33 protein-coding genes are annotated in these 40615 nt (G+C 70.0%); 15 read left to right on the forward strand and 18 right to left on the reverse strand.

What is annotated here, in order from left to right:
- Nucleotides 1-1069: hypothetical protein (locus HR086_RS12430; protein ID WP_217441778.1), on the forward strand; the 1069-nt coding region annotated here is incomplete at its 5' end.
- A gap of 363 nt (nucleotides 1070-1432) precedes the next feature.
- Here HR086_RS12430 and HR086_RS12435 read toward each other — a convergent pair.
- Both HR086_RS12435 and HR086_RS12440 read right to left on the reverse strand, forming a co-directional pair.
- A complete protein-coding gene (locus HR086_RS12435; protein ID WP_174465723.1) occupies nucleotides 1433-2605 on the reverse strand; it encodes a GNAT family N-acetyltransferase in 1173 nt (390 codons plus the stop codon).
- Nucleotides 2606-2764: 159 nt separating this feature from the next.
- Nucleotides 2765-3562 (reverse strand): acyl-CoA desaturase, encoded by a 798-nt coding sequence (locus tag HR086_RS12440; RefSeq protein ID WP_174457088.1) that lies wholly within the window; start codon nucleotides 3560-3562, stop codon nucleotides 2765-2767.
- A 215-nt stretch (nucleotides 3563-3777) separates the two neighbouring features.
- Here HR086_RS12440 and bioA point away from each other — a divergent pair, with 215 nt between their 5' ends.
- Nucleotides 3778-5109: an adenosylmethionine--8-amino-7-oxononanoate transaminase gene (gene bioA / locus HR086_RS12445; RefSeq protein WP_174465724.1), complete on the forward strand. Its 1332-nt coding sequence runs from the start codon at nucleotides 3778-3780 to the stop codon at nucleotides 5107-5109.
- 140 nt (nucleotides 5110-5249) lie between these two features.
- Here bioA and HR086_RS12450 read toward each other — a convergent pair whose 3' ends face one another.
- Nucleotides 5250-6347: an AI-2E family transporter gene (locus HR086_RS12450; protein ID WP_174457086.1), complete on the reverse strand. Its 1098-nt coding sequence runs from the start codon at nucleotides 6345-6347 to the stop codon at nucleotides 5250-5252.
- A gap of 207 nt (nucleotides 6348-6554) precedes the next feature.
- Nucleotides 6555-7079 carry a phage tail protein gene (locus HR086_RS12455; protein ID WP_141641161.1) on the reverse strand — a complete coding sequence of 175 codons (525 nt, stop codon included), beginning with the start codon at nucleotides 7077-7079 and terminating at the stop codon, nucleotides 6555-6557.
- A 364-nt stretch (nucleotides 7080-7443) separates the two neighbouring features.
- Between HR086_RS12455 and HR086_RS12460 the strand changes: the two genes are divergently transcribed.
- Complete coding sequence (locus tag HR086_RS12460; protein ID WP_174457085.1) at nucleotides 7444-9537, forward strand: collagen-like protein; 2094 nt, start codon at nucleotides 7444-7446, stop codon at nucleotides 9535-9537.
- 350 nt (nucleotides 9538-9887) lie between these two features.
- Here HR086_RS12460 and HR086_RS12465 read toward each other — a convergent pair whose 3' ends face one another.
- Nucleotides 9888-10514 (reverse strand): GNAT family N-acetyltransferase, encoded by a 627-nt coding sequence (locus HR086_RS12465; protein WP_371817317.1) that lies wholly within the window; start codon nucleotides 10512-10514, stop codon nucleotides 9888-9890.
- A gap of 49 nt (nucleotides 10515-10563) precedes the next feature.
- On the opposite strand from HR086_RS12465, the gene HR086_RS12470 reads away from it, so the two are divergent.
- Together HR086_RS12470 and HR086_RS12475 are read left to right on the forward strand one after the other, a co-directional pair.
- Complete coding sequence (locus tag HR086_RS12470) at nucleotides 10564-11088, forward strand: hypothetical protein (protein ID WP_141641163.1); 525 nt, start codon at nucleotides 10564-10566, stop codon at nucleotides 11086-11088.
- A 627-nt stretch (nucleotides 11089-11715) separates the two neighbouring features.
- Entirely contained in the window at nucleotides 11716-12465 is a 750-nt protein-coding gene (locus HR086_RS12475) for a DUF1338 domain-containing protein (RefSeq protein ID WP_174457084.1), read from the forward strand.
- Between the two features lie 4 nt (nucleotides 12466-12469).
- On the opposite strand, the gene HR086_RS12480 is transcribed toward HR086_RS12475, so the two are convergent.
- A complete protein-coding gene (locus tag HR086_RS12480) occupies nucleotides 12470-13030 on the reverse strand; it encodes a sugar O-acetyltransferase (protein ID WP_141641165.1) in 561 nt (186 codons plus the stop codon).
- Nucleotides 13031-13278: 248 nt separating this feature from the next.
- Between HR086_RS12480 and HR086_RS12485 the strand changes: the two genes are divergently transcribed.
- Entirely contained in the window at nucleotides 13279-15372 is a 2094-nt protein-coding gene (locus HR086_RS12485; protein ID WP_174465725.1) for a S9 family peptidase, read from the forward strand.
- A 13-nt stretch (nucleotides 15373-15385) separates the two neighbouring features.
- Here HR086_RS12485 and HR086_RS12490 read toward each other — a convergent pair whose 3' ends face one another.
- From HR086_RS12490 to HR086_RS12505, 4 genes are all read right to left on the reverse strand, one after another.
- Nucleotides 15386-15706 carry a multidrug efflux SMR transporter gene (locus tag HR086_RS12490; RefSeq protein WP_141641167.1) on the reverse strand — a complete coding sequence of 107 codons (321 nt, stop codon included), beginning with the start codon at nucleotides 15704-15706 and terminating at the stop codon, nucleotides 15386-15388.
- Nucleotides 15707-15819: 113 nt separating this feature from the next.
- Nucleotides 15820-16410 carry a GNAT family N-acetyltransferase gene (locus HR086_RS12495; RefSeq protein ID WP_174457082.1) on the reverse strand — a complete coding sequence of 197 codons (591 nt, stop codon included), beginning with the start codon at nucleotides 16408-16410 and terminating at the stop codon, nucleotides 15820-15822.
- A gap of 230 nt (nucleotides 16411-16640) precedes the next feature.
- Nucleotides 16641-17945 (reverse strand): OmpA family protein, encoded by a 1305-nt coding sequence (locus HR086_RS12500; protein WP_174465726.1) that lies wholly within the window; start codon nucleotides 17943-17945, stop codon nucleotides 16641-16643.
- A gap of 24 nt (nucleotides 17946-17969) precedes the next feature.
- On the reverse strand, nucleotides 17970-18329 hold the full coding sequence (locus HR086_RS12505; protein ID WP_174457080.1) for a DUF4398 domain-containing protein: 360 nt from the start codon (nucleotides 18327-18329) through the stop codon (nucleotides 17970-17972).
- A gap of 212 nt (nucleotides 18330-18541) precedes the next feature.
- On the opposite strand from HR086_RS12505, the gene HR086_RS12510 reads away from it, so the two are divergent.
- Nucleotides 18542-19426 carry a 5'-3' exonuclease H3TH domain-containing protein gene (locus HR086_RS12510; protein ID WP_174465727.1) on the forward strand — a complete coding sequence of 295 codons (885 nt, stop codon included), beginning with the start codon at nucleotides 18542-18544 and terminating at the stop codon, nucleotides 19424-19426.
- 6 nt (nucleotides 19427-19432) lie between these two features.
- Here the strand turns inward: HR086_RS12510 and HR086_RS12515 are convergent, their stop codons facing one another.
- Nucleotides 19433-21046: an ATP-binding protein gene (locus HR086_RS12515; RefSeq protein ID WP_174457078.1), complete on the reverse strand. Its 1614-nt coding sequence runs from the start codon at nucleotides 21044-21046 to the stop codon at nucleotides 19433-19435.
- 205 nt (nucleotides 21047-21251) lie between these two features.
- Here HR086_RS12515 and HR086_RS12520 point away from each other — a divergent pair, with 205 nt between their 5' ends.
- From HR086_RS12520 to HR086_RS49180, 7 genes are all read left to right on the forward strand, one after another.
- Nucleotides 21252-21692: a group II truncated hemoglobin gene (locus HR086_RS12520; RefSeq protein ID WP_174465728.1), complete on the forward strand. Its 441-nt coding sequence runs from the start codon at nucleotides 21252-21254 to the stop codon at nucleotides 21690-21692.
- A 56-nt stretch (nucleotides 21693-21748) separates the two neighbouring features.
- Nucleotides 21749-22348 carry a TetR/AcrR family transcriptional regulator gene (locus tag HR086_RS12525; RefSeq protein ID WP_174457077.1) on the forward strand — a complete coding sequence of 200 codons (600 nt, stop codon included), beginning with the start codon at nucleotides 21749-21751 and terminating at the stop codon, nucleotides 22346-22348.
- Nucleotides 22349-22388: 40 nt separating this feature from the next.
- Entirely contained in the window at nucleotides 22389-23351 is a 963-nt protein-coding gene (locus tag HR086_RS12530; protein ID WP_174457076.1) for an alpha/beta hydrolase, read from the forward strand.
- 265 nt (nucleotides 23352-23616) lie between these two features.
- Nucleotides 23617-27954 carry a fibronectin type III domain-containing protein gene (locus tag HR086_RS12535; protein WP_174465729.1) on the forward strand — a complete coding sequence of 1446 codons (4338 nt, stop codon included), beginning with the start codon at nucleotides 23617-23619 and terminating at the stop codon, nucleotides 27952-27954.
- Nucleotides 27955-28015: 61 nt separating this feature from the next.
- Nucleotides 28016-28873 (forward strand): hypothetical protein, encoded by an 858-nt coding sequence (locus HR086_RS12540; RefSeq protein ID WP_174465730.1) that lies wholly within the window; start codon nucleotides 28016-28018, stop codon nucleotides 28871-28873.
- A 118-nt stretch (nucleotides 28874-28991) separates the two neighbouring features.
- Entirely contained in the window at nucleotides 28992-29924 is a 933-nt protein-coding gene (locus HR086_RS12545; RefSeq protein ID WP_174465731.1) for an ABC transporter ATP-binding protein, read from the forward strand.
- Complete coding sequence (locus tag HR086_RS49180) at nucleotides 29921-33520, forward strand: M1 family aminopeptidase (RefSeq protein ID WP_174465732.1); 3600 nt, start codon at nucleotides 29921-29923, stop codon at nucleotides 33518-33520. Before HR086_RS12545 ends, HR086_RS49180 begins: the two co-directional genes overlap by 4 nt.
- 59 nt (nucleotides 33521-33579) lie before the next feature.
- Here HR086_RS49180 and HR086_RS12555 read toward each other — a convergent pair whose 3' ends face one another.
- Nucleotides 33580-34137: a hypothetical protein gene (locus HR086_RS12555; protein ID WP_174465733.1), complete on the reverse strand. Its 558-nt coding sequence runs from the start codon at nucleotides 34135-34137 to the stop codon at nucleotides 33580-33582.
- Nucleotides 34138-34480: 343 nt separating this feature from the next.
- Here HR086_RS12555 and HR086_RS12560 point away from each other — a divergent pair, with 343 nt between their 5' ends.
- Nucleotides 34481-35143, forward strand: coding sequence for a hypothetical protein (locus HR086_RS12560; RefSeq protein ID WP_174465734.1), 663 nt, complete (start codon nucleotides 34481-34483; stop codon nucleotides 35141-35143).
- A 14-nt stretch (nucleotides 35144-35157) separates the two neighbouring features.
- Here the strand turns inward: HR086_RS12560 and HR086_RS12565 are convergent, their stop codons facing one another.
- The 6 genes from HR086_RS12565 to HR086_RS12585 all read right to left on the reverse strand — a co-directional run.
- Nucleotides 35158-36096, reverse strand: a complete 939-nt coding sequence (locus HR086_RS12565; RefSeq protein WP_174465735.1) for an acyl-CoA desaturase — start codon at nucleotides 36094-36096, stop codon at nucleotides 35158-35160.
- A 105-nt stretch (nucleotides 36097-36201) separates the two neighbouring features.
- Nucleotides 36202-36324 carry a hypothetical protein gene (locus HR086_RS49185; protein ID WP_256433625.1) on the reverse strand — a complete coding sequence of 41 codons (123 nt, stop codon included), beginning with the start codon at nucleotides 36322-36324 and terminating at the stop codon, nucleotides 36202-36204.
- A gap of 48 nt (nucleotides 36325-36372) precedes the next feature.
- A complete protein-coding gene (locus HR086_RS12570) occupies nucleotides 36373-38109 on the reverse strand; it encodes a caspase family protein (protein ID WP_174465736.1) in 1737 nt (578 codons plus the stop codon).
- Nucleotides 38110-38155: 46 nt separating this feature from the next.
- Complete coding sequence (locus tag HR086_RS12575; protein ID WP_174465737.1) at nucleotides 38156-39010, reverse strand: hypothetical protein; 855 nt, start codon at nucleotides 39008-39010, stop codon at nucleotides 38156-38158.
- Between the two features lie 17 nt (nucleotides 39011-39027).
- The gene (locus HR086_RS12580) at nucleotides 39028-39714 is read right to left on the reverse strand and encodes an RNA polymerase sigma factor (protein ID WP_174465738.1); all 687 of its coding nucleotides are present in this window, start codon (nucleotides 39712-39714) and stop codon (nucleotides 39028-39030) included.
- Nucleotides 39715-39727: 13 nt separating this feature from the next.
- The coding region (locus HR086_RS12585; RefSeq protein WP_373564289.1) for an RCC1 domain-containing protein at nucleotides 39728-40615 on the reverse strand (888 nt) is incomplete at its 5' end.

Consider the following 40615-nt stretch of genomic DNA (forward strand, 5'->3'; position numbering starts at 1 on the left):
GGCGAGGTCTCCGCCCGGGGAGGGCCACGTGGAGCATGCGTTTCGAGGGGTCGTGTCGGGGGGCTGCATCCGTGACGAGCAGGAGCTGATGCTGGTCGTCAGCCACCCCCATCCGGACAATGACTTCGGAGGCGGGCCGGGCCCGGTCGGGGAGTGGAACCAGCCCGTGGACGCGGAGGCGTACCAGGACCTAGTCGACTCCGGCTCCGACCCGGACGACGCCAGGTTCGAGGTGGATGATTACCAGCATGTAGCGGTGCGCACGGCGGGCGCGTGGACCCTGGAGCAGGTGGTGGTGGTGGGGACCATCGACGCCCTGTGTCGACTGGGAGCCAACCGCCATGGGGCGTTGGTCTCGTATGGCGGCTCGGCGCACTTCGTGGCCATCCGTTCGAGCGAAAGCGGGAAGTGGGAGTCGCTGGAGTACGAGGGCGTTCCGGAGGGGCTGGTGGAGACGCGGGTGTGCTTCAGCGGTGAGGACATCGTGATGGCGGGGAGCCGAGGTTTCGAGCTCGACTCGCCCGCGGAGGTGGGGCTGCTCGTGCGCGCCGAGGGAGCCATGCGCTGGACGCAGTCGCTGGGGCAGTTGCCAGGGCGGGTGCTCGCGCTGGACAGTTGTCCAGGGGCGGCTGGGGCGCGGGTGCTCTATGCGGGCGGCCGGAGCATCTGGATGCATGGGGAGGGCGGCTGGCGCGAGGTCCACTCGTTCCCGCGCGGGGAGGTGTCGTTCGTGCGGTGTTTCCCCTCGGGTGAGGTGATCGCCGGGACGACGCAGGGGGACGTCATCCTGGGCACGGCGGAGGCGTGCCGCGTCGTCGCTCGCGTCGGTCGCATCCATTCGGCCGAGCAGTGGGGTGGCGAGCTCTATGTGGCGGACGAGGAGAACGTCTATCGCGTGGATGCCTCGGGCTTCGAGCGGTGTGCCGTGCCCAAGGAGTCGTCCGTGGCGAGGAACGTGTCCGACGTGGGCATGCTCGTCGTGGGGAATGACCGGCTGTGGCTGGCCGGGAGCCACGTGCTGGCTTCGAGCACGGATGGGAAGCGCTGGACGACGCACCCGGTGCGGTGAGCCGAGGAGCGTTGCGTGAGCTCGAGGACCTCGGGCTCCCGATGGTTCATCATTCCGGCTGGGTTCGTGCCCGCTATCGAGGCAGGGCCGCGAGGAGCGTCGACGTGCCTATCAAGATGACCATCCGTATCAGAAACGAGCTTGGGCGCCCCGCATCTCTGGTCCTCGAGCCCTGGGGAGAAGTGGCTCCGCTGGCGGCCGGGGAAGAGGTGGACATTCATGCCCAGGGACCTGGACCTGAAGAGGTGCACGACGGCGGATTCGTGCAGGTGGATATGACCGCTGACGGAGTCAACGTCTGGGGATGGTCTGGCTCCATCTTGGATATTTCACGGTCCTCGGGGTCGTGAGACCGCACCCTGTCTAGATTTTTGGCAGGGGCCAGGGCTTGAGGCCTGAAATCTGCTCGGCCTCTTCCACCGCCATGTTCAGCCGTGCCCGCTCGCGCCGCACATAGTCGCGCACCGCGCTGTCCAGCCTGCGGTCGAAAATCACGTGCGCGCTGTGCACCGCCGTGGGCTCGAAGCCCCGGGACACCTTGTGCTCGCCACCCGCGCCCGGCTCGAACACCTTGCGGCCCGCTCGGATGCAGTCGTCCACCGAGTGGTACAGACACACGTGGAAGTGCAGGAACGGGTGCTCCTCGATGCTCCCCCAGTAGCGTCCGTAGAGCCGCTCCTTCGTCGCCAGGTTGAAGGCCCCCGCGATGACCCGGCCCTCGCGCACCGCCTCCACCATCTCCACCGAGTCCGGCATCGCCTTGAAGACCCGCGAGAAGAAGTCCGGCGTGAGCTGCACCCGGCCCCAGGAGTGCCGCTCGCACGTGGCCTCGTAGAACTCATACGCGCGCTTCGCATGCGCCTGCGTCAGCTCCGCGCTTCGCACCGTGCGCAGCGTGATTCCCTGTGTGGCCGCCGCTGCTCGCTCGCGCTTGAGCTGATGTCTCCGCTTGGAGTCGAAGCGCGACAGGTAGTCGTCGTAGCTCGCGTAGCCCGGGTTCTTCCACTGGAACTGGAGCGTCACCCGCCGCGCCAGCCCCTGCTCCTCCAGGAAGTCCGCCTCTTCGTCCGTCGGGTAGAGGATGTGCACCGAGGAGCAGCCCTCCTCCTGCGCGCTCTCCACCGCGGCGATCAGCAACGCCTTGCGCAGCGCGGGCACGTCCTCGCCCTGGGCGATGAGCATGCGCGGCACCGTGGCCGGTGACAGCGGCCCTCCGACGATGAGCTTCGGGTAGTACTCCACGCCGAGCCGGGCGGCCGCATCCGCCCACCCGAAGTCGTAGATGTACTCGCCCATGCTGTGGAACTTCCGGTACGCGGGCGCGGCGGCCACCAGCTTCGGGCCGCGCCATATCGTCAGGTGGTGCGGCGCCCAACCTGTCTCCTCGGTGGCGCTGCCGCTCTCCTCCATCGCCGCCAGCCATGCATGGCGCGCGAAGGGCGGCGCGTCCGGACCGGCGAGCGCGTCCCAGTCTGCGGCCGGGACGTCTGTCACTGCGTCGAGGATGCGGAGGCGGAGAGGGGTGTCTGTGGGCACGGGGGGCTGTTTTAACGCGCGCCGTGCGTTCTCGCCGCCTGGCCGTGGGCTCGCCTTCGCCCGGCCCTGCTGGAACCGCCAGGAGGCCCGTTCGCCGGGGGAGGAGGCTTTCGGGCCTCTTCCCCTCGGTTCGGCTCACTCCCGGGTGCGACTGGTGGCTCAGGCCGCCCGGGCGGCGCCCGTGTCGTGCGCGGCCTCTCGGCGCGGCTCCGGCCACACCGCCCGCTGCGGCGTGGCGATGCGGATGACGCCCAGCTTCGCCAGCACGCGCATCACCTGCCACGTGGGGTCGATCTCGAACTTGCGCGCCGCGAAGTTCGGGCTGCTGCCGAACTTGTGGTGGTTGTTCTGGAACAGCTCACCCATGCAGAGCATCTCGACGGGCAGCGTGTTGCGCGACTTGTCGCTGCTGTCGAAGTTCCGGTAGCCGTACTTGTGCCCGCACCAGTTCACGATGGCGCCGTGCACCGGGCCCATCAGGAAGTGCACCGGCAACAGCAGGAACTGCCAGGGCGCCGTCGCGAAGGCCACGTAGAACGACGTGTACAGCCCCACCCAGAACAGCGTCGCCACCCAGGACGTGCGCAGCGTGTCGTCCACCAACGGCCACTCGGGATAGCCGCCGAGGAACCGAGCCTCCGGCTGCCCGCGACCCGCCGTGTAGTCCTCGTAGCGCTTCTTCGTGTGCAGCATCATCCGGAACACGTCCGTGAAGAAGTGCGGCGAGTGCGGGTCCTTCTCCGTGTCCGAGAAGGCGTGGTGCTCGCGGTGCAGAATCGCGTAGGCCTTGGGCGACAGGTACGACGAGCCCTGCACCAGATACGTGAGCAGGTGCATCACCCGCTCCGTGCGCGGACCCATGGTGTACATGCGGTGCGCGGAGTACCGGTGCTGGAAGAAGCTCTGAAAGAAGACACAGAGCAGCCAGTGCGAGACGAAGAAGACGAGGACGGCCATGGCGCTTTCCCGGTTCGGTGTCAGAACCCGGGTAACACCCCCCATGTCATGGCCACGTCATCACCGGCCGGAAGTTGCTCCCCGGTGACGACCGGGTGAGCCCTGACTTCATGCCGCCATCAGTCGGACGCGCTGCGCCAGGGCATGACGCGCGGTGACAGGGGCGCGATTTCCGGTACGGAGCACCTCTCACATTCATCGACAGGGGTGCACACGTGGAGCGGGCCGACATCGTCAAGCTGGACAAGGGGCACGTCTGGCACCCGTACACCGCCATGGAGGCGTACATCGCGGGGACGGACCCGCTCGTCATCTCCCGTGCGGAAGGGCCCTACCTCTTCGACGTGGATGGCCGGCGCTACCTCGACGCGAATGGCTCCTGGTGGGTGTCCACCCTGGGCCACCGCCACCCGCGCCTCCTGCGCGCCCTCACGGAGCAGGCGGGCCAGCTGCCCCATGTCTCGCTCGCGGGCATCACCCACGAGCCCGCCGCCGCGCTCGCCTCGGAGCTGGTGGCGATGGCCCCCGGCGCGGACCGCCCGGAGCTGCCCGCCGGTGAGCGGCTGACGCGCGCCTTCTACTCCGACAACGGCAGCACCGCGGTGGAGGTGGCCATCAAGATGACCGCCCAGTACTGGGCGCAGAATGGCCAGCCTCGCCGCACGCGCTTCATCACCCTGTCCGGCGCGTTCCACGGAGAGACCATCGGCTCCACCAGCGTGGGTGGCGTGCCCCTGTTCCGCGAGGTGTTCGGGCCGCTGCTCTTCGACGTGGTGCATGTGCCGTCTCCGGCGGAGGAGGGCGGCTGGGAGCGCGCCTTCGCCCAGGTGCAAGCCGCGCTGCGCGAGCACCCGGACGAGATTGCCGGCGTCATCGTGGAGCCCATCATCCAGGGCGCCGCGGGCATGCAGATGTACTCGCCGGACTTCCTGCGCGCGGTGCGCGAGGCCACCCGCGCGGTGGACACCTTCCTCATCGCCGATGAGGTCTTCACTGGCCTGGGCCGCACCGGGGCGCGCTTCGCCGTGGACCTGGCGGGCGTGGTGCCGGACCTGCTCTGTCTGGCCAAGGCGCTCTCGGGCGGACTGATGCCTTTCGCGGTGACGCTCGCGTCCGAGCGCATCTTCTCGGGCTTCCTCGGCGCGTCGTCGCGCGCGCTGTATTACGGGCACTCGTACTGCGGCAATCCGCTGGGCGCGGCCGTCGCTCGCGAGGTGCTCGCCGTGTATCGCGACGAGGACGTGCTGGGCCAGGTGGCGCGCAAGGCGCCGAAGGTGAAGGCCGCCTTCGAGCGCATGGCCGCGACGCTTCCCGGGCTCGTGCGCCCGCGTGCCATCGGCATGGTGGGCGCGGTGGACCTGGGCGGTGGGGGCTACCTCGCGAGCAGCGGGTGGCGCGTGTACGAGGCGGCTCGGCGACGTGGGCTCTACCTGCGCCCGCTCGGTGACACCGTGTACATCGCGCCCGCGCTCAACATCCCCGACGCCGCGCTCGATGAGCTGCTGGCGGGCGTGGAGGACTCGCTGCGCGAGGTGGCGCGCGGCTGACGGTGCGTCCGCGCGAGAGGCCTCGGCGAGCGGCGGGTGCCGGAGGTGATTCGGCTCGCGTCAGGAGGGCACGGTGGGTGACGGCGCCCCGTGCAAGGGCCGCTTCGGCGTGTCGTGGCGCCGAGGTGTCTCGGCCCGCGTCAGGACGGCCCGGGCGGTAGCACCGAGTCCGCGCGGGCGATGCGGCGCTCCTGTCGGAACAGGAGCATCTCCCGGACGAGAATCTGCACGGTGGCCGCGACGGGCACCGCCACCACCGCGCCGACGACACCCGCCAGCTCCGCGCAGAACAGCACCGCCAGCAGGATGAGCAGCGGGTTGACGTGCACCGTGCGACGGAAGACGAGCGGCGCCAGCACGTTGCCCTCCAACTGCCCGTACAGCACGAAGTACGTCAGCACCCCCAGCGCCATCCACATCCCGCCCGTCGCCCACGTCAGCAGCGTGATGAAGCCTCCCGCCACCACCGGTCCCGCGTAGGGCACCATGCTGGAGAAGCCACTCACGATGCCCAGCGGCAGGAAGTACGGCACCCCCAGCGCCGCGAGCACGGTGGACGTGAGCAGCGCGTTGAAGGTGCAGATGAGCGTGAGCCCCGTCAGGTACCCACCCGTGGCCCGGTACACGTTGCGCAACACGCGCACGTAGCGCATCCGGTGCTCCGGCTTGGGCAAATCCAACAGTCGCTTCAGCAGGCCGCCGCCGAACACCAGCATGAAGACGACGAGGAAGAAGACGCTGAGCGCGCCTCCCACGAGCCCCACCATGCTGCCAATGGCATGCACCACCAGCCCCGGCAGCGTCCCCGTGGCGAGCTCCGGCGTGGCGTCCTCGAGCTGCCGTGCCCAGCCCAGGTTCTGCAATCGCTCGTTCAGCCCCCGGAAGGGACGCGACTCGCGCACCTCCTGCCAGAGATGCGGCCACTGCACCACCAGCGCATCCACCTGAGCCGCCGCCGCCGGAATCACGAGCAACGCCAGCAGCGCGAGCACCGTCATCGCGGCGAGCAGCATCGTCGCGATGGCCAGCGCCCGAGGCATCTTCCACCGCTCCAGCCGCGAGACGCCGTGCTCCAACGCCAGCGCCAGCAGCGCCGCGATGCCCGTCAACGTGAGGGCGACCCGCGTGCGCACCACCAGCACCACGAGCGCCAGCACCGCCAGCACCACGAAGCACACGGTGAACACCGTCTTCGGTGTCACCTGGGAGCCCTGTCTCGTTTCCCCCTGCTCCGCCACCGTACCCCCACGCGACAGACACCTCGCCTCGTGGGGGTATGCAGTGCCTCGCCTGGATGCCAGCCTCCCCGCCCGGAGGCGCCAGTGGATGTCAGGTCGACTCCACCCGCGCCCGGGACTTCCGGCATGGCGTGTTCATGCGCCGACAGTGACGATGACGCACGCGCCCCTTCCGTGAGAGGCGCGCCCGCCCCGCGACGCACGACGTCAGTTGCGCGAGGGGAAGATGCCTTCCAGCGCGATGATGAAGTTGATGGCCAGGAACGGAGACATGTTGTTGTGCGGCTGGCTGCCGCCCGCGACTCCAATGGCCGCCGGGTTCATCGTCCCGTCGATGGGCGCGGCCCGGTAGTTGAGGACCGTCGCGGTGCTGTCCGCCGCCAGCACCACGCCGATGGGCGTCTCCGTGTCGCCCTGCTGCGAGCTGACGTTGAGGGTGTGGTTGTGCGCCGGCATCTGCGTCGAAATCAGCGTCACCGTCTCCGAACCTCCCTGCTCGCCCAGGGTCCGAGGCGACAGGCCAGGCCCCTGTCCCGGCTGCATCGGATAGCGCCCGCGCAGGTCCGGCAGCGCGAAGGTCGTCTGCCCGTTGCCTCCATACGTCGTGCCCAGGATGGAGAAGAGCGCGGTGTTCTGCGCGATGGAGAGCAGCTGGCCCTGGCAGAACGCCCAGCCGCGCGGAGCGAAGTTTCCCCCGAACAACCGGATTTCACCGATAAATGGCTCGGACACGTGTACGCCTTTCGTTGCTTGAGTGTGTGTGTTTCACGCGAAACCCAGCACGTGTCGCTCTCCTGAGCAAAGCATCGGCCACACTTCTTTCATGGGTCGTTTTGGAGTCAGGCCCCGCTGTGGGACGCGTGCTTCCCGAGTGGGCATGGGGGTCTCATGTGTCTCGTGCCCCATCGCGTCATGCGTTCCGGTGTGACGCGAGTCGCGTTCTGGAAGAACGCGGGGGAGGGCTGTTTCGCGTGAGCCATTTCGAGCCACAATCCCTCACGCCCTGCTGAGTGGGGCGTGCACCCCGACACAATCCATCCTGGCTCGTGACTTGCTCTGTGCCTTGGCCCTGAGTTCCACGACGAGGAGACCACCCATGGCTCAAATGAACTGGCGACACCCCACGTATTGGACGCGGGGGTTCCGCGCGCTACCGGTGACGGCGTTGTTGCTGTTGTCCGCATGTGAAGAAGGACCTGAAGGTCCCCAGGGGCCTCAAGGCCCCGCGGGTCCCGCCGGTGCTCAAGGCGCCGCGGGTCCTGAAGGCGCGCAGGGTGCTCAGGGCGACCTGGGCCCCAAGGGAGACACCGGTGACGTGGGGCCGGCCGGTCCAGCGGGGCCTGAAGGTCCCGAAGGCCCCGAGGGCCCTCCGGGTCCCGCCAATGGACCGCGAGGTGAGGAAGGAAAGCCCGCGGTGGCTCGCACGACGCTGGAGCCGGCGGGTGCCAACTGCGCCACGGGTGGCGTGAAGCTGGAGGCGGGCGTCGACGACAACGAAGACGACGACCTGGATGACGACGAGGTGGATGTCACCAGCTACGTGTGCAACGGCGCGCAGGGACCGCAAGGCGTCGAGGGGCCGAGGGGCGACACGGGGCCGCAGGGCAACGTGGGCCAGCAGGGGCCCCAGGGACAGCAGGGCGTCCAGGGACAGCAGGGTGAGACCGGCGCGCAGGGCAACGTGGGTCCGGCGGGTCCGGTGGGTCCCGCGGGTCCGGTGGGTCCGCGCGGTGATACCGGCCCTCAGGGTGAGACGGGCCCGGAGGGGCAGCAGGGCGCCACGGGCCTGAGCGCGCTGGTGCGCACGTCGGCCGAGGCGTCCGGGGCCAATTGCGCCACCGGCGGTGTGAAGCTGGAAGTGGGCGTGGACGCCAACCGCAACAACACGCTGGACACCTCCGAGGTCAACGCGGCGCTGACGCGCTACGTGTGCGCGGGTCCGCAGGGGCCGCAGGGGTTGAAGGGCGACCAGGGTTCGCAAGGTCTGCAGGGACAGACGGGTCCGCAGGGCGCCGCGGGCATCCACTCGGTGGCGGCGACGGCGGCCGAGCCGGCGGGCGCGAACTGCGCCACCGGGGGTGTGCGGCTGCAGTTCGGACAGGACTCCAACGGCAACGGCGTGCTGGATGCCGGCGAGGTCATCGCGGCGCTGACCCGGTACGTCTGCGCGGGGGCCCAGGGACCGCAGGGTGTCCCCGGTGCGCAGGGCACGCAGGGTACGCCGGGCACCACGGGTGCGACGGGCGCGACAGGAGCGACGGGGGCCACGGGCTCGCAGGGGCCGCAGGGGCCGGCGGGTTCGACGGGGGTCTACGGTGACGGCTCGGGTGGCTTGCTCAACGTCCCCATCGGCAACACGCTGGACCTCACCACGGTCGGTGGTTTCAACACCCTGGCGGGGCGGCAGCACCTCCAGTTCTCGACGGTGACCATCGCTGGCACCCTCATCCTCCCGAGCGGCACGGTCATCCGCTCCACGGGTGATGTCACCATCTCCGGAACCATCACCGTGGACCAGGGCACCGAAGACAGCGGCGCGGGCCCCGCGACGGCGGGCGTGTCGCGGGCCGCCGCTGGCGAGCCGCAGAAGGGCCTGGGCTTGCAGCCGCTCCAGGGCGCGCAGCTCCTTCGGCCGGGTCCCCAGGGCGGTGGTTCTGGCGCGAAGGCCGTGGGGGTGAGTGGCGCCGGAGGTGGCGGCTCGCTGGTCATCCTCTCGCAGGGCAACGTGCGGGTGCAGCCGACCTCCGCCATCAACGCGAACGGCGACCCGGGTGGGACGTTGGGCAATACCCCTGGCGCCGGTGGTGGTGCGGGTGGCGTCGTCGTCATCGTGGGCAAGGCCAGCGTGACGGTGGGCGGCTCCATCCGCGCGGTGGGCGGTCGCGGCGGAGATGGCAACAGCGCGGGCGGCGCTGGCAAGGGTGGTGGTGGCGGCGGCGGCGGCGGCATCATCCACTTGCTCTCCAGCACCAGTCCCGCCGTGACGGGCACCCTCGACGTGAGTGCTGGCGCAGCGGGTACCACCGCTCCTCCCGTCAGCCCGAGCACCGCCGTCGCGGCGGGCGGCGGCGGCGGCGCGATGGGTGGTGACGGTGGCGATGGTGGTGCCACGGGCATCACGTCTGGCGCCGGCGCACCGGGCCTCTCCTTCCAGACCGTGACTCCCGTGCCGGAGAACATCTTCCTCTAAGTGGAGGAGGACGCATCCCGCCGTCCGGTCCTCACGGCCCGGCGGCGGAAGGTTTGCTGGGCGCAGTGAATCGCCGGACGGGCGGCTCGCAGACGAGTCGGGGGGACCGCTGGCATCCAGGCCATGGACGTGGCGCGAGCGGCCCCGTGCCGGTTCGTGGCTTCATCACCCGGGTCATTCGGATGACCCCGGAGCAAGCGCGCGGACGGGCCCCTGGTTGTCTGTCTTCAGGGCCTCCGCGCGCTTCTTCGCCTTTCCCCGGCGACCGCCCGCGTGACGCGCAATCGGCGCGCGGCCCGTTCGTGTTCCGGGGGCATGGCGCGCTTCCCCCAAGCCGGGCCCTGTCGCCCTCAGCCCGCACGTGACGCGGGTGTCCACTCCATGGCCACGTATGGAGAATCTTCCCGCACGGGCAAAGTGCCTGGTTCCACCTGGAAGCCCAGTCGCGAGTACAGCCCGCGCGCGGGGCTGTCATGGAGCACGTGCAGGCGCACGCACACGCGTGCCTCGCCCGCGGCCTCCAGCAGCTCGCGCAAGAGCTGTGTGCCCAGGCCCCCGCCCCGGTGCGAGGACAGCAGCGCGATGTCCACCAGCCGCCACTCCTTCTCACCGCGCACCACCAGCAACCTGCCCGCCGGCTGACCGTCCACCAACACCACCCGGTCCTCCGCCGTCGGATACCGCGCGCCCCAGTCACGTCCCCGGGCCAGCCACTGCATTCGCAGGAACGCCTCGCGCTGCGCGGGTGTCCAACCCCACGCCGCCAGCTCGCCCTCCCGCGCGCTGACGTACAGGGCGAAGAGGAAGTCGTTGTCGGAGGGGGCGATGGGACGAGAAGCCAGGGGCACGGTGCCGCGAAGCATGTCCGCGCGGGCCGCCACGCGTCCACCGCTCGACACCCCGGGCGGGCCTCGTCCGCCATCCGACGTGCCCGTGAAGCAACCGCGAACACCGACGTCCGTGGATTCGAGGTCCACACGTCAGACCTGGATGAGAGCTTCGGGGCAATCCCGACAGGAGCACGAGATGAAGAAGACGCGAGACCCTGAACTGACCCTGGCCCTCCAGGAGGCCCGCGAGACGGAGGACCGGTGGCGAGGGCTCGCCACGCGGCTGCTGGAGCTGGGGGATGACGCGATGGACGCGCAGTTGCTCGTCGCCTTCCGCGCCGCGCGCGAAGAGGGCGTCGTTCCTCCGGACGCGGGCTTCTTCCTGGTGGCCCACATCCTCACCGCCATGGCGGACGAGGCGCTGACGGAGGTACCGCGCGTCCAGCGGCTCGCGCTGGAGCTGGACCTGATGGAGCGCGAGTACGGCATGGAGGACGGCTGCTGGCAGGACGACGAGGAGCCGCCGCCGGAGGACTGGGAGGCCCTGCTCGCCGAATACGAGAACGCCTGCGACGAGGCCCGCGCCGCCTTCTTCCGCGCTTACGGCGAGGAGGACATGGCCCGGCTGTACGTGGAGGACCGCGTCTGCTTCCACCGCCGCTTCGAGTGTGGCCGCCGCTTCTTCCACGGCCTGCCCATGCTCCCCGAGCATCTCCACTGACCCACTCCCTCCGTGGAGCGGTGCGTCATTCTCGGGAGCTGATGAAGTGTGTCTTCGCGGAACGAGAAATCGAGAGGGAAGATTTCCGGGGGGCCGCGTTCATCAGCGTGCCGACCGGGTCCGCCCATTTCGCGGGGTGTCCTTCCGCGCGTGTCTCCCCGCCCCAGAGGGGGCTGACGCGTGCGCATCCGGAGGCGCTCGGGGGTTGTCCGTCGCGAGCCCGGTGTGGGGTTTCGCGGTGGAAGAGGGTGGAGGTGGGCCTGGGGGCCTGTCTTCGCCCTCGCCTGCGCTCGCGAGGCCACGATGACGTGGCGCGGCACAGCGTTACGGAAACTTTACGCTCACAATTCTGTCAATTAGCCGGGCTACAGGGTGGCGCAACGCGACTTTGATGCCCACTCTTGCGCGGCACTGGCGTTTTCCAACGTCGCACCCTATTTCGCCGCACGACTTCGGGTGGCGCCGAGCGGGCCGGAACGGAAGTCAATGCATACCAAGAAGGGTACAGAGACTCGAAACTCCAAGGCGAGTCTCTAGCGCGCGGCGCGCGTCTCCGAACGAAGTCCCCTCCAAGGGCTCGGGGCCGCGCGCCGCCGCACTTTTCTGGGCGGATTAGAGTGCGCCGCCATGACGACTTCTCAGGCCACCCGGCTGTTGGACCTGCTCTGGGAGCGCTACGCCTCCGAGGTGCCGTTTGCCCGCACCTTCGTGCAGCTCTCCGGGGGCAGCTTTCGCAATGACCATGTCGCGCTGCGCTCGCTGGCGCGGCCCGGGGGCGGCATCGCCCTCTTCTCGCGGCCCTTCGAGCGGCTGGGCTGGAAGCCCGCGGGGGCATACACCTTCCCCGACGCGCACCTGTCCGCCATCTACCTGTCGCATCCGGCGGGGCTGCCGCGCGTCTTCATCTCCGAGCTGAAGTCGGAGGAGCTGTCGCCGCGCGCTCGCGAGCTGCTCGGCACGCTGCCGGACGATCCGCCGCCGCCCGAGGACGTGGACGCGCTGGCGGCGTGGTTCTGCTCGCCGCCGCCGCCGTCGGAGGCCGCGCTGCTGGAGCTGGAGAAGGAGTCGCAGTACGGCGCCTGGCTCCTGGCCTTCGGCCGCAAGGTGAACCACTTCACCGGCTCGGTGGATGACGTGGAGGTCTGGCAGCAGCGCATGCGGGAGGCGGGCGTTCCCATGAAGGCGGACATCGAGGGCGCGCCGGGCACGTCGCTGCGGCAGACCGCCACCCAGGCCGCGCCGCTGTCGGTGACGCTGCGCGAGGGGGGCCGCCGTCCGTGGCCCTACGCGTACTTCGAGATTGCCCAGCGCGCGCCGGACTTCGACGGGTTCCTGGGGCCGCAGGCGCGCGCGCTGTTCGACATGACGAAGCGCTGAACGCTCAACGCAGCGAACGGATGACACGACAGGGATTGCCCGCCGCCAGCACATACGGCGGGATGTCCTTCGTCACCACGCTGCCGGCGCCAATGGTGACGCCCTCGCCGATGGTGACTCCCGCGACGATGATGGCGCCGCCGCCCACCCACGTCTTCGCGCCGATGGTGACGGGCCTGGCCAGTTCCGGGCCCTTGATGCGCTCGTCCGCGTCCAACGGGTGCGTGGCCGCGTAGATGTGCACGTTGGGGCCAAACGACACGTCGTCACCAATGGTAATCTGGTTGCAATCCAGGATGACGCACTGGAAGTTCATGTAGACGCGCTCGCCCAGGGTGATGAAGGTGCCGTAGTCGCAGTGGAAGGGCGGCTCGATGTAGCAGCCCGTGCCCCGCTTCCCGATGAGCTGGTCGAGCAGCTGCTTGCGCGCGTCCTCGTCGTCCATGAGCGTGTCGTTGTAGAGGCGCAAGAGCCGGCGCGCCCGGGACCTGGCCGCCGTCAGCTCCGCGTCCCAGCCGCTGTACAGCTCCCCCGCAAGCATCTTCTCCCGCTCGGTTCGTGCCATGGCCCGGCAGTCTTCACTGGGCCTGGCGCACGGCTTCCGTCGAAGTGGGACGTCTGTCCGACGATGGACGCGCTGAGTCACTCCTCGCACGCCAAAACTTCCGAGGTCCAACGAATGAGGAGGCCTTCCAGGAAGGCGGGACAGGGCCTCCAGGTGGGGTGTCAGAAGCAAGTGTCCGGACGCGGGGCCGCCCCACTCATGTAGTCTGGTGCTCTCTTCCAGACCCGTGGGGGGATGTGTTGATTCGGATGGTGGCGAGAGTCGTCGGCCTGGGTGTGGCGCTGTGGTGCGTGGCTCCGGCCTTCGCGCAGGTGGGCGAGTCCATGCCCGCGCCCTCCGCGTTGGACCGCGAGACGACGGTGGTCGTTCGCGGCGCGGCGACGAAGGTGGGCAAGCCGTCGGTGGAGTCCATCCTGGGCGCGGTGGGCCGCACCACGCGCTTCCGCCAGGTGGCCCTGTCTCCCAATGGGACGTGGGTGGCATGGGTGGAGGTGGCTTCCACGGGGGGCACGCTCATCCACGCGGTGGAGCTGGACGTGAGCGAGCCGCAGGCGGTGCGCGTCAGCGTCTGTCCCGACGGGCGCGCCTGTGACGAGTCGTCCATCGCCTGGAGTCCGGATGGAAAGCAGCTGGCGTTCCTGTCCGATGCGGTCCAACGGGGACAGTCCCAGTTGTATGTCGCGGACCTGGCGCAGTCCGTGGCGCGGAAGCTGACGTCCTTCCAGGGCTCGGTGTCCGCGCCCCAGTGGTCGCCGGATGGCGCGTCCGTGGCGGTGCTGGTGATGCAGGGCGAAGGGGCAGAGCAGGCCAAGGGCCCCAACGGCCCCGCGGCGCGAGAGACGGGCGTGGTGCGGGAGTCCCATTCCGTGAAGCGCGTGGCGCTGGTGTCCGTGGCGGACGGCGCCCACCGCGTCGTGTCGCCCGAGCAGCTCTTCGTCTACGAGTACGCGTGGAGTCCGGAGGGCTCGCGGCTGGCCTTCATCGCGGCGCCGCCTCCAGGAGACGCGAGCTGGTGGTTGGCGAAGCTGCATGTGCTGGAGACGGCCAACGGCCGCTCGCGCCTGGTGTACGCGCCCAAGTGGCAGCTCACCGAGCCGGTGTGGAGCCCGGATGGGAAGCACGTGGCCGTCATCGAGGGGTTGATGAGCGACCAGGGCGTCAACGGGGGCGATGTGATGCTGGTGTCGCTGGAGGGCGGCAAGGCGCGCAACCTCACCGCGGGGATGAAGGCGACGGCGACGACGCTCGAGTGGGTGGCGCCCCGGAAGCTGCTGTTCGGCGCGCAGGTGCGCGGGGAGTCGGCGGTGGCCTCGGTGGACCCGACGGCGCAGGGCGGGGTGACGGTGCTGTGGAAGGGGCCGGAGCGGCTGAGCGCGGGTGGCTCCGTGGGGCTGTCGCTGTCGCGGGACGGCAAGCGCAGCGCGGTGGTGCGCGAGTCCTTCACCCAGGCGCAGAACGTGTGGGTGGGGCCGGTGGGGGACTGGGAGCGAGTCACGCGGCGCGAGGAGGACCTGCGCGCGCTCGTGGGCGAGACGCGAGACCTGTCGTGGAAGAGCGACGGCGCGGAGGTGCAGGGCTGGCTGGTGGCGCCCGCCGCGTCGATGGCGCCTCCTTCGGGCACGCGCGCGCCCATGGTGACGATGATTCACGGCGGGCCGGCGGCGGGCGTGGTGCCGCAGTTCCGGCCGGACGTGCTGCTCTTCACGGCCCGGGGCTACTACGTCTTCCTCCCCAACTACCGGGGCAGCTTCGGCCAGGGCGCGGACTTCGCGCAGGCCAACCGGCGCGACTTCGGCTTCGGTGATTTGCGCGACATCGTGTCGGGCGTGGACGCGGTGCTGGCGCACGCGCCGGTGGACCCCTCGCGGCTGGGGGTGACGGGGTGGAGCTACGGCGGCTTCATGACGATGTGGGCGGTGACGCAGACGCAGCGCTTCCGCGCGGCGGTGGCGGGCGCGGGCATCGCCAACTGGCAGAGCTACTACGGCACCAACCGCATCGACGCGTGGATGCGGCCGTATTTCGGCGCGTCCGTGTATGAGGAGCCGGAGGTGTACACGCGCAGCTCGCCCATCAACTACGTGAAGCTGGCGCGCACGCCCACGCTGGTGCTGCATGGCGAGCGGGACGTGGAGGTGCCCGTGACGCAGGGCTACGAGTTCCACCACGCGCTGAAGGAGCTGGGGGTGAAGACCCAGTTCGTCGTCTACGCGGACGAGGGCCACACCCTGCGCAAGCCGGAGCACGTGGTGGACCGGATGCGGCGCACGGTGGAGTGGCTCGACACGCACCTGCCCGCGGGCCCCAACGGCGCCCCTCGGGCCGCCGCGCTCCCGCGCTGAGCCGCGCGCGGCGTCAGTGCGCGCCGCGCAGGTTGAGCAGGACGACGCCCCCGATGATGAGCGCCACGCCGATGACCTTGGTGGTGCTCAACGGCTCGTCCAGGAAGATGACGCCGATGGTGACGATGGCGGCCGTTCCCAGGCCGGACCACATCGCGTACGCGACGCCCACCGGCACCTGCTTCACCGCTTGCGCCAGCAGCAGGAACGCCACCGCGTAGCCCGACAGGCAGCCCACGGTGGGCCACAGGCGGGTGAAGCCCTGGGTGGACTTCAGCAGGCTCGTCGCCACCACTTCACAGGCGATGGCCCCCAACAGGAACAGATACGCCACGCTTCCACCTCCGTGGCGAAGCTGTACGAGGCTCGCTGTCCCTTCGCCAGCGCGTCCTGCGTCCGTCGAGGGATTCACGACGGTTGACTTGAACGCGTGATGCGTGGCCGCGACTACTCGGCGGTGGGGCTTCCCTCGGGCGCGACGAGCGAGGTGAGGATGTGGTCCCTCCAGCGGCCGTCGATGCGCAGGAAGTCGCGCGCGTAGCCCTCCACCGCGAAGCCCAGCCGGCGCAGCACGGCGGCGCTCCGGAGGTTCTCCGGGAGGTGGTTGGCCTGGATGCGGTGCAGGCCCATGGTGGTGAAGGCGTGGGTGCAGACGGCGCGCAGGGCCTCCGTCATCAGGCCCTGGCCCTCGTGACGGTGGTCCAGGCCGTAGCCCAGCGTCACGGCCTGGAGCGGTCCCCGGACGATGTTCGTGAGGGAGATGTTGGCGATGACGGGCGCGGAGGACAGCGGCTCCGCGCGAGGGAGGACCACCATGCGCAGGGACCTGTCGAAGCGCGCGTCCTCCAGGTCCTGTGCCAGCCGCGTGCGCCAGTACGCCAGGGTGTAGAAGTGGGCGGGCCGCGTGGGGGACACCGGGCCCAGGTGGTCCCGGTTGGCTTCGAAATAGGCGACGACGCGCGCCGCCCCGTCGGGAGGCAGCTGGGTCACCCTCAAACGCTCGGTGGTGAGCAGGACGATGGGTTTGTCGGAGGCCATGACGAGAGCGGCGCGCAGGCTATCGCGTCGCGCGCCGGAACCGGAGCGCCGCAAGCGGGACGGAGCGCTCCGGGTGACAGGTGCTCGACGGGGCCGAAACGCCGCGCTCCGGGCCTGTCCGGGCATGAGAGCCGCGCGCAGGTCCGGAGCGAGGGTTCTTCACGCACACCACCAGGAGCAACGTGCCTCGCACACCCACCCGGCGTTGGGCCGGGCGGGTGTCAGCGGGGTTACTGCTTCACGTCCTGATTCGCGCCGTCCGAGCCACCCGTGCCATGGAAGTCCTCGTGGTCGGCCGACGTGCCCTGCTGTCCCTGGCTCTCCGAAGGCGCACCACCGCCACCGGTGCCCGGGAAGTCTTCATGGTCCGCTGAGGTGCCCTGCTGTCCGGAGGGAACCGCGCCGCTCGTGTCCTCCTGGGGTGGCAGGGTGTCATTCGAGGAGCCTGACTCCGGAGCCTGCTTCTGCTGCTCGGAGCCGGCGCCGCCCGTGCCCTGGCCGCTGCCACCGACGGCGCGCTGTCCGCCGCGCTCGACGACGATTTCCACGCGGCGGTTGTTCGCGCGGCCCTCGGCCGTGGCGTTGGTGGCCACGGGCCGGAACTCACCCATGCCGCGCGCCTCGATGCGATTGGCGGGGACGCCCTGGTTGATGAGGAACTCCTTCACGCGCTCGGCGCGCGCATAGGAGAGCCGCTCGTTGAGCGCGTCCGAGCCCTGCGAGTCCGTGTGCCCTTCGATGAGCAGCGGCTTGTCGCCCTCCTTCAGCACCTGCGCCACGTCCGCCAGTCTGTCGCGGGCCACCGGCAGCAGGTCCGACGCACCGGAGGCGAAGAGGACGCTGCCCGACAGCGTCAGCACCGTGCCTCGGGCTTCCTCGCGGACCTTGAGGTCCTTGTTCGCGCGGTCCAACTGCGTCAGCGCCTCGCTGGCCTTGCGCTCGGCCTCCACGCGCGCCTGTCGCTCCGCCTCCAGTTGCTGGGCGCTCTGCTGCTCCGTCTGGCTTCGCGCCTGCTGCTGCGCCTGCAGCTCCGCCGTCTGGCGTTGCAGTTCCTGGTTCTGCTGGGCCAGGCGCTGGGCCTCGGCCTCCAGTTGCTGACGACGGGAGGACTCTTCCGACAGCCGCTGGTCATTGGCCTGCTGCTGCTGGGAGGACTGGGCCTGCGACAGCCGCTGCTGCTCCTGTCGGGCCTGGGCCTGACTCAGAGCCGCTTCGGCCTGGGCCTGTTGCCTGGCGGCGATCTCCGCGCTGCCCCAGGCGCCAGCGGTCTCCGCCTTGCGCAGGGCCACGTAGGACAACACTCGCGTGCGGGTGGCGTCCTTGTCGTCCTGGTACGCCTGCTCCGCCTGGCGCAAGGCATCTCGCGCCTCGGTCACCTCCCGGGGACGCTCACGCCCCTGGGGACTGGCAATCAACTGCTGATAGGCCGACCGCGCCTCCACGAGCTCCTTGGGTGGAGCGGCACTCGCGCTCCCCGCGGCGAGGAGCGTCGTGGCTCCGACGAGGGCCTTCCATCCACGCTTGCTTCGCACCATGACGGTTTCCTCCGGGACTCGGGCTCACTGCAGGCCGCGTTGCAGCGCCTGGGCCTGCTGGGTGGTTTGTTGCGCCTGCCGCTCCAGTGGCAACGCACGTGCGAGCGCCAGCGCGAGGTCCGCGTCCGCGTCCGCCTGCATGAAGCTCAGCTCCGCGCCTTCCATGTCCTCGTCCATCATCAGCTGCTCGCCGTTGTTGACCTGCTGGCGAGCGAACTCCAGGTGGCGAGCGGCTTCGGGGATGCGCGACGCGCCTGCTCCTTCCGCGGCGCGCATGGAGGCGATGGCCTCTGTTCGTTTGGTGTTCGAGACGGGTGTCACGCTCTGGCTGGCGCACCCGAACAGGGTGGCGCACAGCATCGCGGCAAGCAGCTTCGGGCGCACGGTCTACCTCCAGCAGCCGGATGGAGCGCGGGTGTCGCGCCCCAGGTCCTGAAGTGTGCTCGGGCCGACAACCCGGCAATCCTCACCGGGACAAGCCGCCCGGGGAGCGGCCGGGCGACCCCGAGGCGCGGCGAGCAGTCCTTGCGCGCGGAGGGCCTCGTGACGGTGCGGCCGGGCTGGTCGGAAGGCGCCGGGAGCGATAGGACGGCGGGATGCGCCTGCACCTGGTGGATGGCACGTACGAGCTGTACCGCGCCCACTTCTCGCCCCGGCCCGGCCACGCCGCGCCGGACGGGCAAGACGTGAAGGCGACGGTGGGGTTGATGTCCTCGCTGCTCATGCTGCTGCACGACACGGACGAAGCGGTGACACACGTGGCGGTGGCGTTCGACAACCCCATCCGCTCGTTCCGCAACGCGATGTTCGACGGCTACAAGAGCGACGAGGGCGTCCCGCCGGAGCTGCATGCGCAGTTCAACCTGGCCGAGGAAGCCGTCGCGGCGCTGGGCGTGCGCGTGTGGTCCATGAAGGAGCACGAGGCGGACGACGCGCTGGCCACGGCGGCGGCGAAGTGGGCGGACGCGGTGGAGCAGGTGCGGCTGCTCACCCCGGACAAGGACCTGGGGCAGTGCGTGCGCGGCCAACGCGTGGTGCAGGTGGACCGGCGTCAGGAGAAGGTGCTGGACGAGGACGCGGTGCGCGCGAAGCTGGGCGTGTCCCCCACGAGCGTGCCGGACCTGCTCGCGCTGATGGGCGACGACGCGGATGGCATCCCCGGGCTGCCGGGCTTCGGGGAGAAGGGCGCCTCGTCGCTGCTGGCGGCCTACGGGAGACTGGAGGCGATTCCGGACGACGCGGCGACGTGGACGGCGCGCCCGCGTGGCGCGGACAAGCTGGCGGCGACGCTGCGCGCGCATCGCGAGGAGGCGCTGCTGTACCGGCGGCTCGCCACGCTGGTGACGGATGCTCCGCTGCCCGGCACGAAGACGCTGGAGGACGTGGCGTGGCGGGGCGTGCCCCGGCAGGTGTTCGAGTCATTCTGCGACAGGCTGGGCGTCACCACGATGAAGCGCAGGCCGAAGCGCTGGGTGGACTGAGGCGGACTACCCCGCGGCCTGTCCGTCGTCGTCCTGGGCCGCGAGGGCGACGGGCGGCTGGCGGGGAAGGCGCACGGTGAAGGTGGTGCCGTGTTCCTGGGTGGAGCGCGCCTCCACGGTGCCGCCGTGGGCCACGACGATGCTGCGCACGATGTAGAGCCCCAGTCCGATGCTGCGCACGCCCCGGTCCTCGGGGCGCTCCACGCCGCGCTCCAGCGGCTCGAAGATGCGCGACTGGAGGTCGCCCGGAATCGGGAGGCCCGCGTTGTGGACCTCCAGGACGATGCCCGTGTCCTCGCCCCTCGCGATGACGCGCACCACGGTGTCCGGCGGGCTGTACTGCATCGCGTTGCCCACCAGGTTGCCGAGCACCTGCGCCACCCGGTCGGGGTCCCACGCGCCCGCGCCGCTGCCCTGGTAGTCGGAGACGATGCGGCGCTCGGGCCAGGCCGCCTGGAGTTCGTCCAGCGCCGCGTGCACCACCTCGTGCAGGTCCATGGCGCGCGGATAGATGGGGAGCCCGCGGCCCTGCCGGGCCCGCGTGAAGTCGAGCAGGTCGCGAATCATCCGCGTCGCCCGCTCCGCCGCGCGCAGGATTCGCTGCACGTTGCGCTGTTGCCGGTCGTCCGCGTCCGGGCGCTGCGCCAGCAGGGACGCGGCCAGCGTTATCGCGCCCAGGGGGTTGCGCAAATCATGGCTGACGATGCCGATGAGCTGCCGCTCGAAGTCCGCCTGCGCGTGCACCTCGGCCAGCAGGCGCAGGCGCTCGGCCTCCGTCTGCTGCCATTCGGTGACGTCCTGCATGGCGCCCACCACCTGCACCGCCTGGTTGTCCCCGTCCCGGACGATGTGGCACCGGTCCACCACGTGGGCCCACGTGCTGTCCCCGCGTTGGAAGCGGTAGGTGTCCTGCCACTCGTGGGTCTCGCTGGCCAGGGCCAGCCGCAGGCCGCGCACCACGCGGTCCCGGTCCTCGGGGTGCAGGCGCTCCGCCCACCAGTCGCGCGTGTCCCGGATGTTCGTGGACACGTGGCCGAACAGCTCGTGCAGGCCGCTGGTCCAGTCCACCGTGTCCGTGCGCGGGTCCCACTCCCACACCGCGTCCCGCGTGGCCCGGGCGGCCAGCCGGAAGCGCAGCTCGCTGCGCCACGCGCGCTCCTCCGCGGCCTGCACCTCCGTCAGCGTGCCCTCCGCCAGCATGCGCCGCGCGCGCTCGTCCTCGAGCAGCTGGCGTCGCTGACGCTCCAGGCGCGCCAGGGCCAGCACGCGCGCCTCCAGCTCCACCGGACGGAAGGGCTTGAAGACGTAGTCGTTGGCGCCCGCCGCCAGCGCCTCCACCACGTCGTCCGCGCGGGTGTTGACGGTGAGCAGCAGCACCGGAATCAGCGAGGTGGTGGCGCCCGAGCGCACGAAGCGGCACACCTCCAGGCCCGACATGCCCGGCAGGTACCAGTCCAGGACGAGCACCTCGGGGAGCATTCCGTGCTCCCGCCCCAGCGCCTCCAGCAACGCGGCCCCGTCGGTGAACGTCTCCACCCGGCAGGTGGGAGTGAGCACGCGGCGAATGGCCTCGTTTTCCACGGAGCTGTCGTCGAGGACCCAGACTCGGGGCGGAGGCATCGCCCTGGCCTGCTTGGAGTTGGTGGAAGGGTGCACGGGTGGGGCAGGGCTCTAGCAACCGGCTCTTGCCTGGGTCAAATCTTCGATGGGCAACCCGCGAGGTGCCTGCCAACCTGTCGGCCTCTCGACACCCCTCGGAGCGGCACGCCGAGCGCTCGTTTCGGGAGGGGAAGACCCCGTGCCCGCACGGATGTTGAAGGATGTCATGCCTGTTGAGCTCAAAATTCCCTCCTCTGATGATTGGGTGCCCACGCTGGAGGACACGCCGTATCAGCGCATCGGTGGCGCGGATGCGGTGATGGCGTTGGCGGGGGCCTTCTATGACGCGATGGACGCGCACGAGCCCGTGCTGGCGAAGTTGCACGAACTGGACGAGCAGGGCCGGGTGAACGAGGGGACGCGCGAGCGCTTCGGCCTCTTCCTCATCGGCTGGCTGGGCGGGCCGCAGCATTACGCGGAGCGGCACGGCCACCCGCGCCTGCGGATGCGTCATGGCCATGTGCCCGTGGATCTCTCCATGCGCGACGCGTGGCTGCGCGCCATGGGGAAGGCCCTGGATGCCCGGGGAGTCACCGGCGGCCTGCGCCGCTTCCTGGATGACCGCTTCGCCCAGGTGGCGGACTTCCTGCGCAACACCGAGGGCTGAGCGGCCCCGTGGTTCATCGACTTGCGGAAAAAAGCACGGGCGTTTAGAAAGAGCCCATGCGCAAGGGAGAGCTCACCCATCAGGCGATTCTGGAGCGGGCCATCCAGCTCGCCAGCCGCGTGGGGCTCCAGGGGCTGAGCATTGGCGGCCTGGCGGAGGAGCTGCAGCTCTCCAAGAGCGGCCTGTTCGCGCACTTCCGTTCCAAGACGTCGCTCCAGGTGGAAATCCTGGAGGCGGCGACGGCGCTGTTCACCGAGCGCGTCATCCGCCCGGCGCTCACGCAGCCGCGAGGCGAGCCCCGGGTGCGGGCCCTCTTCGAGCAGTGGCTGACGTGGGAGAAGGAGCTGGTGCCGGAGGGCGGGTGCATCTTCGTGGCGGCGGCCACGGAGCTGGACGACGCGCCCGGGCCCGCGCGTGACAGGTTGGTGCAGACGCAGCGGGACTGGCTGGACTGCCTGGCCCAGGCCGCGCGCATCGCCGTCGCGGAGGGGCACTTCCACAAGGACGTGGACGTGGAGCAGTTCGCCCACGATGAGAACGCACTGCTCCTGGGCTTTCACCACTCCGCGCGCCTCTTGAAAGAGCCGCGCGCGGAGACGTGGGCCCGGCGCGCCTTCGACGCGCTGTTGCGCGCTGCCCGTCCCCAAGGCTCCTGAGATTTCTTTGGCTGTGTGTCGTTCCGAGGAGGACCTCGTCATGGCGAAAAATAGCACGAACGTTCGGGCGAAATTGGCGATGTGGGGCGTGCGGGCGGCGGCGTTGAGCATGGGGGCGGTGGCGCCGGGGCTCACGGCGGCGTGGGCGGACCGGATGTTCCGGACGCCTCGGAGGCCGCATCGCTCGAAGACGGCGGAGGCGGTGCTGGCGCGGGGGCAGCCGCGGATGCTGACGCTGGGGGGCGAGGAGGTGGCGGTGTGGAGCTGGGGCGTGGGACCGCGCGTGCTGCTGGTGCACGGGTGGAGCGGGTATGGCGGGCAGCTCACGGCCTTCGTGGAGCCGCTGGTGTCGGCGGGTTTCTCCGTCGTGACGTACGACGCGCCGGGGCACGGGCAGTCGTCGGGGAGGACCAGTTCGTTGCCGGAGATGGCGGAGCTGGTGGCGGACGTGGCGCGGGCGACGGGCGGGCCGTACGCGGTGATTGCGCACTCACTGGGCGCGGCGGCGACGGCGGTGGCGATGCGCGATGGGCTGAAGGTGGGACGCGCGGTGTTCGTCTCGCCGCCCGCGGACCCGAGGGGTGGCATCCAGGCCTTCGCGCGGGCGATGGGGCTGACGGATGGCGTGTGGATGCGGATGGAGCAGCGCATCGAGGCGCACTTCAACGTGCGGCTGCGTGACCTGGCCCTGCCGAACTTCGTGCGGCTCTTGGGGCACGTGCCGCTGCATGTGTTTCACGACGTGGGAGACCGGGAGGTGCCGCTCGTCGCGGGCGAGTCGGTGGCGAGCGCCTGGCCGGGCGCGCGGCTGACGCGCACGCAGGGGCTGGGGCATCACCGCATCCTGTACGCGCCGGAGGTCGTTTCGCAGGCGGTGGACTTCCTCGTGGAGGGGAAGCCGGAAACCGCGTGGCCCGACGTGGGGCTGCTGGCCTCGGCGTCCGCTTCGGCCTCTGCTTCGACGGCGTCGCGCGCGTCACTGCGGTTGGTGCGGCACTCGTGAGGGAGACAGTGGCTGCTGGCTGAAGCGAGTCCTGGTCGTCACGCTGCTGGGGCTGATGAGTCTCGTCCGCGCTCGTTCATGCAGGACTCCGGGGGGAGGTTCTGGGCATGTCTGGTTTTCGGGAGCAAGCCCGTCTCCCGATGCGCCTCACTCGATGTGTGAGAGGGGTACACTGAGGTGGACTCGTTTGGGGACGCCGTCGAGCCGCGTTTGAGGGAGTGGCCGACGCGCTGCTACAAAGCCCCGCCTCTACCGGGGAGTTTCAATGTCGTTCCGCCAATGCGTCTGGATGCTCCTCGTTGTGTTCGCGGTTGGCGTGGGTTGTGGCGAGGCGGGTATTCCACCGCGTCCACCCGTCGAGGTGGCGGACGCGGGTGACGGCACGGACGCGGGCGTCGCGGACGCGGGCTCGACAGATGGTGGCGACGGCACGGACGCGGGCGACGGCACGGACGCGGGCCCCACGGATGCAGGCCCTACGGACGCCGGCCCCACGGACGCCGGTGAGCAAACGGATGCGGGACCGCGCGCGGAGGTTCCATCCGCTCCCGCGCAGGTCGTCGCGGTGCGTGGTGATGCCTCGTCGCAGGTGTCCTGGTTGGCGCCTGAGGACCACGGCAGTCCCATCCTCGGCTACACCGTCACGGCCTCCCCGGGTGGCGCGGTGGCGAACGTCCCAGGCGATTCGGTCTCGGTCCTGGTGACGGGCCTCGCGAACGGAACCCCCTATACCTTCACGGTGGTGGCCACGAACGCCGTGGGGCCTTCCGTGCCGTCCCTTCCTTCGTTGCCGGTGACGCCCGCCGCGCGCCCGGGAGCACCGGTCGATCTCCTTGCCCGGCCAGGAGTGCGTGGCGCGCGGCTCGACTGGAGCGCTCCGGACGACCATGGCAGTCCCATCATCGGCTACTCCGTGAGCATTCTTCCTCCTCTCGACGCCGCGCTTGTCGTCGTCACGGATACGCACGCGGAGGTGACGGGGCTCGCGGATGGCACTCCGTACTCCGTCACGGTGACGGCGACGAACGACGTGGGCGAAGGCGCTCCCGCCACGACGTCGGTCATCACCTGGTCGACTTCGGCGGCGCCCTCGGAGGTCCACGCCACGGTGGATGACGCCGGTGGAGTGGAGGTGGCGTGGACCGCGCCTGCGTCCCATGAGGGAAACCCCGTGACGGGCTACACCGTCACCGCCTCGACGGGTGGCGCGACGCTTCGAATCTCCGCACCGGAAACGCGCGGGGCGTTCTCCGAACTCACCCTGGGGCAGCCGGTCACCTTCACTGTCGTGGCCACCAACGCCGTGGGGGACAGCGCGTCGTCGTCACCTTCCGCGCCCGTGACGCCGCGCACGCCTCCCGCCGCGCCCTCGGAGGTCGTGGCCACGGCGGAAGAAGGTGGCGCGTCGGTCTCCTGGAGCGCTCCAGCGGACCATGGCGCCCCCGTGACGGGTTACACGGTGACGGCGAGCCCCGGGGGGCACTCGGCCACTGTGGCCACCGCGAGCGCTGTCGTCACGGGGCTCACCAATGGACAGGCCTACACATTCACAGTGAGGGCGACGAACGTCGCGGGTGACAGCCCGGAGTCCGAGCCGTCCGCACCGGTGACTCCCTCCACGGTGCCTGATGCCCCCACCCACGTCACCGCGAGCGTGGCCCTTTCGAGCGTCACCGTGCGCTGGACGGCCCCTGCCTTCGATGGAGGCAGTGCGCTCACGGGCTTCACGGTGTCCGCTCACGAAGGCGGTGGCGCGGCGAGTGCCTCCACGACGGTCGATGCCTCCTCGACCGAGGTGACCTTCACCACGCTGACCCCGGGCGAGACGTATACGTTCACCGTGGTGGCCACCAATGCGCGCGGTGACAGCGCGTCATCGGAGCCTTCCTCGGCCGTGACATTGCCGCGCCCGCCCGATGCCCCCACACAGGTGGTGGCCACGGCTGGCATCCGCTCCCTGAGCGTCACCTGGGCCATGCCTGCGTCGGATGGTGGCTCGCCGGTGACGGCCTACCGGGTGACACCGTACAGCGCGGGGACGGCGGGCACGCCCGTCACTGTCGACGCGGAGCCTCGGGAGGCGACCCTCACCGGGCTCGTGAATGGGACGGCCTATCGCGTGACTGTCATCGCGGTGAATGCCTTGGGCCCGAGCGCCGAATCAGAACCCTCGGGCGAAGTGCTGACGCCTGATGTTCCCAGCGAGCCTCGGGAGTCGCGCGCCGTCGCGCTCGGAGGCGGCAAGGCCACGGTGAGCTGGACGCCCCCTGTGTCCGACGGCGGCAGCCCCATGACCCGTTACACGGTGCGGGCGAGTCCAGGAGGGTTCTCGGCTTCGGCCGCGGGCAGCGCCACCTCCGCGACCGTGCGAGGGCTGGACGGCGCGACGCACTACACCTTCACGGTGCAGGCCACCAACGCGGTGGGCGACAGCCCGCGCTCCGCTGCATGTGAGGTGACGACGTCCTGTGGGTTGGGATTGGGAGGGTGGCCCCTGGCGAGGCATTCGGTCTTGTCGGTGGCGGTCGCGGACTTCAACAACGATGGCATTCCGGACCTCGGCGTCGGCCGGAGCGAGAGCCCCTCGGCTCGGTATGCCGGGGTGCTGTTGGGGAATGGCTCGGGGGCGTTCGTGGAGCAGGTCGCGTTCCCCGTTTCAATCAGTGGGACTGGCTCGGCGCTCGCGGACTTCAACAACGATGGGAACCTGGACATGGTGCTGTACACGCCCGGTCTTCATGGCTCCACGATGGTCAGCGTCGTGATGGGCAATGGGCGTGGCGGCTTCACCTCGAAGGTGGACCTGGGTGTGGGGCAGACGCAGCTCTCCGTGACGAGCGGGGACTTCAATGGGGACGGCAATGCCGACCTCGTGGTGGCCAACATTGTCAGTCAGGACATCAACCTCTTCCTGGGGGATGGGACCGGTGGCTTTTCGCCCCGGAGGGACATCCTCTTCGGTGCCGCGCTGGGCTTGATGGCCGCGGGAGATTTGAACGGCGACGGCCGCTCAGACCTGGTCGTGGGTCATGGAGCGTCGTCCATCGCCGTGATGCTGGGAGATGCCTCGAGCGGGTTGTCCGCGCGAGAGGACTTCGCCGTGTCGATGCGCCCCGGTACCTTGCGGCTCGCGGACATCGATGGGGATGGAAGGCTCGACGTCATCGGCTCCAACATGGGTGGCCAGGGCGTTGGCGTGTTGTTGGGAGATGGGGCGGGGCGCCTCGGGACGGAGCGCATCTCGCACGTCGGAGTGGTGGCCTCCGGGATGCTGCTCGCGGACGTCAACGGGGATGACCGATGGGACATCGTCCAGTACAGCAACAGTGAGAGTCTGGTCAGCGTGCTGCTCGGAGATGGCACGGGTGGCTTCTCCGGGAGACAGGACTTCGCCACGCTCAAGAACCCGTCGTCGATTGCCGCTGGGGACTTCAATGGGGATGGCCGGATCGACCTCGCGCTGTCGAATCAATTGCAGTCGGTCATGACCTTGCTCAAGGGAGATGGCACGGGAGCGTTTCTGACCTGGCGCGACCACGCCACCCGCCAGCAGCCCACGGCGGTGAGCAGTGGTGACCTCGATGGAGATGGCAATCCAGACCTCGTGGTGACCTCCGAGTCCAGCGACTCCGTGGGGGTGATGCTGGGGGTTGGCGCGGGTCGCTTCGGGCCGCGGCGGGACTTCCCCACCCGGAGGAATCCCACCTCGGTCGTGGTGGTGGACCTCAACCGGGACGGCAGGTTGGACCTGGTCGTGGCGAACGGCAACGGCAACTCCCCCTCGACGCTGGGAGGCAGTGTCAGCGTGTTGCTAGGGGATGGAGCAGGCGGTTTTGGCGCGAGCACGGAGTTCGACACGGGCCGGTTTCCGCACTCGGTCATCAGCGCGGACTTCAATGGCGACGGTTTCATGGATGTCGTCACGGCGGACACCAGCTCCAGCACCGTGAGCATGTTGCCCGGGAACGGCCTGGGGGGCCTGCTTCCAGCGCGGACCTCCTCCAGTGGGACGAGCAACCCGGTCGCCATCGCCAGCGCGGACGCCACGAGAGATGGAAAGCTGGACCTCGTGGTGGTGGGCTCCTCCAATGTCCTCCAGGTGCTGCGGGGCCTCGGCAACGGCTCCTTCACGGCGCTGTCGAGTCCGTATCCGGGAGGGCGTCCGCGAGGACTCTCGCTCGCGGACTTCAATGGCGATGGATACGTCGATGCGGCGGTTGCCCTCGCGGACAGTCCCAGCGCCGCCAGCTATACCGTCAGTGTGATGCAGGGGGATGGATTGGGTGGTTTCTCCCTGAAACAGAGCCTCAATGTGGGGCGCAACCCCTACGGCGTGACGACCGGTGATTTCGACGGGGATGGCGCGGCGGACATCGCCGTGGCCAACTACGATGTCGAGAACACCCCCGGTAGCGCCCGCTTCATCAGTGTCTTCCAGGGGCTTGGGACAGGCGGCTTCAAACCCCGGAAGGACTTTGCCACCGGTGGCCGTCCGTTCGCGGTGATGAGCGCGGACCTCAATGGAGACGGGCGGCTGGACGTCGTCACGGCCAACTACGAGAGCAACACCCTCAGCGTTCTGTTGAATCAATGTCTCGAATGAGGAGCCTCCTTCCTTTCGCGAGTCCGTGGTGGCGCGAGAGGGATTGGCTATAAGTGCGCGCATGTCCCGTGACGAGAACGCCCGCTACCTCGAATCGATTCGCCCACGCAGTGCTCTCGCGCCCATCAAGCTTTGGATGAAGCTGTTGCCGTTCATCCTCGTTGCCTACGTCGCCGCGTATTTCATGGTCACTGGCGGCAAGACGCCGAAGCTGCCATCCACCGAGGAGCTGAGTCGGTCCGGGTCTCAGTTGGGCTTCGTCTTGCTGGTTGGAGGCGTGCTCGCGGTGGGCACTCTGGGCTCCATCTTCTGGAGACGATGGTCAGCACACCGCAAGATCGACGCGGCCTTTCTGCATCCCGACGTGAGCGCCCTGCTCGCCGTCTACGAACAGGTGTACGCGTCGAGCAGCCGGTTTCCGGATGTCGCCTTCTACCGAGCGAGCTCCCGCGCCCTGGCCCATGCCTGCTACGGTGACGCGGCCTCCGCGCGCCGGGAGCTGGCGAGCGTCGACTGGTCAGCGCGTCCCCCTGTCATCCGCGCGATGGAGCGAGTGGGTGAGGCGAGCATCGTCATGCTGTGCGAGGACGACCCCGCGCGAGGGCTCGCGCTCGCGAAGGAGGCCCTCTCCATGGTGGAGTTTCCGAGCCCGGTCGCCGGCTCGGACGAGGGGCGCGCCTACTACGAGATCTGCGTGGGTATCGGCGAGGTGCTCACCGGCACGGCCACCCCCGACTCGCTCGCGGCGCTGGAAGTGCACAACCAGCAGACCAATCTCCCCGTGGCCTGGCTGATGAGTGCCTGGGGGCTTCGAGTGGCTTCCGCGCGTGCGGGCGACACCGTGGGCGCCGAGGTGTTGCGCAAGTGGCTTCAGAAAGATGCGCCGCACTGCGCTCCGCTCCATCGAATCCCCAGCTGAGTCCTCAGGCGTGGCGCCACGGTGCGTCACCCGGGTGTGCGCCCGACAGACACCGTGAGCCCCCGCTTTCCGCGCACGTCCCGTGAAATGAGCGCGGCCTTCCAGGCGTACGGGGGGCATGCTCTCCCTCCGCAATCTGGTGAAGGTGTACCCGGGCCCGGTGTCCGCACTGCGTGGCGTGGACCTGGAGATACCTCGTGGAATGTTCGGGCTGCTGGGTCCCAACGGCGCGGGCAAATCCACGTTGATGAAGATTCTGTCGGGCCTGCTGGAGCCCACCTCTGGTGAGGTGACGCTGGATGGACTGGACATCGTCCGCCACCCGGAAGCGCTCCGGCCCCACCTGGGCTATCTGCCGCAGGAGTTCGGCTTCTACCCGTACCTCACGGGCGAGGCCATGCTGCTGTACCTGCTCAAGCTCAAGGGCGTCACCGCGCCGCGAGGGTTGAAGTCATTGTGCGCGGAGCTGCTGGAGCGTGTGAACCTCACGTTCGCCGCGAAGCGCAAGGTGAAGGAGTACTCGGGAGGCATGCGGCAGCGGCTGGGAATCGCCCAGGCGCTCGCGGGCAACCCCCAGCTCATCATCGTGGACGAGCCCACCGCGGGCCTGGACCCCGAGGAGCGCCTGCGCTTCTACCGGCTGCTGGCGGAAGTGGCGAACGAGCGCACGGTGCTGTTGTCCACGCACATCGTCGAGGACGTGGCGATGCTGTGCCCGCGCTTCGCCGTCATCCGGCAGGGCCGCGTGGTGGCGATTACGTCGCCCTCCGAGGCGAAGGCCTCCATCCAGGGCACCATCTTCGAGGGGACCGCCTCCGCCACCGAGCTGGTGGAGCTGCAGCGCACCCGCCGCGTCACGCAGGCCGTGCTCTTCGAGGGCCGCAACCGCGTGCGCATCCACTCGACGGGAGGCGATGTGCCCGTGGGCTTCGAGCGCGTCACGCCCACGCTGGAGGACGCCTATCTGCTGATGATGAAGGACACGCGCGAGGCCTCCGCGACCTCGCAGCCGTCGCCCGTCGTGGAAGCCGCACGCGAGGTGGCGCGATGAACGTGGCCCGTCTGGGCACGGTGGTGCGCACGGAGCTGGCGCACCAGATGCGCCGCCCGCTGTTCGTCATCCTGTTGCTCGTCACCTTCCTGTCGGTGTGGGGCCTGTCGTCAGGCAACGTCACCATCGAATCCGGGGCCAGCCAGGTGGGCGGGCAGAAGGCCTGGGTGACGAGCGAGTTCGCCGTCTCTCAGACGCTCCTGCTGCTCATGTTCCTCCTCTTCAGCTTCTTCGTCTCCGTGGGCGCGGGCATGGGCGTCATCGCGGACGAGGAGGCGCGGGTGGGCCCCCTCCTCCACACCACGCCGCTGACGCCGCGCGAGTACGTGTGGGGCAAGTTCCTGGCGGTGCTGAGCGCGTACGGGGTGGCGCTCGGGGCGATGGCGCTCTTCCTCGTCTTCTTCCACCACGTCATCCCCGCGGGCGAGCACGCCGAGTATCGCGGCCCGCTGTCGTGGCTCAACTATGTGCGGCCCGCGCTCTTCTTCGGCGTGCCCCAGTTGGTGTTCATCGCGGGTGCCTCCTTCGCGCTGGGCGCGGGCACTCGGCGCCCGGTGCTCGTGTACTTCCTGCCGGTGGTGCTGATGTTCGTCTGCGCCTTCTTCCTGTGGAGCTGGACTCCCGGGTGGTTGGACCCTCGAGTGAACCGGGTGCTCCAGGCGCTGGACCCCGCGGGCATGCGGTGGCTGAGTGAGACATGGGTGAAGGTCGACCGAGGGGTCGCCTTCTACAACGCGGAGCGCGTGGGTCTGGACGCGCTGTTCGTCCTCAGTCGACTGGGCTTCATCGCGGTGGGGCTGGGCGGCGTGGCGTGGAGCGCGCGGCACGTGGCGCGAGGCCTGCGTGGTGCGCCGGTGCGCGGCGCGCACGGCAAGGCGCTGGCGGACATTCCCCTGGCGACGACGGATGGTGGCGCGCGCGAGGAGACGCCGCTCGTGACGCTGGGCATGCGAGCCCATCCTCCCGGGGCACTGTCGGGCCTGTGGGTGGTGGCGCGCGCGGAGCTGCGGGGCCTCCTGTCGCAGCCGGGGCTCTACCTGTTCATGCCCATCATCCTGATGCAGACGGTGGCGAATGCGCTGAACAAGGTGGGCCCGTTCGACACCTCGCTCCTGACGTCCCCGGGCTTCTTCGCGGTGAGCACCCTGGGCGTGGCGTCCACGCTCGCGTGTCTGCTGCTCATGTTCTACACGGTGGAGTCTCTGGAGCGAGAGCGCGCCTCGGACCTCGCGCCCATCCATGACGCCGCGCCCGTGCGCACCGTCTCCGTCCTGCTGGGCAAGGCGCTCGCCAACAGCCTCGTCGGAGTGTCCCTGCTGGTGGCGACGGGGCTCGCGGGCATCATCGCCCAGCTCGTGCAAGGCCAGGTGCCGCTCTCGTTGTCGTCGTACGTCCTCGCGTGGGGGCTCTTGTTGCCCACGTTCTTCGCCTGGACGTGTTTCGTGCTGGCGGCGCACGCGGTGGCGGGAGGGCGCTTCGGCGCGTATGGCGTGTCGCTCGCGGTGCTGAGCCTCACCGGTTATGCGGCGGTGCGCGGCAACCTCCACTGGGCGACGAACTGGCCGCTGTGGAGCGCTGTGCAGTGGTCCGACATGGGGCCCTTCGAGCTGGACAGGTCCGTGCTCGTGCTCAACCGCGTGGGCGTCCTGGGGCTCGCCGCCTTCTTCACGGCGCTGGCGGTGCGGTGGGATGGGCGGCGCGCGGCGGACTCGGTGAGCCTGCTGGAGCGCATCCGCCCCGGGGGACTGTTGCGCGGCGCGTGGCGACTGACGCCGTGGGCGGTGGTGCCCGCGGTGGCCCTCGTGGCGGCGGCGGTGCAGGTGGGGCAGGGCTGGCAGGGTGACGCCGCGAAGAAGCGCGCGAAGGAGTACTGGCAGAAGAACCTGGCCACGTGGCTGGACGCGCCGCAGCCGGCGATTCAGGACGTGGACCTGGAGGTGGATCTGGACCCGGAGGGCCGCGCCTTCCGCACGCGAGGCACGTACACGCTGGTGAACCGGCGAGAGAAGGCGCTGAAGTCCTTTGCCCTCACGGGCGGAGACCACTGGGAGGACGTGCGCTGGACGGTGGATGGAAGAGACGTCACGCCCGAGGACCGCTCGCGGTTCTATGTCTTCAAACCCGAGGCGCCCCTGGCACCCGGCTCGGCGGTGCGCGTGGGCTTCGAGTTCCACGGCGAGTTCCCCAAGGGCGTGACGAAGAGTGGCGGCAAGGTGTCGGAGTTCATCCTTCCCTCCGGCGTGGTGCTGACCAGCTTCGGGCCGAGCTTCGCGCCGGTGGTGGGCTTCCGCGACGACATCGGCGTGGACAAGGAGGAGAACCGGTACGAGCCCCGTGTCTACCCGGATGACTTCTACGTGGGGCCCACGGAGGCCGCCTATGGCACGGGCACGCCCTTCACCACGCGCATTCGCGTGACGGGGCCGGCGGAGTACACGCTCAACTCGGTGGGCGTGCTGGAGAGCGACGAGGTGAAGGACGGACGTCGGGTCAGCGTGTGGCGCAGCGACGCCCCGGTCAGCATGTTCAACATCGTCGCGGGCCGCTGGGCGGTGCTGCGCGGCGAGGGCACCGCCGTCTTCCACCACCCCGCGCATGTCTACAACGTGGAGGCCATGCGCCGCGGGCTGGACGCGTCACGCCGGTACTACTCGGAATGGTTCCATCCCTATCCGTGGAAGGAGCTGAAGCTGTCCGAGTTCCCCGGCCTGGACACCTATGCGCAGGGCTTCGCCACCAACATCACCTTCTCGGAGAGCATCGGCTTTCTCGCGCGCAGCACGCCGGAGTCGAATGCAGTCCTGCTGATTACCGCGCACGAGGCGGCGCATCAGTGGTGGGGCAACATGCTCATCCCTGGCAAGGGGCCGGGCGGCTCGGTGTTGTCGGAGGGCATGTCTCACTACTCGGCGATGAAGCTGATGGAGCAACTGGACGGTCCCCGGACGCGGATGGAGATCGCCAAGCGACTGGAGGAGCGCTACGCCAGGGAGCGGCACGTGGACGCGGAGCAGTCGCTGGTGAAGCTCGACGACTCGCGCGACGGCGACAACACCGTGCTCTACGACAAGGGAGGCTGGGCGTTCTCGATGCTGGAGGACCTGATGGGCCGCCCGGCCATGCACGCGGGAATCCAGGCGTTCCTCCAGAAGTACGTGGGCTATGAGGACCACCCGGTGCTGCAGGACTTCACCGCGGCGATGCGCCCCTTCGCGCCGGACGCGGCGGCCTATGACGCCTTCGTCCAGCAGTGGTTCCACGAGGTGCATGTCCCGCAGTACCGGCTGTCGAATGCCCAGGTGAAGCAGGAGGGCGGACAGTGGGTGGCCACGGTGACGGTGGAGAACGTGGGGGACGGCCGCATGCCGGTGGAGGTCGCCGCCGTGAAGGGCGAGCGCTTCGCGAAGCGGCCGGACGCGAAGGCTCCGGACGTGCAGTCACCGGACTACCGCGAGGCTCGAAGCCGCGTGGTGCTGGGTGCGGGTGAGAAGGCCGACGTCACGGTGCGCTCCGACTTCCCGCCCGAGCGCTGGGTGGTGGACCCCGACGTGCGCGTGCTCCAGCTTCGTCGCGAGCAGGCCGTGGTGACGCTGTGAGGCGGTGAGCCCGGTGGACCGCGCTCCCGTGCTGGCCTGGAGCGCGGTCGCCGGATGGCTCAGGGGTGCGTGACGTGGAAGAGCCGCGTCTCGACGCGAGGCAGGGACTCCGCGCCCGTGCGCGTTCCGGTGAGCAGCAGGGTGAAGTCACCGACGATGGGCAGCGGGGAGCAGCGCACCGTGAACTTTCCCTGGAGGGTGAGCTGAAGGGGGCCATTCGGCTCCCGGCTGCCTCGCCCGGAGGTGACACTCAGGTCCGCCGTGCACTTGCTCTCCTCGTCGAAGACCGAGCACGCGCCCTCGCTGATGAAGAAGGTGTTCTCTCCGGTCATCGTCGCCCGCAGGTCCCGGTCGCAGGTGAGGGACTCGGAGCGCAGGCTCAGGGCCGTCTTGGAGCCGGAGGCCTCCGAGATTCGCACCGTGTCGTCCAACTCCCCGGTCTGGGTCTCTCCGTTGAAGGTGGCGCTCAGGGTGCCCGTGCTCTCATAGGCGCCCGTGACGTTGGACCGATGGTCCGTCGTGGTGTCGTCGCCGTCGTCGCCTTCCTTGTCGTCATCACCACCACAGCCACCGAGCACCAGCAGCGCGGACGCCAGCAGCATTCGCATGCGCATCACTTGGACTCCCTCCATCCCCGGATGAGTGACTCCCCGTGGGAAGGCTCGGGCGGGAGTATCTTGATGCCCGGTGCATCGCGCAACGTGACGAGTCCGTGGGCCCGCCGTCCCGACGCCATTCGCGTGCTGGCGGACAGTGCTCGGTGTCACGGCGTGTGGAGCGGGGTGGATGGCGCGCTGTCAGCCTGTCACGCGGCGCGCGGGCCTTCGTTGACACGATGTCGTGGGGAGGGGTGCTCATGAGCTGAGGCTCCCTCTGGAGTGTGGTTGTGCACGCCCATTGCACAAGGGGAGTGGGTCGCTGGACGAGCGTGCCAGGGACGTCATTGGGGGATGTCCAAACATGAAGCCCATTCACATGCTGTGTCTGACGTTGCTGTCGTCCGTTGCCGCTCACGCCCAGGAGCTGAGCGCCGGACCGTCCGTCTCGCCCGCGCGCAAGACGGTGCTGGGAGTCTCCGTCACTCCCGATGAGCTGGGTGTGGTGACGCTGGAGGGAGAGCGGGTGGTGAGTCCCCGCGTGTCGGTGGGCCTGGGGCTGCGCACCGGGTTCACCCAGCAGAAGGGTTGGTCCGACTCCCTGGTGTCAGGGGAGCGGGAGAACGAGGCAGGCAGCTCCACCTTCGTCCTGGGCGTCGGTCCCCGGGCCCGCATCTTCCTCGTGGGAGACGCGCCCGAGGGGCTGTGGGTGTCGCCGGGATTGGAGGTCACCCGTTCGTGGCGCCGCTTCGAGATAGAAGGACAGGCGAGCCTCAACGACAACGAGCAGCGCATCTGGAGCTTCGGCGCGACGGCGATGCTGGGCTACACCGTCATCCTCGGGCGAGGCCTCGCGGTGCAGGCGGGCGTGGGCGCGGAGGCCCGGCATGACTCGAGTCAGTACACGAGCAACGTCACGGCCAAGCCCGGGTACGAAGGGCTGTTCCCCGTGGGCGAGCAGTCGAACGAAGGGCGCTCGTGGGTGATTGACGAGCGACTGGCGTTGTCGCTGGGCTGGGCCTTCTGAGCCGTCGCGTGGCGCTACACAGGCAGGCCGTGCGCGCCGTCGCGTCGGCGGAGGCACCTGCGCGGGTGTTTTCGGGGGCCGGGGCGTCGGTGCGCTCCGGGGCGAAGCGGCAGGTTCCCCATCGTCTTCACGTCATGCACGAGGCCCAGCGTGGCCAGCGCCTTCACCGTCCACCAGCCCGGGTCCGGCTGTCGCCAGCCGAAGCCCATTTGGGCCGAGCTCGGGTAGGCGTGGTGGTTGTTGTGCCACGACTCACCCATGCTCACGAGGGCGAGCCAGCCCGCGTTGCGTCCCTGCTCCGCGCACCCGGGCAGCGCGTAGGGCTGGTCTCCCTCCACATGGCTCACGTAGTGGACGAACCAGAAGCCATCCTGCGTGAGCGCCAGTCGCACGAAGACACCCCAGACCACCCACGCGGGACCGCCCACCGCGTACAGCGCGAGCGCGAGGGGCACCTGGAGCCAGAGGCCGGCGCGCTCCAGGGCGATGAAGAAGGCGTCGTGCTCCAGGTCGGCGTCCACGGGGGGATAGACGCTCGCGTCTCGTGCGTGCCACGTGCGGAAGAGGGCGTGGGTCATCGCGCTGAGGAAGCCGTCGCGGTAGCCGAAGTACTCGGGGCAGTCGGCCTCGGGTTGGTTCTGGTGGAAGTCGCGCAGGTGGTGCATGCGGCTCATGCCGAGGGCGCCGCCGAGTCCCGCCAACGTGCCGATGAGGCCCAGCGTCCGTTCCACAGTGCGCGGTGCGCGGAAGGCCCGGTGGATGAGGCCGCGGTGGATGCCCACCGAGACGCCCAGGCACATGGTCACCCCCGTGAGCACGGCGAACACCGCGACCGCGCTCCACGAGAAGTACAGCGCGCCGCCGACGAGTGCGCCCAGGTGGAGAAGGCTCCACCGGAGCATCTTGCCCGCGTCCCACCGTGCCTCGCCCCACCCCGTGCTCTCCGCGTTCATGTGTCGCCCCTTTCGGAGCGGGTCCAACGCAAGCGCCCTGCCAGGGATGCACGGGCCTGATTCCAGGGACTTGAGCGGGCGCCAGGGCGCCACTGTCAACGGCGTTCACAGTGTGCCGCGCACCGCGTGGACGGTGGGACGCTCAGCGCTCCAGCTCCAACTCCACGCCGGGAATCCAGTGTCCGCGACGGTGTGCAGCTCCGCGCTGTTCGAGGCGAGTCGCTCCATGCAGCGTCCGCGACGGTGTGCGGCTCCGCGCCGTTCGCGGCGAGTCGCTCAGCGCTCCAGCCCCAGCTCCACGCCGGGAATCCAGTGTCCGCGACGGTGCCCATCCACCCGGACACCGTCGAGGTCCATGCCCAGCGCGCCTCTCACGGCGAAGTCGCCCGCCCTCCAGCGCAGGCCCGCGGCGGCGCGCGCGGACAGACCCAGCGAGTCGCCTTCTCTGCGGCCGGGCTTGTCCACCACCGTCATCAACCAGCCCACGCCCGCCTCCGCGAACGGGGCCAGCGTGCCTCGGCCGTTCAGTCCGCCCATGGCCAGTACGGACACGCGCTGAAGCGTGGTGTTGTCCACCCACGCATCCGGTGCGAGCGAGTAGCTGGCCCGCGCGCCCCACCGGACGATGCCAGGGCCCGGCACGCGCCAGGCCAGCGACAGTCCGCGTGCCACACCACGACCTCCCAGTGGCGGAGCGCCGAGCGTGAGGCCCACCTCCAGCCCCAGGGAGTGCGGCAGGCTCGATGGGTCTCCGGGTGTCACCGGATTGGAGAAGTCCACGATGGGCCCTCCCGCCGAAGCGACATAGCCCTCGTAGAAATCGCGTCCGAAGGGGAGGGCGAAGAGGCCCTGGAGCAGACTCTCCTCGGCGGCGCCGCGCTGGGCCATCTCGGGAGGTGAGGGGCGGGGCAGTCGTCTGGCCTTCAGGTCCGCGAGCCGCACACGGGCTTCACCTCCGGGCGTACGCAACCAGTACGCGTCGCGCTTCGGCAACGCGAGGACCAGGGGCTCTCCCTCGGACTGATGCGCATCCGCGAGGCGCACGCCATTCGTGTCCTCCACGGAGATGCGCGCGCCCCCGGGCGTCGCCGGCAGGTCGAGGCGGGGACCCTCCGGGATGGGGCCGATGAGCGCGCGCGAGGGATTGAGCATCGGCGGGAAGGTGCGCAGCGCGAGCCTCGCCTGCGGAGACTTCACGCCCCGGATGGCGGCGGCGACGAAGGCGTCGAGCTCGCTGTACTCGACCTGCCCGTCACCGTTGACGTCCGCGCCACCCAGCAGCGCAGAGCGCGCCGCATGGCTGAAGACACCCGCGCGGATGCGAGACCACTCATGCGTCTCGCCTTCGTTGCTCTCCGCGAAGATGGCGCCCACGCTGGGGTGGCCCGCGAGCTGCTCCTGCTCCAGCGCGCGTCGCAACCTGCGGAGCACCAGCGGGTCGGCGCCCCGGCTGCCCACGACGCCAGCCGCGTGGCAGGCATCCACCAGCAGGTGGACATAGTCCGCCTCGAGTCGCTCCACGACCCGGGTGTACAGGCCCTCCTGGTCCAGCCGGCCGTCGGCGAGCGTGAGGTAGGCGCGCGCGGACTCACCGGTGCGCCCATGGCCCACGTAGACGAACAGGAAGTCCACGGTGCGTCCGGCGGCGCGGTCCGCCGCGTTGAGCTGGGCCAGCGCCGCCACGGCTTCGTCGAGCGCGGCGAGCGTGGGCACGCGCACCCCGGTCAGTCGCTCACGCTCCGCCTCGGCGGTGTCGGCATCGGCGACGGTGAGCAGCACCACCTCTACGCCCAGCCGCTGGAGTGTCTCCATCCAGCGCACGCCGTCATCGTCCGCGTAGCGCAGGGGAGGCATGCCCGGGGAGTCGCTTCCGTTGTAGGCGACGACCAGGGCGCGCCGCACCGGAGGTGGCCCCGAGGATGAGGTCGCCGGCTCGGCGAGGGACACCGTCGCGCAGCAGGCGAGCCACAGGACGACGACACCGCTGGGCACCGGAACCGTGCTGGGTCTCATGGTGTTCCTTCCGCGAGCACAGCCGCGTCTCGATGGAGCCGGTGGCTCATGGCTTCCCCGCAATGCGGACGCGATGCTGCACGCGTACGACGTCTCGGACGGGTTCTCCGCGCGCGGCGGCGAGCGCGTCGGACGCGCTGCTCGCGAACACGGCGGTCAGCTCCACCTCTCCCGTGTCGGGCAGTCTCGGCGTGAGGTCCAGCGCCGCCTCCGCGCCCGGAGACGCCTTCACCTCGAACGGTCCTTCCACCTTCAGCCCCTTGTCGGTGCGCACCGTCACCACGACATGCGTGTAGGGCGCACGTGCCCCGGCCGCGAAGGCCAGCGCCGCGCCGGCGGGACAGTCGCCCTGACCTCGGACCTCCCGAAGCTCCGCTTCCGCTGGCACGCAGAACAGTCGCATCACCGTCGCGCCCTGTCCCTCGCCGCGCGCGCCCCACTCCGTCGTGTCGCTCGGCAGGCTCAGCCACAGCAGTCCCGCCGCCGCCATCAAGCTGACCACCCACGCGCCGCCCACATGCCCCAGCGACGGCGAGTTCCACGCCTGAAGCACCCGGGCCCACAGCCTCCGCGCCAGGCTCCACGGCTCCCCCAGGTCCTTGTGCAGCCGGTCCGCTCGCGCTGCCTGTCCCGAGGACTCGGTCGACGACTCCCTCGCCAAGGTGGCGAGGACCGAGGGCAGCCCGCGCGACTCGAGCGACGCCAGCTCCCCCGGGGTGGGCACGGTGACGGTGTCGCTGGCGAACATGCGGCGCAGGTTCATCACCCGCTCGTAGCGCGCTCCACACCGCGCGCAGCCGCGGGCATGACGCAGCACGCGGCTCCACTGGCGAGGAGGCAGGACGCCCTCGTTGGCGAGGTGGACGAGCTGTCGGTCCACGTGCTGGGTGAACAGGGCCATGGGGAAACTCACTCGAATCAAGGCACGAAGAGGGGGAAGAGGAGCGCCAGCACCGCGGCCGTGGCGGCGGCGGAGGGCAATGCATCGGGCGAGTCAGCGGTGAGCCAGCCTTCGTCGAGGAGGAAGTCGGTCATCGCGCGGCGCAGCTTCGTCTCGCGCGTCCGCAGCTCCTGTCGGGACAATCCCAGCACCAGCCCCGCGCGCTCCTGGGACAGGCCCTGCACGAAGCGCAGGTCCGCGAGACGACGGGTCGCCTCGTCGAGGCCCGCGAGGAAGCGGAGCACCAGCTCGCGCGTCTCTGCTTCCAGCGCACGGTCCTCGGGCGAAGGTGCGTTGCTGGCCAGCCGCTCCGCCGTCGGCGTGTCATCCAGCGCCACCGCCTCGCGAGCGATGCGCCCCGCCGCCCGCAGCACATCCACCGCCGCCTGCCGCGCCAGCGCGTTGAGCCAGATGGAGTACGGCCGCACGCCGTCATACGTGAGCCGGGCCTGCTCGCGGAACGCGCGCACGAAGGTCTCCTGGTGCGCGGCCTCCAAATCCAACGGCCCCACGCGCGCCAGGCCCCCAGGTCCGCGAGACACGTACGTGCGCGACAGGAACCGCGCCACGTGCCCGGAGTAGGCCCGGTACACGCGGGTCAACGCCCCCGGCTCTCCCCGGCGAAAGGCCTCCAGCAACAGCGGGTCTTCCCTCAACAGTGACATGCCGTCCTCCCTCTCAGGGGGCCCCAAGCCCCTGGACCACGGCCGGCTCCACGCGGTCCGACTGCGTCCCATCACCCAACTGGCCCAAGGCGTTGGCGCCCCAGCACCGCACCTGTCCATCCCGCATCACCGCGCAGGTGCTCGTCGCTCCGGCCGACAGGTCCACGACGTCGTCGCCCAGGGCCGTGACCTCCACGGGCGCCGCGCGGCGGATGCGTGTTCCATCCCCCAGCTGTCCGTCGCCATTGAGTCCCCAGCACCGCACGCGACCTTCCGCGTCCAGCGCGCAGGTGAAGGCATTGCCCGCGCGCACCTGCCGCATGGTCGAAGACAGCCCCACCGGCCGCACCGGCGTGGCGCTGTCCAGCGCGGTGTCATCCCCCAGCTGTCCCTCGCGATTGAATCCCCAGCACTCGATGTCGCCCATGCCCACGCGCGCGCAGGTGTGGCTCAGGCCCGCCGTCAGCGCGCGCACCGGCCCGCTCACGCCCCTCACCCGCACCGCCCCAGGCTCGGGCGTGGGATTGGCGAGGCCCGTGCCCAGCGCTCCGTACGTGTTGTCACCCCAGCACCACGCCTCTCCATCGGCGGTGGCGGCGCAGGTGTGGTTGGCGCCCGACGCGAGCACCGTGAGGTTGGCGGGGAGCCCCAGCACGGGCACGGGCCTGGGCGCCTTCCCCGCGAACGCTCCGCCGAGCTGGAAGAAGTTGTTCTCGCCCCAGCACATCACCTGTCCCCCCGCGTGCAGCGAGCAGGAGTGCCCCAGCCCCGCCACCACGGTCACCGCGTTGGTGCCCGCGCCCGGCACATCCACCGGCTCCAGTGCGGCCATCGTGGTGTTGTTGCCGAGCTGTGCCAGGGAGTTGTCCCCCCAGCAGCGCACGGTGCCCCCCTCCACCAC

Source organism: Myxococcus sp. CA039A (assembly GCF_013336645.1).
GTDB classification, from domain to species: domain Bacteria; phylum Myxococcota; class Myxococcia; order Myxococcales; family Myxococcaceae; genus Myxococcus; species Myxococcus llanfairpwllgwyngyllgogerychwyrndrobwllllantysiliogogogochensis.

Excerpts from the sequence above, each read along its gene's own strand:
- HR086_RS12440 (WP_174457088.1), bottom strand. The coding sequence starts at position 3,562 with ATGGCCGTCCTCGTCTTCTTCGTCTCGCACTGGCTGCTCTGTGTCTTC.
- HR086_RS12460 (WP_174457085.1), top strand. The coding sequence starts at position 7,444 with ATGGCTCAAATGAACTGGCGACACCCCACGTATTGGACGCGGGGGTTC.
- HR086_RS12470 (WP_141641163.1), top strand. The coding sequence starts at position 10,564 with ATGAAGAAGACGCGAGACCCTGAACTGACCCTGGCCCTCCAGGAGGCC.
- HR086_RS12475 (WP_174457084.1), top strand. The coding sequence starts at position 11,716 with ATGACGACTTCTCAGGCCACCCGGCTGTTGGACCTGCTCTGGGAGCGC.
- HR086_RS12480 (WP_141641165.1), bottom strand. The coding sequence starts at position 13,030 with ATGGCACGAACCGAGCGGGAGAAGATGCTTGCGGGGGAGCTGTACAGC.
- HR086_RS12485 (WP_174465725.1), top strand. The coding sequence starts at position 13,279 with ATGGTGGCGAGAGTCGTCGGCCTGGGTGTGGCGCTGTGGTGCGTGGCT.
- HR086_RS12495 (WP_174457082.1), bottom strand. The coding sequence starts at position 16,410 with ATGGCCTCCGACAAACCCATCGTCCTGCTCACCACCGAGCGTTTGAGG.
- HR086_RS12500 (WP_174465726.1), bottom strand. The coding sequence starts at position 17,945 with ATGGTGCGAAGCAAGCGTGGATGGAAGGCCCTCGTCGGAGCCACGACG.
- HR086_RS12510 (WP_174465727.1), top strand. The coding sequence starts at position 18,542 with ATGCGCCTGCACCTGGTGGATGGCACGTACGAGCTGTACCGCGCCCAC.
- HR086_RS12515 (WP_174457078.1), bottom strand. The coding sequence starts at position 21,046 with ATGCCTCCGCCCCGAGTCTGGGTCCTCGACGACAGCTCCGTGGAAAAC.
- HR086_RS12520 (WP_174465728.1), top strand. The coding sequence starts at position 21,252 with ATGCCTGTTGAGCTCAAAATTCCCTCCTCTGATGATTGGGTGCCCACG.
- HR086_RS12525 (WP_174457077.1), top strand. The coding sequence starts at position 21,749 with ATGCGCAAGGGAGAGCTCACCCATCAGGCGATTCTGGAGCGGGCCATC.
- HR086_RS12530 (WP_174457076.1), top strand. The coding sequence starts at position 22,389 with ATGGCGAAAAATAGCACGAACGTTCGGGCGAAATTGGCGATGTGGGGC.
- HR086_RS12535 (WP_174465729.1), top strand. The coding sequence starts at position 23,617 with ATGTCGTTCCGCCAATGCGTCTGGATGCTCCTCGTTGTGTTCGCGGTT.
- HR086_RS12540 (WP_174465730.1), top strand. The coding sequence starts at position 28,016 with ATGTCCCGTGACGAGAACGCCCGCTACCTCGAATCGATTCGCCCACGC.
- HR086_RS12545 (WP_174465731.1), top strand. The coding sequence starts at position 28,992 with ATGCTCTCCCTCCGCAATCTGGTGAAGGTGTACCCGGGCCCGGTGTCC.
- HR086_RS49180 (WP_174465732.1), top strand. The coding sequence starts at position 29,921 with ATGAACGTGGCCCGTCTGGGCACGGTGGTGCGCACGGAGCTGGCGCAC.
- HR086_RS12560 (WP_174465734.1), top strand. The coding sequence starts at position 34,481 with ATGAAGCCCATTCACATGCTGTGTCTGACGTTGCTGTCGTCCGTTGCC.
- HR086_RS12565 (WP_174465735.1), bottom strand. The coding sequence starts at position 36,096 with ATGAACGCGGAGAGCACGGGGTGGGGCGAGGCACGGTGGGACGCGGGC.
- HR086_RS49185 (WP_256433625.1), bottom strand. The coding sequence starts at position 36,324 with ATGGAGCGACTCGCCTCGAACAGCGCGGAGCTGCACACCGTCGCGGAC.
- HR086_RS12570 (WP_174465736.1), bottom strand. The coding sequence starts at position 38,109 with ATGAGACCCAGCACGGTTCCGGTGCCCAGCGGTGTCGTCGTCCTGTGG.
- HR086_RS12575 (WP_174465737.1), bottom strand. The coding sequence starts at position 39,010 with ATGGCCCTGTTCACCCAGCACGTGGACCGACAGCTCGTCCACCTCGCC.
- HR086_RS12580 (WP_174465738.1), bottom strand. The coding sequence starts at position 39,714 with ATGTCACTGTTGAGGGAAGACCCGCTGTTGCTGGAGGCCTTTCGCCGG.